This is a genomic window from Nocardia heshunensis (assembly GCF_054782115.1).
In genome coordinates this window covers 1,294,763-1,352,433 of record NZ_BAAGTC010000009.1, presented here as the reverse complement: position 1 = coordinate 1,352,433, position 57,671 = coordinate 1,294,763, and the positions used below count along the sequence as shown (strand labels likewise).

Annotated in this window: 30 protein-coding genes (2 of these 30 running past the window's edge); 15 read left to right on the top strand and 15 right to left on the bottom strand. The window is 68.3% G+C overall.

Annotation, left to right across the window (positions count from 1 at the left end; genetic code table 11):
* From ACYVN4_RS34465 to ACYVN4_RS34440, 6 genes are all read left to right on the top strand, one after another.
* Window positions 1–288, top strand: partial view of a glycosyltransferase gene (locus ACYVN4_RS34465; protein ID WP_460726383.1) — the end only. It extends 798 nt beyond the left edge of the window; 288 of the gene's 1,086 nt are visible here — the last part of the coding sequence; its start codon lies off the left edge, out of view; the stop codon is at window positions 286–288.
* A gap of 35 nt (window positions 289–323) precedes the next feature.
* Window positions 324–659: a hypothetical protein gene (locus tag ACYVN4_RS34460; protein WP_379355638.1), complete on the top strand. Its 336-nt coding sequence runs from the start codon at window positions 324–326 to the stop codon at window positions 657–659.
* A gap of 221 nt (window positions 660–880) precedes the next feature.
* Entirely contained in the window at window positions 881–1,252 is a 372-nt protein-coding gene (locus ACYVN4_RS34455) for a hypothetical protein (protein WP_460726380.1), read from the top strand.
* Window positions 1,253–1,346: 94 nt separating this feature from the next.
* Complete coding sequence (locus ACYVN4_RS34450; protein WP_460726378.1) at window positions 1,347–1,949, top strand: dihydrofolate reductase family protein; 603 nt, start codon at window positions 1,347–1,349, stop codon at window positions 1,947–1,949.
* A complete protein-coding gene (locus tag ACYVN4_RS34445) occupies window positions 1,946–2,287 on the top strand; it encodes a YciI family protein (RefSeq protein ID WP_460726376.1) in 342 nt (113 codons plus the stop codon). Before ACYVN4_RS34450 ends, ACYVN4_RS34445 begins: the two co-directional genes overlap by 4 nt.
* A gap of 1 nt (window position 2,288) precedes the next feature.
* Entirely contained in the window at window positions 2,289–3,524 is a 1,236-nt protein-coding gene (locus ACYVN4_RS34440; RefSeq protein ID WP_460726374.1) for an RNA polymerase sigma factor, read from the top strand.
* Here ACYVN4_RS34440 and ACYVN4_RS34435 read toward each other — a convergent pair.
* The gene (locus tag ACYVN4_RS34435) at window positions 3,452–3,700 is read right to left on the bottom strand and encodes a hypothetical protein (protein ID WP_460726372.1); all 249 of its coding nucleotides are present in this window, start codon (window positions 3,698–3,700) and stop codon (window positions 3,452–3,454) included. The genes ACYVN4_RS34440 and ACYVN4_RS34435 overlap by 73 nt on opposite strands.
* Before the next feature lie 213 nt (window positions 3,701–3,913).
* On the opposite strand from ACYVN4_RS34435, the gene ACYVN4_RS34430 reads away from it, so the two are divergent.
* Genes ACYVN4_RS34430 through ACYVN4_RS34420 form a run of 3 tightly spaced genes read left to right on the top strand, consistent with a single transcriptional unit; the run spans window position 3,914 to window position 5,156 of the window.
* Window positions 3,914–4,129, top strand: a complete 216-nt coding sequence (locus ACYVN4_RS34430) for a hypothetical protein (protein WP_460726370.1) — start codon at window positions 3,914–3,916, stop codon at window positions 4,127–4,129.
* A gap of 4 nt (window positions 4,130–4,133) precedes the next feature.
* The gene (locus ACYVN4_RS34425) at window positions 4,134–4,613 is read left to right on the top strand and encodes a MarR family winged helix-turn-helix transcriptional regulator (protein ID WP_460726368.1); all 480 of its coding nucleotides are present in this window, start codon (window positions 4,134–4,136) and stop codon (window positions 4,611–4,613) included.
* A gap of 39 nt (window positions 4,614–4,652) precedes the next feature.
* Window positions 4,653–5,156: an HD domain-containing protein gene (locus ACYVN4_RS34420; protein ID WP_460726366.1), complete on the top strand. Its 504-nt coding sequence runs from the start codon at window positions 4,653–4,655 to the stop codon at window positions 5,154–5,156.
* A gap of 20 nt (window positions 5,157–5,176) precedes the next feature.
* On the opposite strand, the gene ACYVN4_RS34415 is transcribed toward ACYVN4_RS34420, so the two are convergent.
* From ACYVN4_RS34415 to ACYVN4_RS34405, 3 genes are read right to left on the bottom strand one after another with little or no spacing between them, the layout of a single operon-like run.
* A complete protein-coding gene (locus tag ACYVN4_RS34415; RefSeq protein ID WP_460726364.1) occupies window positions 5,177–33,550 on the bottom strand; it encodes a non-ribosomal peptide synthase/polyketide synthase in 28,374 nt (9,457 codons plus the stop codon).
* Window positions 33,551–33,610: 60 nt separating this feature from the next.
* Window positions 33,611–34,951, bottom strand: coding sequence for a MupA/Atu3671 family FMN-dependent luciferase-like monooxygenase (locus tag ACYVN4_RS34410; RefSeq protein WP_460726362.1), 1,341 nt, complete (start codon window positions 34,949–34,951; stop codon window positions 33,611–33,613).
* The gene (locus tag ACYVN4_RS34405; RefSeq protein WP_460726360.1) at window positions 34,948–36,654 is read right to left on the bottom strand and encodes a fatty acyl-AMP ligase; all 1,707 of its coding nucleotides are present in this window, start codon (window positions 36,652–36,654) and stop codon (window positions 34,948–34,950) included. The genes ACYVN4_RS34410 and ACYVN4_RS34405 overlap by 4 nt, the downstream gene beginning before the upstream one ends.
* Before the next feature lie 408 nt (window positions 36,655–37,062).
* Between ACYVN4_RS34405 and ACYVN4_RS34400 the strand changes: the two genes are divergently transcribed.
* A complete protein-coding gene (locus tag ACYVN4_RS34400; protein ID WP_460726358.1) occupies window positions 37,063–37,344 on the top strand; it encodes a transposase in 282 nt (93 codons plus the stop codon).
* A gap of 111 nt (window positions 37,345–37,455) precedes the next feature.
* On the opposite strand, the gene ACYVN4_RS34395 is transcribed toward ACYVN4_RS34400, so the two are convergent.
* Both ACYVN4_RS34395 and ACYVN4_RS34390 read right to left on the bottom strand, forming a co-directional pair.
* Window positions 37,456–40,626, bottom strand: a complete 3,171-nt coding sequence (locus tag ACYVN4_RS34395) for an FAD-dependent oxidoreductase (RefSeq protein WP_460726356.1) — start codon at window positions 40,624–40,626, stop codon at window positions 37,456–37,458.
* 134 nt (window positions 40,627–40,760) lie between these two features.
* Entirely contained in the window at window positions 40,761–41,438 is a 678-nt protein-coding gene (locus ACYVN4_RS34390) for a hypothetical protein (protein ID WP_460726354.1), read from the bottom strand.
* A gap of 293 nt (window positions 41,439–41,731) precedes the next feature.
* Here ACYVN4_RS34390 and ACYVN4_RS34385 point away from each other — a divergent pair, with 293 nt between their 5' ends.
* The 3 genes from ACYVN4_RS34385 to ACYVN4_RS34375 are packed head-to-tail and all read left to right on the top strand — an operon-like array spanning window position 41,732 to window position 44,462.
* Window positions 41,732–43,369: a hypothetical protein gene (locus tag ACYVN4_RS34385; protein ID WP_460726352.1), complete on the top strand. Its 1,638-nt coding sequence runs from the start codon at window positions 41,732–41,734 to the stop codon at window positions 43,367–43,369.
* 46 nt (window positions 43,370–43,415) lie between these two features.
* Entirely contained in the window at window positions 43,416–43,868 is a 453-nt protein-coding gene (locus tag ACYVN4_RS34380; protein WP_460726350.1) for a hypothetical protein, read from the top strand.
* Window positions 43,869–44,462, top strand: a complete 594-nt coding sequence (locus tag ACYVN4_RS34375; protein ID WP_460726348.1) for a hypothetical protein — start codon at window positions 43,869–43,871, stop codon at window positions 44,460–44,462.
* Between the two features lie 18 nt (window positions 44,463–44,480).
* On the opposite strand, the gene ACYVN4_RS34370 is transcribed toward ACYVN4_RS34375, so the two are convergent.
* Both ACYVN4_RS34370 and ACYVN4_RS34365 read right to left on the bottom strand, forming a co-directional pair.
* Complete coding sequence (locus ACYVN4_RS34370; protein WP_460726346.1) at window positions 44,481–46,511, bottom strand: phosphocholine-specific phospholipase C; 2,031 nt, start codon at window positions 46,509–46,511, stop codon at window positions 44,481–44,483.
* A 384-nt stretch (window positions 46,512–46,895) separates the two neighbouring features.
* Window positions 46,896–47,828 carry a hypothetical protein gene (locus ACYVN4_RS34365; RefSeq protein WP_460726344.1) on the bottom strand — a complete coding sequence of 311 codons (933 nt, stop codon included), beginning with the start codon at window positions 47,826–47,828 and terminating at the stop codon, window positions 46,896–46,898.
* Window positions 47,829–49,072: 1,244 nt separating this feature from the next.
* On the opposite strand from ACYVN4_RS34365, the gene ACYVN4_RS34360 reads away from it, so the two are divergent.
* Both ACYVN4_RS34360 and ACYVN4_RS34355 read left to right on the top strand, forming a co-directional pair.
* Entirely contained in the window at window positions 49,073–49,438 is a 366-nt protein-coding gene (locus ACYVN4_RS34360) for a hypothetical protein (protein WP_460726342.1), read from the top strand.
* A gap of 24 nt (window positions 49,439–49,462) precedes the next feature.
* A complete protein-coding gene (locus tag ACYVN4_RS34355; RefSeq protein WP_460726341.1) occupies window positions 49,463–49,879 on the top strand; it encodes a hypothetical protein in 417 nt (138 codons plus the stop codon).
* Window positions 49,880–50,079: 200 nt separating this feature from the next.
* Here ACYVN4_RS34355 and ACYVN4_RS34350 read toward each other — a convergent pair whose 3' ends face one another.
* The 7 genes from ACYVN4_RS34350 to ACYVN4_RS34320 form a co-directional block, all read right to left on the bottom strand.
* Complete coding sequence (locus ACYVN4_RS34350; protein WP_460726339.1) at window positions 50,080–50,784, bottom strand: PP2C family serine/threonine-protein phosphatase; 705 nt, start codon at window positions 50,782–50,784, stop codon at window positions 50,080–50,082.
* 8 nt (window positions 50,785–50,792) lie between these two features.
* The gene (locus ACYVN4_RS34345) at window positions 50,793–51,644 is read right to left on the bottom strand and encodes a vWA domain-containing protein (RefSeq protein WP_460726337.1); all 852 of its coding nucleotides are present in this window, start codon (window positions 51,642–51,644) and stop codon (window positions 50,793–50,795) included.
* Between the two features lie 692 nt (window positions 51,645–52,336).
* Window positions 52,337–53,482 carry an acyl-CoA dehydrogenase family protein gene (locus ACYVN4_RS34340; RefSeq protein WP_460726335.1) on the bottom strand — a complete coding sequence of 382 codons (1,146 nt, stop codon included), beginning with the start codon at window positions 53,480–53,482 and terminating at the stop codon, window positions 52,337–52,339.
* A gap of 169 nt (window positions 53,483–53,651) precedes the next feature.
* Window positions 53,652–54,482, bottom strand: coding sequence for a lysophospholipid acyltransferase family protein (locus ACYVN4_RS34335; protein ID WP_460726333.1), 831 nt, complete (start codon window positions 54,480–54,482; stop codon window positions 53,652–53,654).
* A 119-nt stretch (window positions 54,483–54,601) separates the two neighbouring features.
* Window positions 54,602–56,272: a steroid-22-oyl-CoA synthetase gene (gene casI, locus ACYVN4_RS34330; RefSeq protein ID WP_460726331.1), complete on the bottom strand. Its 1,671-nt coding sequence runs from the start codon at window positions 56,270–56,272 to the stop codon at window positions 54,602–54,604.
* A 37-nt stretch (window positions 56,273–56,309) separates the two neighbouring features.
* On the bottom strand, window positions 56,310–56,861 hold the full coding sequence (locus ACYVN4_RS34325; protein WP_460726837.1) for a nuclear transport factor 2 family protein: 552 nt from the start codon (window positions 56,859–56,861) through the stop codon (window positions 56,310–56,312).
* A 117-nt stretch (window positions 56,862–56,978) separates the two neighbouring features.
* Window positions 56,979–57,671: the 3' portion of a helix-turn-helix domain-containing protein gene (locus ACYVN4_RS34320; RefSeq protein WP_460726329.1), read on the bottom strand. It continues 351 nt past the right edge of the window; only the last 693 of its 1,044 coding nucleotides appear in the window; its start codon lies off the right edge, out of view; the stop codon is at window positions 56,979–56,981.

Sequence of the window (57,671 nt, the reverse complement as noted above, 5' to 3'; positions counted from 1 at the left end):
ACCTGCGACGCCATGATCAATCACGGTGGCGCGGGCTCGGTGTACGCCGCGCTGCGCGCCGGGCTGCCGCAGATCCTCACCCCCGACACCGGCGACCGCGGCTGGAACGCCGCCCTCATCCAGGCCCGCGGCTGCGGCCTGTCCGCCCCGCCGCGCCGCATCACCGCCGCCCACATCACCCGGTTGATCACCGATCCGGGCCTGGCCGCCGCGGCAGGCGAGGTCGCCGCCGAGATGGCGGCCATGCCGACCCTCGACGACATTGCCGCCGAGCTCGAGGCCCGTTAGGCTCGCCGGGTTCATTCGATGTTGAAGGAGAGTTCGTGGGTAAAAAGAGCCGTCTCGCTTCGGGTTTCGGGGCGTTGACTGCCGGGGTGGTAGTGCTGGTGGGGGCGGCTACGGGGGTCGCCGGGGCGGAACGGGCGCTCACGGCGCAGGAGCAGGTGTTCGTGAGTTACCTGCAGGCGCACGGTGATCTGCTGCCGGACCTGGATCAGCAGCTGGCGGCCGTGGACCTGGGCAAGGCCGATTGCTCGGCGCTGGCCTCGGGGATGACCCGCGAGCAGCTGTCGGAGGGTCTGCCGGGCGGCGCGTCGGAGAAGGAGGAGGCCGTGCTGTTCCTGGACGCGGCCACCGCGCCGGGAAGCCTGTGCGGCTGAGCCGTTTGCGGTAGGGACCAGCCCTTGCGGCGGAGGTTTCGCGGGCGTTGCCGGATCCGGTAGCGCCCGCACTTTTTCGGCGACCCGGCCGCGCTATCCGCTTGGCGGCCTTGCCAATTGCATACCTTGCGGAATTCTTCAGCAAACCTCTACCCCGCGATGCGGGCGGGCGTAGCGTCACCGCGCGGGGGACCCGTCACGGCGCAGGAGAGGAAACTCCCATGGCGGAGTTGGAAATTGCTCTGAAGGACATGATGATGCTGGACGGCGCGATCGGCGCCAGCGTGGTCGACTACGGCAGCGGGATGCCGCTGGGGATGCTCGGCGGCAGCAAAACCCTGGATATGGAGATCGCCTCGGCCGGCCTGACCGAGGTGGTGCGAGCCAAGGTCCGCACCATCGAACAGCTCGGCCTCAATGAGGAGATCGAGGACATTCTGATCACGCTCAGCAGCCAGTACCACCTGGTGCGGCCGTTGCGCGGGCGGCGCTCGCGTGGGCTGTTCATGTACGTCGCACTGGATCGCGCGCGCGGGAATCTGGCGTTGGCGCGGCATCGGCTCAAGGACATCGAAGAGAACCTCGAGGTTTGAGAGAACTTTTTTCGCGGTGCTGTCGTGATGGCGGCTGCCCGTTCGTCTAGTGGATGACCCGGCAAACAGGCCGGGCGTGATCCAAGGAGCGAACATGGGCAGCATCGTCGCGGTCGTCAACCTCACCCTCGACGGCGTCATGCAGGCGCCGGGGCGGGCCGACGAGGACACCCGCCACGGCTTCACCGGTGGCGGGTGGTCACACCGCTACGCCGACCCGGTGCAGGGCCGGGTCATGGCCGAGCACATGGCCACGCACAGTGGCGGCGGTCTGCTGCTGGGCCGCCGCACCTACGAGGACTTCTACGGCTTCTGGCCGCAGCAGACCGACAACCCGTTCACCGAGGTGCTGGACAAGACGCAGAAGTTCGTCGCCTCCCGCAGTCTCACCGAACCGCTGCCGTGGCAGAACTCCACCCTGCTGCCCGGCGACGCGGTCACCGCGTTGCGCACGCTGCGTGCCGAGCAGCCCGAGCTGAATCTGGTGGCGCTGGGCAGCGGCGAGTTGCTGCGTTCCCTCATGCGCGCGGGCATGATCGACGAGTATCTGCTCTCGATCCACCCGCTCGCGCTCGGTTCCGGGACCCGCCTGTTCGACGGGGTCGAGCTGGGTGCGCTGCGGCTGATCGACGCCGTCACCACGACGACCGGTGTCCTGATGGCCACCTATCGTCCCGCCGCAGAGGAGTCGCTGTGACCCGGTACCTGCTGAGCATCTACCAGCCCGACGGCACCGCCCCGCCCCCGGATCTCGACACGATCATGGGCGAGCTGGCCCAGCTCAACGACGAGATGCGGGCGGCGGGGGCTTGGGTTTTCGCGGCCGGGTTGCACGCGCCCAGCACCGCGACCGTGCTGCAGGCCAAGGGGGCGGAGGTGCTCGTCACCGACGGCCCGTACGCCGAGAGCAAGGAGCACATCGGCGGATTCAGCGTCATCCAGGCCGATGATCTGGACGAGGCACTGGTGTGGGGCAAGCGAATGACGGCGATCATCGGTCTGCCGATCGAGGTCCGGCCGTTGCAGGACTCCTGAGATGCCTTCCGGCGCAGTCGATCCGGTCGAGGTCGATACCGCGGCGGTGGCGGCGGTGTTCGCCGAGCACTACGGTCGCGCCGTCGCCAGCCTGATCCGCGTCTTCGGTGATGTCGACATCGCCGAGGACGCGGTCCAGGATGCCTTCACCACGGCGCTGCGGCGCTGGCCGATCGATGGACTCCCGCCGAGCCCGCCCGGCTGGATCATCACCACGGCCCGCCATCGCGCGGTGGATCGGCTACGCCGGGAGGCGGCTCGCGCCGACAAGTACGCCCAGGCCGCGCTGCTGCACGAGCAGGCGGAACCGATCGAGGAGGGCGCGGTGCGAGACGACCGGCTGCGCTTGATATTCACCTGCTGCCATCCGGCGCTGGCCCGCACCGCCCAGGTGGCGCTGACCCTGCGTCTGCTGGGCGGTCTCTCGACGGCCGAGGCGGCCCGCGCCTTCCTGGTGTCGGAAACCACCATGGCGCAACGTCTCACCCGCGCCAAGGGCAAGATCCGCGACGCCCGTATCCCCTACCGCGTCCCCGCCGACGCCGACCTGCCCGACCGCCTCGATGCCGTCCTCGCCGTCCTCTATCTCATCTTCACCGAGGGCTACACCGCGACCGCCGGAGACCTCCTCACCCGCCCCGACCTCTGTGCCGAAGCCATCCGTCTCACCCGCGTCCTGGCCGAACTCATGCCCGACGAGCCAGAGGTGTGGGGCCTGCTGGCCCTCCTACTCCTCACCGAATCCCGCCGCGCCGCACGCACATCCGACACCGGCGCCCTGATCCCGCTACCGGAGCAGGACCGATCGCGCTGGGACCGTGCACTGATCGCCGAGGGCCACACCCTGGTCCGCAACTGCCTGCGCCGAAACACCCCCGGCCCCTACCAGATCCAAGCTGCCATCCAGGCCGTCCACACCGACGCCCCCACCGCCGCCGACACCGACTGGCCCCAAATCCTCGCCCTCTACGACCAGCTCGCGGCCCACTCCCCCGGCCCCATGGTGGCCCTCAACCGCGCCGTAGCCCTCGCCGAAGTCTCCGGCCCCACAACCGCTCTCGCCGAACTAGACACCCTCCCCCTCACCCACCACCACCTCTACCACGCCGTCCGAGCCGACCTCCTACGCCGCCTCGGCCGCACCCCCGAAGCCGCAGCGGCCTATCACCTCGCCATCACCCACGCCGAGAACACCGCCGAACGCGACTTCCTCATCACCCGAGCCGAATCCCTCTGACCGGCGATCACAGCAGCACCGGTGGCGAAAACCGGTACCGCGTAGGACATCATGTCGCTGACACCGACGGACGTGGCCATGGCGAGTGCGAAGGCCGCGAGCACGAGCGTCGCCGCGGCGGCCGTGTAGCGGATGGCGAGCCCGAGAACCAGCGCCAGCCCAAGCGTGAGTTCCACGACCGTGGCACCGGCCGCGGCGGGTACCGCAAGGGGTTCGGCCCAGTGCGGCAAGAGCTTTCGCGTGTAATCGGTGAAGGCGGCGTAATCCCCCAGGAAACCCCGCTGCTACCCGGCCCGCCCAGCAGCCCGAAGCGGTCCGCCACCGATCCGAGTAGTAACGCGCCCAGCAGGATTCGCACTGCGATCACCACGGGCCGATAGCACGCTCGCGTGAGCACCATTGCCGCGACGACCGCGACGACGATCGCCGTGAGCCAGGCGATCCTCCCGTGGGCGAACACCAGCCACCCGACCTCGATTCCCAACGTCGTTGCGGCAGCGGTGATTGCGATGGTGCGGGCGGTCATGATTCCCTCCGACCCAGATAGTAAGGTGCTTGACCAAAGCGTAGAGAGGACCGGTCAAATTGGTCAAGCACCTGACTAATCCATTGTCGGATCGTCCACCGCCCCTGGGCAATCTGCTCAGCGCGGCCGCCCGCACCCTGGCCGCCGAACTCGACGCCGGTATCGCCGCCGCCGGTTTCACCGACATCCGCGCCGCCCACGCCCCGGTTTTCCAGGTCATCGACCCCGAAGGCACCCGCTCGAGCGTGCTCGCCGAACGCGCCGGAATGACCAAGCAGGCCATGGGCGAACTGATCCGCCACCTCGACTCCCACGGCTACGTCGAATCCATCCCCGACCCCGCCGACGGCCGCGCCCGCCTGATCCGCCCAACCGCCAAGGGCTGGTCGGTCATCGACGCCGGTCTCGCGGTCGTCACCCGCTTCGACGCCCACCTCGACACCCTCATCGGCCCCGCCGAAGTCCACCGCCTACGCGCCACCCTCCTCGCGATCATCGGCGGCGCGGCCTCCAGCTACGCCACCGGCCTCGACCAGCCCACCACCGTCATGCGCACCGAATAGCCCTCGCGAAAACCACCGGCACGCCGTAGGTTCGGCCGTATGGATTTCGGGGGAATCGAGGCAACCGCTCGCAGCTATGCCGAAGCGGCACACGGGGATCAGAAATATGGCCAGCAACCGTATTCGGTGCACCTGGCGGCGGTGCGAGCGGTGCTGGCGGACTTCGGGTACGGCGAGGAACTGGGCGTATCCGCCTGGCTACACGATGTTCTCGAGGACACCGATGTCACCAAGCCTGACATGGAATCGACCTTCGGCACACCGATCACCGAATTGGTCTGGGCCGTCTCCGGAATGGGAGCAACCCGCGAGGCCCGCAACGAGGACATCTACCGCAAGATCAACGCCCACCCCCGAGCCGTGATCCTCAAGGTCGCCGACCGCATCGCCAACGTCGAAGCAAGCGTAGGCACCCGCTTCATGACCATGTACCGCACCGAATACCCCGAATTCCGCACACGCCTGGGCAACCTCCTACCGGACGAGGAAACCCTGCCGCGCATGTGGAAACGCCTCGATACCGCGATCGGTATCGAGGCGTAACTCCGGAGTCCGCGATGCGGTCAGCGGCCGAGACGGGAGTTCAGTAGTGGGGCTATTTGGGCTGCCCTGTCGGGGTTGAGCATTGCGGTGTGCCAGGTGTCGATGGAGATGCGGTCGATGGGGCCGGTGAGGTAGGGGCGCCAGGTTTGGGTGAGGGTTTCGCGGCCGGGTTCTCGGGAGGCGGTGAAGAGGAGGGCTTCTCCGGTGTAGCGGCCGGGGGTGTAGGGGAGGGGGCGGGAGAAGCTGTCGAGGACTCGGCGGATTTGTTGGGGGGTGAGGATTCCCGTTTCGCCGAGGCGGTTGGACAGCAACGTGTAGAACTCGTCGAGGTTGTCGATGTCGGGGATCTCGTCCAGGTGCAGCAGGTCCTGCCAGCCTCCGAGGATGCGTGAGACTGCGGCGGTCACGTCCTGCGTCGTGGGTTCGAAGCTCTCGCCCACACCGGTTTCGGGGGTGGCGTCGACGAGGGCCAGGAGGCCCACCTGGTGGCCGAGTTCCTGTAGGCGGACCGCCATGGCGTGGGCTATCTGGCCGCCCAGGGACCAGCCCATCAGGTTGTAGGTGGTGTCGGGGAAACGGTCGAGGAGTTCGCGGACGTAGCGATCCGCGTAGGCCGCAACCGATTCCAGGCGCGGTTCCTCGGTGACGATGTGCGGGTCCTGGAGGCCGTAGACGGGGCGGTCGTCGAGGTGGCCCGCCAGTGCCCCGTAGACCCAGGCGAGACCGCCGCCCGGATGCACGCAGAACAGTGGGTCTTTCGTGCCGGTGGAGCGCAGTGGGGTCAGGACGCCCAGGGAGATGTTCAGGTCGGCGTGGCCGTGCTCGAGAGCGCGGGCCAGTGCCGCCGGGGACGCGTCGGAGAACAGCTGCCCGATCTGGAGTTGCCGTCCGCTGCGGGCCCGGATCAACGAGACCACGCGCACCGCGATGAGCGAGTTTCCGCCCAGGGCGAAGAAGTCGTCGTCGGCTCCGACGGTGTCGGTCTCGAGGACTTCGGTGAAGACCTCGGCGATGAGCCGCTCGAGCGGTGTTGCCGGGGCCCGGAATTCCGGGGCGGCCGTGACCGGTTCGGGCAGTGCGCGCCGATCGATCTTGCCGGTGCCGGTCATGGGCATCTCGTCGAGCACCACGATGGTGTCGGGCACCAGATATCCGGGCAGGCGTGCGGCCAGGGAGCGGCGCACCCCCGCCGGATCGATGCCGGATCCGTTGGCGGGCACGACATATCCCACCAGGCGAGCGCTGTCCCCGATTCCCGGCACCACCACAGCCACGGCGTGCTCGATCTGCGGCAGGGCGGTCAGCGCGGCTTCGACCTCGCCGAGCTCGAGCCGCTGCCCTCGCACCTTCACCTGGAAGTCGGAGCGGCCCACGTACACCAGACTGCCGGTGCCCGAACCGTTTTCGCCCACCGACCAGCGCACCAGGTCGCCGGTGCGATACAGCCGCTGTCCCGGTGCGCCGAACGGATTCGCGATGAACCGCGCGGCGCTGAGCCCGGCGCGGCCTCGATATCCGCGGGCCAGACCGCGACCCGACAGGTACAGCTCGCCGACCACGCCCGCCGGAACCGGACGCAGGGACGAATCCAGCACCACCACACCGGTTCCCGGCAGTGGACCGCCGATCTCGATGGGCTGTCCGGGCCGCAGTTCCGCGCCGGTGGTCCAGATCGTCGCCTCGGCGGGACCGTAGAGGTTGTGCACACGGCGGCGGCCAGCGGCATCGGTGCCCGACCACTGTGCCGCCAGCTGGGGCGCACACCGGTCGCCGCCGACCAGCAGCATCCGGAACTCGTCGAGCCCGGCCGGATCCACGGTCAGGGCCACCGCCGGGGTCAGCATGGCGTGCGTGATGCGCTCGCCGCGAAGGAGTTCGGACAGGGGTTGCCCGCCGTACACGTCGGCTGGCGCGATCACCAGCGCGGCGCTGCCCGCCACGGCGAGCAGCAGTTCGAATATGGACGCGTCGAAGGTGCGCGCCGAGACCGCCAGCACCCGGGACTCGGCGTCGGGTGCGCACCGGTTCCGGTGGTCGGCGACGACGGCGGCCAGACCGGCGTGGGTGACCTCGACGCCCTTGGGCAGGCCGGTCGAGCCGGAGGTGTGCACCACGTACGCCACACTGTCCAACCGCGGCACTACATTCGGCGCGGTCAGAGCCGTCGTGGCAACCCCGCCCAGCCCCTCGGCCGCGTCGAAGTCGAGGTGGTCCAGAACAATCCAGGACACCTCGCTGGGCAGTGCGGCCCGATTGTGGGATGTCGTAATACCCAGGCGCACACCCGTATCGGCGCACGCGAACCGATTGCGCTCGGCCGGATGCGCCGGGTCCACCGACACCAGCGCCGCACCGCTGCGAGCGATCGCCCACACCGCCAGCACCCATTCCAGCGACCTTGGCAGGGCGATGGCGACCACCGTCTCCGGTCCAGCCCCCTGCCCGATCAGATACTGCGCCAACCGGTTCGATCGTGCGTCGAGCTCCCGGTAGGTGATCCGGCGTCCCGCGTCCACCACCGCGTCACCGTCGGGATTCGCGGCCGCCGCGGCGGCCAGCAGCTCGGGCAGGGTGACGGCCTCGGCGACGGTGGCCGTGGATTCGATACGTCCCCACTCGCGAATCACCCGGGTGCGCTCGGACTCCGACAGCAGGTCGATATCGCGCACCGGCACCGAGGGATCGGCGGCGACGGCGGCCAGCACCCGGTCGAGGCGCTGCGCCAGCGCGTGGATGGTGGTCTCGTCGAAGAGATCGGTGGCGTAGCTGATGCCGACCGGGATCGCACCCGTGTCATCGGGCGCGTCGGTGAGGGTCAGCGTGAGATCGAAACGCTCGACCCCGGTTTCGGCTCCTGACCCCGACACCGCGACGCCCGGCAGCTCGAAGCGGACCTCGTCGAGATTGTGGAAGCCGAGCATGACCTGGAACAGCGGATGCCGGGCCCGGCCGCGCGGCGGATCCACCGCCTCCACCACCTGTTCGAACGGAATCTCCGCGTGCGCGAAGGCATCCAGGTCCGCGCCGCGCACCTCGTCCAGCAAGGCGCCGAAGGACATCGATTCGTCGACCCGGGTGCGCAGCACGACCGTATTGACGAACATGCCGACCAGGTCGTCGAGGAGGGCCGAGCCGCGCCCGGCGACCGGTGTGCCGATGGCGATCTCGGCGCTGCCCGACAGTCGCGACAGCACAATGGCCAGTGCGGCATGGAACATCATGAACACCGTGACCCCGCGTTCACGCGCCACCCGCTGCAATCCCGACACCACGGCGGGCTCCACCGTGAAGGCGTGCCTCGCACCCCGGTGCGAGGCCACCGGCGGGCGCGGTCGGTCGGTGGGCAGCGCCAGCACATCCGGCAGGTCCCGCAGTCGGTCCAGCCAGTACCGGCGCTGTGCCGACAACAGGGATTCCGGATCCTGCGCCGACCCGAGCAGCTCCCGCTGCCACAGTGCGTAATCGGCGTACTGCACCGGCAGCGGCGACCACTCGGGTTGCCGCCCACCGCACCTGGCCGTGTAGGCCGTGGCGAGGTCGCGGGCCAGCGGAGTCATCGAGAATCCGTCGGCATTGATGTGGTGCACGACCAGCACCAGCACGAATTCCTGCGGCCCCACCGCCAGCAGGCGCACCCGCAGCGGAATCCGTTCGGCCACATCGAATCCCGACGACACCACGGCCGCGATCATCGAGGCCAGTTCCGCCTCGCCGACGATCGCCGGGACCGGATCGAGGTCCACCGCGTCCGGCAGTTCGGCGACCGGCACCACCACCTGGTGTGGCACGCCGTCGGTCTCCGGGTAGCGCGTCCGCAGCACTTCATGGCGCGCCAGCACGTCCATGATCGCCGCCGACAAGGCGACGGTGTCCACACTGCCCGACAGTCGCAGCACCAGGGGAATGCTGTAGGACATCGATTCCGGCGCGAACCGGTTCACGAACCACATGCGCTGCTGTGCGAACGACAGCGGCACGCGTTCGGGTCGCTCGCGGACCGTCAATTGCGGACTCCGGCTTGCCTCGGCCGCACCGTATTCCATCGCCGCGCCCGCACCGCGGGCGGCCAGCAAGCCCGCCAGGTCCCCGACGACCGACGTCTCGAAAACCTCTCGCAGGGTCACCGGCACCCCGACCGCGTCGCTCAGTCGCGCGGACAGTCGGGTGGCCGACAGCGAGTTTCCGCCGAGCGCGAAGAAGTCGTCGTCGACCCCCACCCGCTCGCGTCCCAGTACGTCGGCGAACACGCTCGCCACGGTCTGTTCGAGTGGTGTGGCGGGTGCACGGAACTCCCGCGCGGCGAAGACCGGTTCCGGCAGCGCCTTCCGGTCCACCTTGCCGCTGCTGTTGAGCGGCAGTGCGTCGAGTACGAGAATGGCGTCCGGCACCATGTATCGCGGCAGCCGCTGCTTCACCGCCCGTTCGACAGCGCCGGGTTCCAGTGCACGGCCCGCCACATAGCCCACCAATCGGCCACCGGCGGAGGCACTGTCACCGGCGAGATACACGACGGCCGCTTGATCGACACTGTCCACGTCGCACAGCGCGGCCTCGACCTCGCCGAGTTCGAGCCGCTGGCCGCGGATCTTCACCTGGAAGTCGGACCGACCCATGTACATCAACTGTGCTGTCGGCGAGCCCGATTCGCGTTCCCGCTCGTCTATCGTCCAGCGCACCAGGTCACCGGTGCGGTACAGCCTGGTTCCGGGCGCGCCGTACGGGTTGGCAATGAATCGGGCGGCGGTGAGTCCATTGCGGCCCCGATATCCCCGTGCCACACCGGATCCCGAGACATACAGCTCACCCACCACACCGGCGGGCACCGGACGCAACCAGGCATCCAGCACCAGCGCAGACATACCGCCGATCACCGAACCCATGGTGACCGGATCACCCGCCAGCAGTTCCGCGGTGCCCGTTACCCAGATCGTCGCCTCGGCCGGACCGTAGAGGTTGTGCACCCGGCGACGGCCACGCACATCGGTGGCAGCCCAGCGAGAGATGAGCGCGGGCGGGCAGGCTTCGCCCGCCACGCTCAGCACCTCGAGATCGTCGAGACCGGTGGGATCGGTCGCAGCGGCCACCGTCGGGGTCAACACGGCATGGGTGACCCGCTGAACTCGCATGAGCTCCGAGAGCTGCTGCCCGCCATAGACTTCCGGCGGCGACAGTACGAGGGTCGAGGCACCCGAGATGGCCAGCAGCAGTTCGAAGATCGCGGCGTCGAAGGTGCGCGCCGCCACGCTCAGCACCCGGGAGTCAGCTCCGGCACCGAAGCGCCCGCGCTGCGCGTCGCACAAGCCTGCCAATCCGGTATGCGTGACCTCGACACCCTTCGGACGTCCCGTCGAACCGGACGTGTAGACGACGTAGGCGGTGCCGTCCCGCCGCACTGCGCCGTTGCGCTCGCTGTCGCGCACCGCAGCGGGCGAGCGGCCCGCGATCGCGGCCGCGAGTTCCGGGTTGTCGAGCGCCAGCCAGGACACCTCCTCGCGCGGCAACTCTCCGGCCTGCCCCGCGATCGTGATGCCCATTCGGACAGCGGAATCGGCGCAGACGAAGCGATTGCGTTCCGAAGGATGCGCCGGATCCACGGACAGGAACGCCGCACCGGTCTTGGCGACCGCCCACACCGCCAGCACCCAGTCCAGGGACCGGGACAGCCCGATGGCGATCACCGATTCCGGGGTGGCCCCGCGATCGAGGAGGACGCGTGCCAAGCGATTCGACTGCTCGTCGAGTTCCCGATAGGACAGTCGCCGATCACCGTCCACGACGGCATCCCCGTCCGGACGCGCGGACACCGCGGCCGCAAGCAGCCCAGGCAGGACCGCGCCGATGGCATCCGACGCAGCGGCAGCCATGAGTGCGGTCGGTTCGTTGCGTCCCCAATCCTCCAGGAGCGCGGTGCGTTCGGGATCCGAGAGCACGGAGACCTCGCGGACCCGCAGGCCGGGATCCCGCCGCAGCCCCCGGAGCACGACCGGCAGCCGCTCGGCCACCGCCTCGATCGTGGCCACCTCGAGCAGGTCCGGCCGGTACTGCAACCGGATCCGCAAGGTGTCCTGGTGAATCACGGTGCACGACAGCGGGTAATGCGTCGCGTCCGCGCCGCTCACCCCGGTCAGTTCCAGACTGCCCGCGCCGGTGACCCGCCGGATGTCGCGGACGTCGACCGGATACGACTCGAGCACCATCGCCGTGTCGAACAGGGCGTCATTGCCGGTGAGTTCGTGGATTTCGGTCAGCCCGAGGTGATGATGGTCGAGCAGGGCGGCCTGCTCGGTATGCAGCCGCGCCCACAACCCGGACACGGTCTCGGCGGGATCCAGCCGGACCCGGACCGGGATGGTGTTGATGAACAGCCCGATGGTGCGGTCGGCCCCGGCCAGTTCGGTGGGCCGCCCGGACACGGTGGTGCCGAACACGACATCGGACTGACCGGTCAACTGCGACAACAGCATTGCCCACGCCGACTGCAGCACGGTATTGAGCGTCACCCCGGCGGCGGCCGCGACCGCCAGCAGTTCCCGGGTATCCGCGGCGTCGATCACCAGCGACCGCTCCGCCACCGTCGCGGCGGCCGTGGCGGCGGGCTGGGCGAGCAGGGTGGGTTGCGCGCCGTCGAGTGCGGCCGACCAGGCGGCCCGCGCGGCCACCCCGTCACGAGTGGCCAACCACGCCAGGAAGTCCCGGTAGGAGCCGACCGCGACACCCGCGTCCGTGCCGGTGGCGTAGCGGGTGAACAGGTCGGTGACCAGCAGCGGCCAGGACCAGCCGTCGAGGATGACGTGGTGGTCGGTGAGGACCACCGCCCACCGGTCACCGCTCAGACGCGCGAGGGTGCAGCGCAGCAGCGGAGCGGCGGCGAGATCGAAGCGGCGGGCCTGCTCGGCCGCCGCCACCCGTGCCAGCTCCGCCTCGGCATCCGGCTGGTCTCGCAGATCGACCACCTGCCAAGGTATTTCGACCCGATCGCAGACGACCGCCACGCTGACACCGCTGCCGGTGGTGGTGAACGCGGTCCGCAGACCGTCGTTGCGCGCGACCACGGCGGTCAGTGCGGCCTGGAGGCGCTCCGGGTCCAGGTCGCCGGACAGTCGCAGGACCACCTGCGCGGCATACACATCCGGGCTCGCGCTGCTCGCGGCGAGCTGCGCGTGGAACTGCAGTCCGGCCTGCAGAGAGGTCACCGGCCAGACATCGGTCAGCGCCGGGTAGGCGCGTTCGAGGGCGGTGACGTCGGATTGCGCCAAGGCCACCAGCTCGAAGTCCGACGGCGAATGCCCGCCCGCGCCTTCGGTGTCGGCGTGCGCGGCGACGGCGGTCACCACCTGCGTCCACACTTCAGCCAGCTCTCGGATATCGGCCGCGGCGAGCAGGGTGCGCGGGTAGCGGAAGGTGGCGCGCAGCCGGTCGTCGACGACGATCGCGCTCATGTCGACCGCCACGGTCACCGGTACGGCCGAATCGGCGGCTACCGCCAATTCGCCCAGCCCGCCGTCGATTCCACCGGCCTCGGTGCCGACGCGCCCGAGGTAGTTGAATCCGATCCGGCCCGGCATCCGATCCGGCAGCGCCGCAGCGGTTTCGGCATTGAGGTAGCGCAGCATCCCGTAGCCGATGCCCTTGTCCGGGATCGACCGCAGCGTTTCCTTGACCGCGAACACGGCATCCGCGACCGCTTGTTCGCCGCGGGCCACCGCGTCGAGATCGATGCCGGTCAGGTCGAAGCGTACGGGGAACATGGTGGTGAACCAGCCCACGGTGCGCGAGAGGTCCGCGCCGGGCAGCACCTGTTCCTCCCGGCCGTGACCTTCCAGCCGCACCAGCACGGACGGGTCGTCGAGACCCCGGCGGGCGCGCCAGAGTCGCACCGCCACGGCCAATCCCGCCAGCAGCCCGTCGTTGACGCTCCCGTGGAATACGGCCGGAACCCGGGTGAGCAGGGCCTGGGTCACCGATTCCGGCAACCGGACATCCACCTGGTCGAGCGTGGCGGCGGTGTCGATCGCCGGGTCGAGTTCCCGTCCGCCCCACAGCGGGTCCGTGCCCGCGATCATCGACCGCCACAGATCCAGCTCGGCGACCCGCGCCGGTTCCGCTGCGGCGGTGACCAATCCGTGCGCCCACGTACGCATCGAGGTGCCGACCGGTTCCAGCACCGGACTGCCGCTGCGTTGCCGCTGTTCGAGCGCCGTCAGCAGGTCCGGTACCAGCACCCGCCACGACACCCCGTCGATCACCAGGTGATGCGCCACGATCAGCAGCCAGCCCGGTGTGCCGTCCGCGGGTTCGAGCAGGGTGCACCGAATCATGGTGCCGCCGTGTGGGTCCAGCCGGTCGAGTGCCGAATTCAGTTCCGCCGCCGCAATATCGGCGATCGGCCAGCGGCCGGTGGCGGTGTCGATCACCCGCCGGGTGAGAACATCCGCACCGCGCACGCCACCGGGCGGGGCAATCTCGAGGGCCCATGCCCCGGTTCCGGTGCGGCGCAGGCGGGACCGCAGCATGTCGTGCCGATCCAGTACCGCGCTCACGGCGGCGGCGAGTTCGGCGGCCGCGACGGCCCGCGGCAGCCGCAGCGCCACGTGCTGGTCGAAGCGGTCGAATCCGGTGCCCCACTCCACCATCCAGCGCGCCACCGGCAGCAACGGCAGTTCCCCGACGCCACCGCCGGGCAGCTCCGGCAGTCCGGCGGGCAGGTCCATGCCGTTTCGGGCGCGCAGGGCCAGCCGGGCGGGGGTGCGCTGCTCGAACACGTCCCGGGGACCGAACACGACGCCGCGGGCGCGGGCCTTGGTCACCGCCTGGATGGAGACGATCGAATCACCGCCGAGGGCGAAGAAGTCGTCATCGGCGCCCACCCGATCCAGTCCCAACACCTCGGCGAAGACTTCGGCTACCACTTCCTCGACCGGGGTTGCGGGAGCGCGGAATTCGAGGGTCGTGGACATCGGCTCGGGAAGGGCGCGGCGATCGAGCTTTCCCGTTGCGGTCAGGGGCATTTCGTCGAGCACCAGCACCGTGTCCGGCACCATGTAGGCGGGCAGTCGCTCGCCCACCAACCGCCGGAGCTGTTCGGCATCCACCGCGCCATCCGCGGTCACGTATCCGATCAGTCGCCCACCGTTTCCGGACTGCGGCGTGCGCACCGTCGCGACGGCCTGTGCGACGCCCGGCAGGGCGGCGAGGGCGGCCTCGATCTCGCCGAGTTCCAGCCGCTGTCCGCGCAGTTTGACCTGGAGGTCGGCGCGGCCGACGAACGCCAGCGTGCCTGTCCCGCAACCGGATTCGTCCACACCCTCGCACACCAGGTCACCGGTGCGGTACAGCCGTTCCCCGGTGGCACCGAAGGGATCGGCGATGAACCGCGACGCGGTCAGCCCGGCCCGGCCACGATAACCGCGCGCCACCGCCGAACCGGCGACGTACAGTTCGCCCACCACGCCCGCGGGTACCGGCCGCAGCCACGGGTCCAGGACCGCCACCCGCGTGCCCGCGATCGGACCGCCGATCTCGATCGGCCGCTCCGGCGACAGTCGCGCGCCGGTCACCCAGATCGTCGCCTCGGCCGGACCGTACAGGTTGTGTACGGTCCGCCGACCCGCAGCGTCGGTGCCCGCCCAGCGCGACACCAGTTGCGGCCCGCAGCGATCGCCGCCGGTCAGCACGACGCGCAGGGTGTCGAGCCCGGCACTCTCGAGGGACAGGGCGACGGCCGGGGTCAGGAAGGCGTGGGTGACGTCTTCCTCGTGCAACAGTTCCCAGAGCGGTAGCCCGCCATACACATCCGGCGGCGCGATCACCAATGCGCCGCCGCCGGAGACGGCCAGCAGCAGCTCCAGAATCGCCGCGTCGAAGGTGCGGGCGGCGACCGCCGGCACCCGCGATCGGGGGTCTACCCCGCAGCGGTGGACATGGTCGACCAGCAGCGCCGCCAAACCGGTGTGCGAAACCTCCACGCCCTTCGGCTGTCCTGTCGAGCCCGACGTGTACACGACATACGCCACCGTGGCCGCATGCAACGCAGCGCGGCGGTCCGTGTCGGTCACCGGTGCCGCGCCGATCTGCGACAGGTCCAGCTCACCGATGTCGATGGTCTCGACGCCGGGCAGCTCGAACCCGGGACGGCCCCGCATCAGCAAGCAACGGACCCCGGAGTCGGCGCACACGTAGCGATTGCGCTCCTCGGGATGGCCGGGATCGATCGAGACAAAGGCCGCACCGGTCTTGGCGACCGCCCATACCGCCGACACCCAGTCCGCGGAGCGTGGCAGCCCGATCGCCACCACCGATTCGGGTCCGACCCCGTACCCGATCAGCAAGCGCGCCAACCGATTCGACTGCGCATCCAGGTCCCGGTAGCTGATCCGCAGGGACCCGTCGACGACGGCATCCGAATCCGGATCGACGGCGACGGCTGCGGCCAGCAGCTCGGGCAGCAGCATCGGGCGGGAAGTCACGGGTTCCGCACTACCCAGCAGCGCGATGGTCTGCTGCCCCCGGCCGATATCCCGCACGGGCAGCGCCGGATCAGCGGCGATCGTGCACAGCAGGTTCCGCAGTTGCTCGCCGAGCCGCGCGATCGTGGCGGCGTCGAACAGCTCGGCCCGGTACTGCAGCCGGATGCCCAGCGTCTCGCGCAGCATGGCGGTGCACGACAGCGGGTAGTGCGTGGCATCGGCGGCGTCCACCCCGGTGAGGGCGAGCTGCCCGTCGCCGACGGTGTGCTCGATATCGCGCAGGTCGACGGGATAGGACTCGAGCACCATCAGGGTGTCGAAGAGCGTGTCGATGCCGGTGTACGCGTGGATGTCCCGCAGGCCGAGGTGGTGGTGATCGAGCAGCGCCGCCTGCTCGTGGTGCAGGCGGGTCCACAGCCCGGACACCGGTTCGGCGGGATGCAGCCGGACCCGCGTCGGGATCGTATTGATGAACAGGCCGATGGTGCGTTCGGCGGCGGGGAGTTCACCGGGCCGCCCGGAGACCGTCGCGCCGAACACCACATCGGTGTGACCGGTGAGCTGCGCCAGCAGCATCGCCCACGCGGATTGCAGGACGGTGTTGACGGTGACCCCGGCCGTGGCGGCCGCCGAAGTCAGTGCTCGGGTATCGGCGGCGTCCAGAGTGAGGGACAGCTCCGCCACCGGGCCACCGGGTGCGTTGTCGCCGGCGATCAGTGTCGGTTCGACACCGTCGAGAGATGCGGCCCATGCGGTCAGGGCGACGTCGCGGTCGCGGGTTGCCAACCACGCCAGGTAGTCCCGGTAGGACCCGGCCGCCTGTCCCGGCAGACCGGCGTAGCCGGTGAACAGGTCGGCGACCAGCAGCGGGTACGACCAGCCGTCCAGGATGACGTGATGGTTGGTCAGGATCAACGCCCAACGCTCGGCCGCGAGCCGGACGACGGTGCAGCGCAGCAGGGGCGCCGCGGCAAGGTCGAAAGGCCGCGCCTTCTCCGTGGCGGCGAGCTCGTCGAGTCCGCGCTCGGGATCGTCGTGGCCGGTCAGATCGATGACCTGCCAGGGCAATTCGAGGCCCTCGGCAACCACCGCCACACCGACGCCGCTGCCGGTGGTGGTGAACGCGGTCCGCAATCCGTCGTGCCGCTCGATCAGAGTGGTCGCGGCGCTCCGCAGCCTGGACAGGTCCAGTTCGCCGGACAACCGCAGAATCAGTTGGGCGACATACGCGTCCGCCTCGGCCTCGGCGTCGGCCAACTGGGCGTGGAACAGCAGTCCGGCCTGGAGCGGCGTCACCGGCCACACATCGGTCAGCGCCGGATAGGTGCGGTCGAGTGCGGCGACATCGGATCGAGTCAGCGACACCAGCTCGAAGTCCGAGGGGGAATGCCCACCCGCACCGGCGGTTTCGGTGTGCCGGGCGATGGCGGTCAGTGCCTCGCGCCACAGGTCGGCGAGCTCTTGGACCTCGGCCGCCGCAAGCAGGCTGCGCGGGAAGCGGAATCCGGCCCGCAACCGGTCCTCGATCACGATCGCACTGATGTCGACCGCCACCGTCACCGGCATGTCCGGGTCGGGTGCGGCGGTCAGTTCACCCAGGCCGCCGTGCGGCCCGTCGACGCCGACGTCGGTGCTCGTCACCCGGCCCAGATAGTTGAACCCGATCCGGCCGGGCATCCGATCCGGCAGCGCCGCAGCGGTTTCGGCGTTCAGATACCGCAGCAGGCCGTAACCGATGCCCTTGTCCGGGATCGACCGCAGCGTCTCCTTCACCGCGAACATCGCCGCTGCCACCGCGTCCCCACCGGCCAGCGCGTCGGCGGGATCGATGCCGGTGAGATCGAACCGCACCGGGAACATCGAGGTGAACCAGCCGACCGTCCGCGACAGATCGGCACCTGGAACAACCTGCTCCTCGCGGCCGTGCCCTTCCAGCCGCACCAGCACCGACGACTCCTCGATGCCGCGGCGCGCCCGCCAGATCCGCAACGCCACGGCCAATCCCGCGAGCAATCCGTCGTTCACACTGCCGTGGAACGCGGTCGGCACCCGGGTCAGCAGCGCCCGTGTCACCGGCTCCGGCAGACTCAGCTCGATCTGCTCCATGGCGGCGGCGGTGTCGATCGCGGGATCCAGCTCCCGCCCGCCGAGCACCGGATCCGCACCGGCGACCATCGACTGCCACAAATCCAGCTCGCGCAGGCGGATCGGGTCGGCCGCGGCTTCGGCCAGACCGTGCGCCCAACGCCGCATCGAGGTCCCGACCGGTTCCAGCACCGGTGCCTCACCCGCGGCCACCCGGGCGAACGCGGATATCAGATCCGGCACCAGCACTCGCCACGACACCCCGTCCACCACCAGGTGGTGGGCGACGACCAGTAGCCACCCCGGTGTCTCGTCCGCGGGGTCGAGCCACACGAACTGCGCCATCGCCCCGCCGTGCGGGTCCAGCCATTCCAGTGCCGAATCCAGTTCCGCAGCAGCGATATCGGCCACCGCCCGTCGTCCGGCCTCGGTGTCGACCGCGATGCCCGGTTCGAGCACGCGCCGGTGCAGGGTCCACGCCTGCTCGGCACCACCCGCCGGTGCGACCCGCATTCCCCATTCACCGGTCTCGGTGCGCCGCAATCGAGCCCGCAGCATGTCGTGGCGATCCAGCAGCGCGGCGACGACCGCGACCATCCCCTCCTCGTTCACACCCTCGGGTACCCGCAGCACCACGTGCTGGTCGAAGCGGTCGAATCCCTTGCCCCACGCCACCATCCACTGCGCCACCGGCAGCAGCGGCAGCTCGCCGACACCGCCGCCCGGCAGTTCCGCCAATCCGGTTCCGGCGGTGACGGTCTGCGCGCAGGCCGCCAGCCGTGCCGGGGTGCGCTGCTCGAACACATCGCGCGGGCCGAACGCCACACCCCGGCCGCGCGCCTTGGACACCACCTGGATCGAGACGATCGAATCGCCGCCGAGCGCGAAGAAGTCATCGTCCACGCCGACCCGTTCCAGCCCGAGGACCTCGGCGAACACCGCCGCCACCACCTCCTCGACCGCGCCGGTGGGCGCGCGGAATTCCGTTGCCGCGAAGACGGGTTCGGGCAGCGCGCGGCGATCCACCTTCCCGGTGGCCGTCAGCGGCAGCTCCGCGAGCACCAGCACCGCCTCCGGCACCATGTAGCCCGGCAGGCGTTCGCCGACCGCCGACCTGATCGCCGCCGGATCGAGGGCCCGCCCGTTGCGGGCGACGACATAGCCGACCAGCCGTGACCGCTCGGCTTCGGTGTGCACGACCACGACGGCCTGGGCGACGCCGTCCAGCTCGCACAGCGCGGCCTCGACCTCGCCGAGTTCCAGCCGCTGGCCGCGCACCTTCACCTGGAAGTCGGCGCGGCCGACGAACACCAAAGTTCCGTTTCCGGAATCGGTTTCGTGGACCCAGCGCACCAGGTCCCCGGTCCGGTACAGCCGCTCCCCCGGACCGCCGAACGGATGTGCGAGGAATCGGGCCGCCGTCAGGCCCGGACGGCCCCGATAGCCCCGCGCCAGTCCGGCTCCGGACAGATACAGCTCGCCGACCGCGCCCACCGGCACCGGCCGCAACCCCGAATCCAGCACCAGGACACCGATGCCCGGGATGCCCGCGCCCAGCTCGACCCGATCCCCGGCCCGCAGTTCGCGGCTGATCGCCGTGATGATCGTGGTCTCGGCCGGGCCGTAGGTATTGAAGAACCGGCGTGCGCCTGCCGCGTCGGTGCGCGACCAGCGTTCCACCAGCCGCGCCGAATAGCCCTCGCCGCCGACGGTCAGCACGCGCAGATCGTCGAGGCCCTCGGGATCCAGCGAGGCCACCACCGACGGGGTCAGGAAGGCATGGGTGATGCGGCGCTCGCGCAACAGCGCAGCCAGCGCAGGCCCGGCGTAGGCGTCGCGCGGGGCCAGGATGAGCGCCGCCCCGGTCGGGACGGCGAGCAGCAGTTCCAGCAGGGCGGCGTCGAAAGTGCGTGCGGCCACGGCCAATACCCGGGAGTCGGCGGTGATCTCGTAGTCGCGCCGTTGCGCGGCGGCCACCGCGGCCAACCCGGCATGGGTGACCTCGACGCCCTTGGGTTGTCCGGTCGACCCGGAGGTGTAGATGACGTAGGCGGTATTGCCCGGTCGCGGCGCACGCCGATCCTGCTCGGTGAGCCCGGTCGGCGGGCACTGCCGGATGCGCGTCGCGACGGCCGGGTCGTCGACCACGAGCCAGGCCACGTCATCGGCCGGCAGTCCGGAGGCATGCGCGCCGACGGTAATACCCAGGCGCACACCGGAATCCGTGCACATGAACCGATTGCGGTCGAGCGGATGCGCGGGATCCAGGGACAGGAACCCGGCCCCGGTCTTGGTGACCGCCCAGACCACCACGAACCAGTGCAGCGAGCGAGGCACCGCGACAGCGATCACCGATTCCGGGCCGACGCCCTGGCAGATCAGCAAGCGCGCCAGCCGATTCGAGTGCTCGTCGAGCTGCCGGTAGGAGAGCATGCGGTTGCCGTCGACGAGGGCCTTACGGTCGGGGTGTGCGGCCACCGCGGCGGCGAGCAGCATCTGCAGCGTCACCTCCGACGCGACGGTCGCGAAACCCTCGAGAGCGGGAGTGCCTGCGTGGCCCCATGTTTCGAGTCGTCCCGCCTCGGCGGGCGAGAGGACGTCGATGTCGCGCACCGCACGCCCGGGATCGGCGACGACGGCGCGCAACACCCGGTCCAGACGCTCGAGGAACGCGAACGCGGTGGCGGGATCGAAAAGGTCGGTGGCGTAACTCAGATCGACGGGCATCGCGCCGCGCCCATCGGGGGTGTCCGCCAGCGTCAGGGTCAGATCGAAGCGTTCGATACCGGTGTCGGCGCTCGACGGGGTGACCGCGAGGCCCGGAAGTCGCACGGCGGCCGGGTCGAGATTGTGGAAGGCCAGCATCACCTGGAACAGCGGGTGCTGGGCCTGACTGCGCGGCGGCTGCACCGCCTCGACCACCTGCTCGAACGGAATCTCGGCCTGCGCGAACGCATCCAGATCCACGCCGCGCACCCGATCCAGCAGGGCACTGAACGATTCGGCCGTGTCCACCCGGGTGCGCAGCACGACCGTATTGACGAACATGCCCACCAGGTCGTCCAACAGCGCCGAGCCGCGCCCGGAAACGGGTGTGCCGACGGCGATATCGGTGCTGCCCGACAGCCTCGACACGACCACGGTCACGGCCGCGTGGAACATCATGAACAGGGTGACACCGGCGGAGGCGGCCAGCTCGCGCAGACCGGCGACGACGTCGGGTTCGATGGTGAAGTGCTGGGTCGCGCCCCGGTGCGAGGCGACCGCCGGGCGCGGCCGATCCGACGGCAACTCCAGCACCTCGGGCAGGTCGCGCAATTGCCCGGTCCAGTAGCGAATCTGCTGCGCGAGCATCGAATCGGGATCCTCGGCCGAGCCGAGCAGCTCCCGCTGCCACAGCGCATAGTCCGCATACTGCAGTGGCAGCGGCTTCCAATCCGGTTGCCGGGCCGCGCCCCTGGCGGCGTAGGCGGTCGCCAGGTCACGCGCCAGCGGTGCCATCGAGAAGCCGTCGGCATTGATGTGATGGATGGCCAGGACGAGCACGAACTGTTCCGACCCCGGTGTCAGCAGCCTGGCGCGCAGCGGAATATGTTCGGCCACATCGAATCCCGCCGAGACGACGTCGGCGACCGCGCTCGCGAGTTCCGCCTCGGTCACCGACCGAGGGGTGAGGTCGATATCGACGGCCTCCGCGAGTTCGGCGACCGGTGCCACCGCTTGGTAGGGCACGCCGTCCACGTCGGGGTAGCGGGTCCGCAGCGCCTCGTGCCGGGCCAGCACATCCGTGATCGCCGCCGCGAGGGCCGCGACATCCAGTGCGCCCGACAGCCGCAACACCAGGGGAATGTTGTAGGACGCCGATTCGGGGGCGAAGCGGTTGACGAACCACATGCGCTGCTGTGCGAACGACAGCGGCACCCGCTGCGGGCGCGTCCACGGCCGCAGGCGGGGCGCCCGCGCCGGATCGGCTTCGGCCACCCGCCGCGACACCAGCCCGGCCAGTTCCGAGGCCACCGGATGCCCGAAGACGTGCCGCACGCCCACCGGCACCCGGGCGCTGTCGGTCAGCCGCGCCGATACCTGGGTCGCCGACAGCGAATTCCCGCCCAGCGCGAAGAAGTCGTCCTCGGCGCCGACCCGGGCCACCCCGAGCACGTCGGCATACACGGCCGTCACGAGTTCCTCGGCCGGTGTCGCGGGCGCCCGGTAGCGCGCGTGCGCCGAAATCGGTTCGGGCAGCGCGGCCTTGTCCAGCTTGCCGTTGACCGTCACCGGGAGGGCGTCCACGGCCATGACCACTTCCGGGACCATGAAACCGGGCAGTCGCCGTCCCAGCGTGCGCCGGACCCGGGCCGCGTCCAGCACCATTCGGGACTCGGTGACGACGTAGGCGACCAGGCGGTCACCCTGCGCCGAACCGTGCAGCAGGACCACGGCGTGCGTGACCCCGTCCTGCTCGCACAGGGCGGATTCGATCTCGCCGAGTTCGAGTCGCTGGCCGCGCAGCTTCACCTGCAGGTCGGCCCGGCCCACGAACTCCAGAACACCACTGCCCGAATCGGATTCGTCCCGCGTCCAGCGCACCAGGTCGCCGGTGCGATAGAGCCGCTGTCCCGGCGCGCCGAACGGATCGGCCACGAACCGGCTCGCCGTGAGCCCCGACCGACCTCGATATCCCCGTGCCACACCGGCACCCGACACGTACAGCTCACCCACGACACCCACCGGCACCGGTCGCAGCCAGCCATCCAGCACCAGCGCGGAGATGCCGCCGATGGCCGAGCCCATGGTGACCGGATCACCCGGGAGCAGGGCCGCGGTGCCCGTCACCCAGATGGTCGCCTCGGCCGGACCGTACAGGTTGTGCACGTGACGGCGCGCACCGAGATCGGTGGCGGCCCAGCGGGACAGGAGGGCGGGCGGGCACGCCTCGCCCGCGACGGTCAGCACCTCGAGATCGTCGAGACCGGTGGGATCGGTCGCGGCCGCCACCGTCGGGGTCAGCACGGCATGGGTCACCCGCTGAACCCGCATGAAGTCCGAGAGCTGTTGCCCGCCGTAGACCTCCGGCGGTGACATCACGAGGGTCGCGGCACCCGAGATCGCCAGCAGCAGTTCGAAGATCGCGGCGTCGAAGGTGCGCGCCGCCACGCTGAGCACGCGTGCGTCCGCGGTAATGCCGAAACGTTCACGCTGCGCGGCGCAGACGCCCGCCAGCCCGGCGTGCGTGACCTCGACACCCTTCGGGCGTCCCGTCGAGCCGGAGGTGTAGACGACGTAGGCCGTGCCGTCCGGTACCGGGGTACCCAGGCGTTCGGCCGCGGTGAGCGGGGTGCGCGGCAGGCGCGTCACCGCCGTCGCGACGTCGGGGGCGTCGAGGATCAGCCACGACAGGTCCGCGCCCGGCAGCGCCGCCGCGTGCCGGGCGGTCGTCATGCCCACGCGCACAGCGGAATCGGTGCACAGGTAGGTGTTGCGGTCGAGCGGATGCCCGGGATCCAGGGACAGGAATCCGGCCCCGGTCTTGGCGATCGCCCAGACCGCCGTCACCCATTCCAGCGAGCGCGGCACACCCACGGCCACCACGGATTCGGGGCCGACCTCGCGCCGGATCAGGAACCGCGCCAACTGATTCGAGCGCTCGTCGAGTTCGCGATACGAGACGGACCGCTCACCGTCGACCACCGCGCACCCGTCCGGTTCGGCGGCCACCGCGGCTGCCAGCAGTTCCGGCAGCGTCACCACATCGGTGGGCGCGGTGCGTTCATCGCCCCGGCCGAGGCGCAGCAGTCGCTGACGCTCCGGCTCCGGCAGCGCCTCGACAGCGCGGACCGGCACGGCCGGGTCGCGGGTGACCGCCCGCAACACCCGGTGCAACCGCCGGGCCAGCGCGGCCACGGTTGCGGCGTCGAAGGCATCCGGCCGGTACTGCAATCGCACGCGCAGCCCGTCGTGCACGGTGACACTGCACGTCAGCGGGTAGTGCGTGGCATCGCTGGCGGCGATCCCGGTGATCTCCAGGTCGCCGCGGCCGGTGAGCTGCCGAATGCGTTGGGCATCCAGCGGATACGACTCCAGCACCATCACGGTGTCGAAGAGGCGGTCCGTGCCGGTGCACGCGTGGATCTCGGTAAGCGCGAGGTGATGGTGGTCCAGCAGCGCCGCCTGCTCGCGCTGGATGCGCTCCCACAGGCGTGTGACGGTCTCGGCGGGATCCAGCCGCACCCGGGTCGGCACGGTATTGATGAACAGTCCGAGGGTGCGGTCGGCGTCGGGCAGCTCGCCCGGACGGCCGGACACCGTGCCGCCGAACACCACGTCGGTGCGACCGCTCAACTGCGCCACCATGATCGCCCACACCGATTGCAGGACGGTGTGCAGGGTGACACCGGCGGCAGCCGCCACCGCGGTCAGCTCGCGGGCCGCGGATTCGTCGAGAGTGAGCCATTCCTCGGCCACTTCGCCCCCGGCGGGGCGGGCGTCGGGTCCGGCGATCACGGTGGGTTCGGCGCCGTCGAGGGCCGCCGCCCAGGCCGCCACGGCCGCGTCCCGGTCGCGAGTCGCCGACCAGGACAGGAAGTCCCGGTACCGGTCGGCCGCGGTGCCCGCGCCGGTGGCGTAGCGGGTGAACAGGTCGGTGATCAGCAACGGGTAGGACCAGCCGTCGAGAATCAGGTGGTGATTGGTGAGGATCAGCGCCCACTGATCGCCACCCAGCTCGGCGACCGTGAACCGCAGCAGCGGGGCGAGCGCCGGATCGAATCGGCGGGCCTCGGCGGCCGCGGCCAGTTCGGCCAACCCGGCCTGCGGGTCGGCATGCCCGGTGAGATCGACGACCTGCCAGGGCAGTTCGACGTCCTCGCAGACCACCGCGATGCGAGCGCCGCCCCGGGTGGTGGTGAACGCGGTGCGCAGGCTCTGGTTCGCGTCCAGTTGCGCCTGTGCGGCGGCCCGCAGGCGTGCCACGTCCAGGCGGCCGTTCAGGCGCAGCATCAGCTGTGCCACATAGGCATCCACATCGGTGGCGAGATCGGCATGGAACAGTAGTCCGGTCTGCAGACCGGTCAGCGGCCATGCGTCGCTCAGCGAAGGGTAGGCCCGATCGAGGGTGGCGACCTCGGCGCGAGTGAGCGCCACCAGCTCGAAGTCGGACGGGGAATGCACAGCCGCACCGGCGGTTTCGGCGTGTTCGACGATCCCGGCGAGCGCCTCGGTCCACAGAGTGGCGAGTTCCTCGACATCGGCGGCGTCGAGCAGGGTGCGGGGGAATCGGAAGCTGGCCCGCAAACGGTCCTGCACCACAATGGCATTCACGTCGATCGCCAGGGTGACCGGCAGATCGGGATCGGGGGCGATGTCCACCTCGCCGTCGCCGATGCCGCCGGTACCCGCTTCGGCGCTCGTCACCCGGCCCAGGTAGTTGAACCCGATCCGGCCGGGCATCCGATCCGGCAGTGCCGCAGCGGTTTCGGCATTCAAGTAGCGCAGCAACCCGTAGCCCACGCCCTTGTCCGGGATCGACCGCAAGGTCTCCTTCACCGCGAACACCGCGTCCGCCACCGCATTCCCACCGGCGGTGACATCCACGAGATCGATATCGGTCAGGTCGAACCGCACCGGGAACATCGAGGTGAACCAGCCGACCGTCCGCGACAGGTCCGCGCCGGGAACGATCCGCTGCTCGCGACCGTGTCCCTCCAGCCGCAGCAAGACCGAGGATTCCTCGATGCCCTTGCGCGCCCTCCACATTCGCACCGCGACCGCGAACCCGGCCAGCAGCCCGTCCTCGATGCCGCCATGGAAGGCCGCCGGGACCGTGGACAGCAGTCCGCGGGTGACCTGCTCCGGCAGTTCGACCGACACCTCGTCGAGGGTGGCGGCGGTGTCGAGCGCCGGATCCAGCTCACGCCCACCCGGCAGCGGATCCGGCCCGGTCGCCATCGCCTGCCACAGACCCAACTCCTGCAGGCGAATCGGATCACTCGCGGCATCCACCACACCGTGCGCCCAGCGACGCATCGAAGTACCCACCGGCACCAACTCCGGCGTATCGCCCACGGCGACCTGTGCGAACGCCGACATCAGATCCGGCACCAGCACCCGCCACGACACCCCGTCGACGGCCAGGTGATGCACGATCACCAGCAGGCGGCCCGGTCCCGCAACGGCGAGTTGCCATACGCATCGCATCATCACACCGCTGTACGGATTCAACTGTGCAACAGCGGTATCCGCCACCTCGGCCAGATCTTCGCCGGGTGCGCACCGCAGGACCACGGCACCCGCGTCGACCGCGCCCGGCGGATCGACGACCAGCGCCCACTCCCCGGATTCGTTGCGCCGCAATCGCGAGCGCAACATGTCGTGCCGCTCCAGCAGCGCGCCTATCGCGGCGACCATGCCCGCCTCGGTCACATCTTCGGGCACCCGCACCACGATGTGCTGTTCGAAGCGCTGGAAGCCCTTGCCCCACTGCAGCATCCATTGCGCCACCGGCGGCAGCGGCAGCCCTCCCACGCCACCGCCCGGCAGCTCCGCGAGTTCCGCCGCGCCCGTCGCCCCCACCAGTGCCCGGCTCGCCAGGCGGGCCGGGGTGCGCTGCTCGAACACGTCGCGGGGAGCGAACGCCACGCCCCGCGCCCGCGCCTTGGCGACCACCTGGATCGAGACGATGGAATCGCCTCCCAGCGTGAAGAAGTCGTCATCGGCACCGACCTGCGCGAGCCCCAGGACCTCGGCGAACACCTCGGCCACCAGCTGCTCGACCGGCGTCGAGGGTGCCCGGAACTCGCGGACGGCGAAGACCGGTGCGGGCAGGGCACGGCGGTCGATCTTCCCGGTCGCGGTCAACGGCATCTCGTCGAGCACCAGTACGAGGTCCGGCACCATGTACGCGGGCAACCGGTGCGCCACGAACAGCCGGATCTGCTCCGGATCGAGCGCCAGGCCGGGGGCCGCCGCCACGTATCCCACCAGACGCGCGGTGCCGGTGGCGGTGTCGATGGCCGCCACGGCCTGTTCGACGCCCGCCACGGCCGCCAGCGCGGATTCGATCTCCCCGAGTTCGAGTCGCTGTCCGCGCACCTTGACCTGGAAGTCGCTGCGGCCCACGAACTCCAGCAGCCCGGTCTCGGGCTCGGATCCGGCCGTCCACCGCACCAGGTCGCCGGTGCGATACAGCCGCTGTCCCGGCGCACCGAACGGATCGGCCACGAATCGCTCGGCGGTCAGCCCGGGCCGACCCCGATACCCGCGCGCCACACCGGCACCCGACACATACAGCTCACCCACGACACCCATCGGCACCGGACGCATCCAGGCGTCCAGCACCACCGCGTGCGTGCCCGGAATCGGGGTGCCGATGCCGATCACGTGCTCTGGCAACAGTTCCGAGCCGGTGACCCAGATGGTCGCCTCGGCCGGGCCGTACAGGTTGTGCATCCGGCGAGTGCCCGCCGTATCGGTACCCGACCACCGTGCCACCAGTTGCTCCGAGCAGCGGTCACCGCCGGTCAGCAGCACCTGTAGCTCATCGAGCCCGGCCGGGTCCAGCGACATCGCCACCGCCGGGGTCACGAACGCATGACTGACTCGCTTGTCGCACACCAGTTCCCGCAGCGGCTCGCCGCCGTACACCTCCGGCGGCGCGACCACCAGCGCCGCACTCCCGGCGACCGCCAGCAGCAATTCCAGGATCGCCGCATCGAAGGTGCGCGCCGCGACCGCGAGTACCCGCGACCCGGCGTCGACCCCGCAGCGCCGGACGTGGTCGGCCACCGCGGCCGCGAGCCCGGCATGAGTGACCTCGACGCCCTTGGGGATGCCGGTCGAACCGGAGGTGTAGACGACATAGGCGGTGTTATCGACTCGCACAGCCGGATACGGGTCGGCATTCGCGCCGAGGGCGGACCGGTCGAACTCCTCGAGGTCGATGACCTGCGGCCCGAACTCCACGAGACCGCCGCGCGTGATCACCGCGCGGGCCCCGGAGTCGGTGCATACGAACCGATTCCGCTCCACCGGATGCGCCGGATCCAGCGACAGGAAGGCCGCGCCGGTCTTGGCGACCGCCCACACCGCGGACACCCAATCCAACGACCGGGGCAGTGCCAGAGCAACCACCGCTTCGGGGCCGATTCCCTGCCCGATCAGGTTGCGCGCCAGCCTGTTCGACTGCTCGTCGAGCTCGCGATACGACACCCGCGCGTCCCCGTCCACGACCGCGTCGCCCTCGGGGTTGCCCGCCACCGCGGCGGCCAGCAGTGCGGGCAACGTCACCGGTTCCGACGGATCCGGAGTGCCGTAGCCGCCCCACGCACCGACCAGCAATGCCCGCTCGGGTGTGGTCAGGACCTCGATCTCGCGCACCCGGACCTTGGGCTCGGCGGTCACGGCCCGCAGCACCCGCACCAGGCGGGCGGAAAGCGCCGCAACCGTCGACGGCTCGAAAAGGTCGGTGGCATAACCGAGTTCGACCGGGATCACACCGTCGCGGTCAGGAGTGTCGGTCAGGGTGAAGGTCAGGTCGAAGCGCTCGATGCCGGTGTCCGCGCCCGCGGCGCTCACCACCACGTCGGGCAGTTCCAGCCGGGCCTGATCGAGATTGTGGAAGGCCAGCATCACCTGGAACAGCGGGTGGTGGGCCTGGCTGCGCGGTGGGTCCAGGGCCTCCACGACCTGTTCGAACGGCACCTCCGCGTGCGCGAAGGCATCCAGGTCCACCGCGCGGATGTCGGCGAGCAGATCGGTGAACGAGGCGGACTCGTCGACCCGGGCGCGCAGCACCACGGTATTGACGAACATGCCGATGAGCCCGTCCAATTCGGCCGCGCCGCGCCCGGCCACCGGGGAACCCACCGCGATATCGCCGCCACCGGACAGCCGCGCCAGCACCACCGCCAGCGCCGCGTGGAAGACCATGAACATCGTCGCGCCGCGAGACTGCGCCAGCTTCTGCATGCCCGCCACTACACCGGGTTCGAGAGCGAAGCCGTGCGTCGCGCCCCGATGCGAGGCCACCGGCGGGCGTGGCCGATCGGTCGGCAGCGCCATCACCTCGGGCAGCTCGCTCAACTGCGCCGACCAGTACCGAAGCTGTTGTGCGAGGGGAGATTCCGGATTGTCGCCGGTTCCCGACCACTCCCGCTGCCACAGCGCGTAGTCGGCGTACTGCACCGGCAGCGGCTGCCAGTCCGGCTGCCGCCCGTCGTGGCGGGCGGTGTATGCCGTTGCCAGGTCACGCGCCAGCGGGGCCATCGAGAACCCGTCGGCATTGATGTGATGGACCACCAGCACCAGCACGAACTCGGTATCGCCGGTGGACAACAGCCGGGCACGCAGCGGAACCCGCTCGGCCACCTCGAATCCCGTCGAGACGACCTCGGATATGGCGGCCGCCAGCCCGGATTCGCGCACCGCGAGCGGCGTCAGATCCAGCTGCGCCGCATCCAGCTCCGCGACGGGCACCACGACCTGATACGGCACCCCGTCGGCGTCCGGATAGCGGGTGCGCAGCACCTCGTGCCGCGCGAGCACGTCCCACACGGCCGCACCCAGGGCCGCCACATCCAGTGCGCCGGACAGGCGGATCACCATGGGAATGTTGTAGGCGAGCGACTCCGGATCGAAACGGTTCACGAACCACATCCGCTGCTGCGCGAACGACAGCGGTACCCGCTCCGGACGCGGACGCGCACCCAGTTGCGGACCGTCGGCCACCGCCGGGGCCTGCGCCACCCGGGCCGCCAGCAGACCGGCGAGGGACCCCACCGCCGAGGCCTCGAACACGTCCCGGACCGCGACGGGGACACCCACACCGTCGGACAATCGCGCCGAAAGCCGCGTCGCCGAGAGCGAATTGCCGCCCAACACGAAGAAGTCGTCGTCCACACCGACCCGGTCCAGGCCGAGCACCTCGGCGAACACGGTGGCCACGATTTCCTCCACCGGGGTGGCGGGGGCCCGATACGTCGCGCGCGCCACCACCGGCGCGGGCAGTGCGGCCTTGTCCACCTTTCCGTTCACGGTCAACGGCAGGGCATCGAGCACCATCACGACATCGGGCACCATGTAGCCGGGCAGCAGCCCGGTCAGTTGTTCCCGCACCAGTGCGCCCAATGCCGCAGGGGCGCTCCAGGTCTCGTGCGGGCGCAGCAGTTCCGCGCGGCGGTCGTCGACGGCTCCGAGATCGGTCGCCAGGGAGGCCCGGTCCGCCGCGAGCGTGGCGCGCAGGGCGTAGACGATGTGCAGATCGGTGCCGATCACGTTCGGGGAGACCCGGGCCTCGACCTCGAATCCCCGCTGCGCCAGCAGCTTCTCGATGCGGGCCAGCCGGTCCTCGACATCGTGGACCTCGATCACCATGCGATCCACCAGCGGCCAGTGCCGCTCCTCGATGCCGTGCAGCGCATCGAGTTCGCTGCCCTCGACATCGAGCTTGAGCAGATCGATGTGCTCGATCGCGTACTCGTCCATGATGTGCGAGAGCGTGCGGATGGGGACCTCGACCTGCACGCAGTCCAGGCGGTCGGCGATCAGCTGATCGACCAGGCTGTCACCGAGTTCCTGTGTCTCCGCGCGGTATTCGTTGTGAATGAACGATTCCAGAATGTCGTGCTGCACCCGGCTGTCGGCGCCGCGGCCCGACAGCACCGACATCTCCGGGTAGTAGGTGAAGGTGTCGGTGGTGGCCTCCGCGCCGATGGCGTACGGGACCAGGGTGGCGTCCAGGTCGTGCAGGGCGGCATTGGCCTGGTACATGCGCCGTAGCTCGGGCATCGGTTCGACGGCGAAGATCTTGACGCCGGGCGACTTCCGCTTGGCGAAGACGGAGAACATGCCGACGTGCGCGCCGATATCGACGATGCAGCCGCGCTCGGGAATCGTGACGCCGCCGTGGCAGTATTCCTCGGTCTCGAAGATCTCGTCGTAGAGGAACTCGATATTGGAGCGGTTGCGGCCCACCATCGGCATGCCGTTGGGCAGCTCGTGCAATTCCTCGGGGGCGATGACGCCTTCGCTGCGCAGCCGCAGGCAGGCCGCCGCTGCGGTGGCGAAGCGGGGATCGGGGACCAGGTAGGCGACCAACTGGGTGTCACCGGGCGCCTCGGACCCGGCGCTGTGCGTGGCGACCACGGCCTGTGCGACGCAATCCTGTGCCGCGAGCAGGGATTCGATCTCGCCGAGTTCGATCCGGTAGCCGCGAATCTTCACCTGTTCGTCGGCGCGGCCGAGGTATTCCAGCACCCCGGGCTCGGTCCAGCGCACCACGTCACCGCTGCGGTAGAGGCGACCACCGGCGGCATCGAACGGGTCGGCGACGAAGCGCAGCGCGGTCAGCCCCGGGCGCGCGAGATACCCGCGAGCGACCTGTGCGCCCGCGACATAGAGTTCACCGGCGACACCGACCGGGACCGGGCGCAGCCACGAATCCAGCACGTAGGTCCGCAGATTCGCCAGCGGCACACCGATCGGGCTCGAGCCCGGCTCGGCGCGCCAATGCCGCTGCGCCAGTGGCTGTTCGGTGACGTGCACGGTGGTCTCGGTGATGCCGTACATGTTGACCAGCAGCGGCGCGTCCGGGCGATCGAGTACCGGCCAGCGCTGTAACCGGGTGGGGTCCAACGCTTCTCCGCCGAAGATCACCAGGCGCAGCGCCGAGCGGTCGTCCACCGCGCCGCGCCGCGATTCGATCAAGGCGTAGAACGCCGACGGAGTCTGATTGAGCACGGTCACGCCCTGCTCGACGATCAGCTCCCACAGCTCGAGCGGCGAATACGCCACCTCGCGCGGCACCACCACGACGCGGCCACCGTGCAGCAGCGCACCCCAGATCTCCCACACCGAGAAGTCGAAAGCCTGGGAGTGGCACCAGGTCCAGACATCCTCGGAGCCGAATCGGCACCACGGTTGGGTGCCGCGGAACAGGGAGACGGCGTTCGCGTGGGTTACCGCCACGCCCTTGGGCTTTCCGGTGGTGCCGGAGGTGTAGATGACGTAAGCGACATTGCCGGGGCGGGCGGCATCGGTCACCGTCGGTGCGACGGGACCGTCGGCATCCCCCGCATCGATGTGCAGTCGCGGGCTCTCGGCGGTGGCGACCAGATCCGCGGTGCTGTCGTCGAACAGGACCAGCGCGGGGGCGGCGTCGCTCAGGATGTAGGCGATGCGTTCCGGCGGGGAGGTCGGATCCAGCGGCACGTACGCGGCACCGGTCTCCAGGATGGCCAGCAGGGCGGTGATCAGCGCGCCGCCCTTGGGAAGCGCCACGGCCACCAGGGTTTCCGGCCCCGCCCCGCGCTCGGCCAGGAGGGCGGACAGCCGCCGGGCGCGTTGCTCCAGCTGCTCGTAGGTGAGGTGCTGCGCGCCGTCCACGATGGCGACGGCGGTCGGTGTCGCGGCCGCCTGCTCACGGAAGATCTTCACGAGGGTGGTGGTGGAATCGACCGATGGCACGGAATCGACGGGTGCGGTGTCGATCCACTCCCGCAGCACTCGGTCACGTTCCCCCCGCCCGAGCAACTCGAGGTCGCGAACCCGGGTGGCGGGCTCGCCGACCGCCCGCAGGAACACCGGCAGGAAGCGCAGGAACCGATCATGGTGCCGCGCAACCTCTTCGGGCGTGTACAGCACATGGTTGGCCACGAAATCCAGTCGGGTGGCGGTGGAGTCGGGTGTCTCGCCAGCACCCGCGTAGACGCTCACCGACAGATCCGACACCAGCCCCGGCGTCAGCACCCGCAGCCGCCCGGTGATCGGCCCCAGCACGACCTTGGTGTCGAACATCATCAGATCCACGTACGGCCCGAACACCTGGGTCTGCGGGGTGAGCCGCCCGATATCGCGGAACATGTCCTCCTGCCGGTACCGCTGGCGGCGCATCACCTCGATCAGCTGCCGCTGGGTCGCCTCGATCAGCTCGCCGACGGTCCCGCGCGGACCCGTCGTGATCCGGAAGGGCACGGTATTGGCCAGCATTCCGCCCGAGCGCAGGGCCGCGGTGGTGACGCGCGCGGACACCGGCAGGCTGAGCACGATGTCATCGCTGTCGGTCATGCGGCCCAGAAACAGCCCGAAGGCGGCCAGGATCGGCACGGCCGGATTGACCGAGGTCGCCTTGACCACGGCGGCCAGCAGTCCAGCGGTCTCGGCGGTGAGCACCCCGCTCACCGAGATCGGGTGCGCATCCGCCTGCGCGCCGCGCCCGGCCAGGCTGACCGGCGCGGGCAGTCCGGCCAGCTGCCGCTGCCAGAATTCGCGGTCGGTAGTGAAACGCTCCGAGGCCCGGTACTTTTCGTCGGCGGCCACCAGATCGGCGAGGCCCTGCACGCGCGCGGCCGCGGGCTCCTTGCCCTGCACCGCCGCGGTGTAGAGCTCGCCGACCCGTGACAGCAGGGTCATGGCGGCCAGCCCGTCCATCGCGATGTGGTGCGCGCGCAGGTACCACAGCCAGTGCCGCTCCCCCACCCGCAGCACCGCGGTCGCGATCAGCCGATCCCGGTGCAGGTCCACCGGCGCGCTGTACTCCGCGCGCATCCAATCATCCGCCGCCGCAAGCGGATCCGGCTCCGCACGCAGATCCAGCAGCCGGGTCGGCTCGTCGAGCGGCCGGTCGGTCGCCTGCATCGGACCGCCGTCGGTCTCGACCACCCGCAGCCGCGCGGCCCCGAACTCACCGGCCACCTGCCACAGCGATGCCATCAACAGTTCCACGTCGAGGTCGCCGTGCAGGTCGATACACAGGGCGTTGGTGATCGGGGTCGGCCCCGTCAGCTGTTGCGCGTACCAGATGCCCTGCTGCGCAGCCGACAACGGGAAAAGGACAGAACTGTGCCCGGTCAAATACGGCTCCTGCGTCTCGAAACGGGTGAACGATTCCCTACACGGACAGCGCCGCTTTTCTCAGACGGACAACGCCGTGGACTTCAGTCGTGCGAGTGCTTCGAGACCGGACAGCACCTCGGCATCGGGGATGCCGAAATCGATGAGGCAGGCGATCTCGTCGACGCCGATCTCGTGCAGCCGGGCGACCATCGCGGCCGTGGATTCCGGCGTGCCGAACAGGCCGTTGTTGCGGTAGTAGCGTTCGAAGGCGAAGTCCAGCACCTTGGCCCGGGTCTTGGCGTCGAGGCTGTCGAGCGCCTCCGAGCCGCGCCGCCACAGGTCCACGGAGTCCTCGAGATAGCGCTTGAACGGTCCCTCGACGGTGGCGCGCACCCGCGCCTCGTCGGGGCCTACGAAGGTGTGCAGCATGACGGTGACGGTGCCCGCGTCGGGATCGTGGCCGTGGCTCGCCCGCGCGGCGCGGTAGGCGGCCAGCTTCGCCGCCAGCTCGTCGACCTCTTGGAACAGCAACGCGGTCAGCACATTCGCGCCCAGCGCCCCGGCCATCTCGAAGCGTTCGATGCCTCCGCTACAGGTCAGCCAGGTCGGCAGCGACGGCTGCACGGCGGCCGGGAAGATCCGGACCTCGCGCTGCTGCCCGGTCCCGGTGGGCCGGGTGACCGATTCGCCACGCCAGAGCCGCTGCACGGTTTCCATTCCGGCGCGGGTGATCTCGACGCGCTCGGCGTAGTTGTCGGGGGCGAGCAGGAAATCGTCGGCGTTCCACCCGGTGGCGAAGGCCACGTCGACCCGGCCGCCCGAAAGGTTGTCCACGACCGACCAGTCCTCGGCGACCCGGATCGGATTGTGCAGCGGCAGCACCACACTGCCCGCGCGGATGCGCACCCGCTCGGTCGCGGTCGCCAGCGCCGCCCCCAGCACCGCCGGGTTCGGATACAGGCCGCCGAAGCTGTGGAAGTGCCGCTCCGGCACCCAGATCGCCCGGAAGCCGTGGGTGTCGGCGAAGCGCGCGCTGTCAAGCAGCAGGCGGTAGCGGCCGTCGGCGTGCTGTTGCGCGTCACTGGCGAAAAACAGCAGGCTGAAGTCCATTTCGCGACGTGGCTGCCGCTGCTCGGGCCGAGATCCGATGTGCGGCTCCCCCGGCACCTGCCCGTTGCCGCGGCCGTCGACCATCGCCGCGACGTCGGCCAGGCTCAGGCCGTCGAAGATGTCCTCGGCGGTGATCTCGGTGTCGTAGCGGTCCTCGAGAATCGTCATCAGCTCGGCGGCCTTGACCGAATCCAGGCCCAGCGAGGTGAGCGGCGAGTGCGGATCCACCTGGTCGCGTTCGAGCCGATCGGCGGCCCAGCGCACAAAGAACTCCAGCACGGTAGCGCTGTCGGACGGTGTAGTGGTCATCGCACGCTCCCCTGGAATTCCGTGGCCGTGGAGAAGGTTTCGCTCAACCGCTGCCGCTGGATCTTGCCGCTGGTGGTCTTGGGCACCTCGCCCTTACCGACGAACACCACCCGGTGCACGCTCACGGCGTACTCGCGGCTGACCACGTCGCGAATCGAATCCTCCAGTGCCGCGATCTGATCGGCGGGCAGGCCGTCGGCGAGCTCGCCGACCACCAGCACCCGGTCCTGGTTGTCGACCTGGGCGGCGAACACCGCGCAGCCGCCCGGCCGAATGTGCGGATGACCGGACAGGATGGTGCGCTCGACATCCTGCGGGAAGATATTGCGGCCGTGCACGATCATGAGTTCCTTGCTGCGCCCGGAGATGTAGAGCTCGCCGTCGCAGACGAATCCGAGATCGCCGGTGCGCAGGTAGCGGGTGTCGTCCTCGCCCGCGATGGTGGCCGCGAAGACCTCGGAGGTCTGCTCGGGCTTGTCCCAGTACCCGGCGGTGATGCTCGCGCCGCGCAACCAGATCTCACCGATCCGGTCGGCCGCGCAGCGTGCACCGGTCTCCCGGTCGACCACGGCGATCTGCGGGCCCACCGGGCCGACGCTGATCAATTCCCGGCCATCGGGTTTCGCGATCGCGTGACCGCCCTCCAGGTCCGCCGCCGAGAAGCCGCGCGAACGCGCACCCGCGCCACGATCCCCGCCGTTGACGTACAGGGTGGACTCGGCCAGCCCGTACATGGGCGCGAAACTGCTCGCCCGGAAACCGCTGACCGCAAAGGCATCCACGAAGGCCCGCAGGGTATTCGGATCCACCGGTTCCGCACCGACGAAGGCGATGTCCCAGCCGGTCAGATCCAGCTCGGCGGCCGCATCCGGGGTGACCCGCTTCGCGCACAGCCCGTAGGCCAGATTGGGGCCACCCGCGACCACCCGCTCGCCCGCGGCGATCTCCCGCAGCCAGCTCAGCGGATCCCGCAGGAAGGTCATGGGCGACATGAGCGTGGCCGGGAACCCGGCGAACATCGGCAGCAACGCGCCCTGGATCAACCCCATATCGTGATAGGGCGGCAGCCAGGAGACGATCGAATGATCCGGCGTGAGTTGATATTTCGAGCGCAGCAGCCCGAGATTGGCCATCAGGTTCGCATGCCGGACCATGACACCCTTGGGCGTCCCGGTGGAACCGGAGGTGTACTGCAGGAAGGCGATATCGTCCGGACCCGGCACATCGGCGGGCTCGTAGCCCAGGCCACGGCCCGCCTGCTCGCTGTCGATGACCCGGATGCCGCCGAGCCGCTCACTGTCGACGGGCACCACCGACAGCGGTGCGATCGCCGCCGCCGCGCCACTGTCGCGCAGGATCGCCGCCAGCGTCGCGAGCTGCTGCGCCGACATCGGAAGGTGAACCGGCACTGCGATTCTGCGCGTCGTCAGGCAGGCGAAGAAGCCGCACACGAAGTCGGGTCCGGGCGGGCACAGCAGAGCCACCCGGTCCCCGGGCGCGGTCTCGGCGCTGATCCGCTCGGCCAGCCCGGCGATCCGCTCCCAGAGGTCGCGGTGGTCGAGGACCTCCCGATCCTCGCGGCGGTTGGCGAAAACATAGGCCGATCGATGCGGGGTATCGAGCACTCGCGCGGACAGAATGTCCACCAGGGTGCCGGCTTCGGTCGCCCGACTGCCGTGCGAGTTCCTTCTCGATCTCTGCATACGCCTGGCTCCTCCTGGATCCTCGACCGTCACACCACATCCGGCAATCAAAAGAGTGAAACGGCTACTAGCAGAAAAGAGCAGCTGACAGAACAGTCCAGGCCCCATCTTCGCTGTCGGAAGGGGACACGGCAACGATAGGGCCAACCGTCGCGTGTCGGAGACCGGGACCGTTGTGCCCGGAGGGATTTAATTCATCGAGTGCCCCAGATAAAGGACCGACCGGTCGTTGAATTTCTTAAATGGAATTCCACTACTTTTAAATCCTTGACCGATCCAGCTGCGAAAATCTATCGTCTAGGTAACACTTGAAGGTAGAAGTAATCACCTTTTCATTACAAATACATCTCGGGGCTTCCCCGATGCGCTCTCCCGATGGATAACCGACACCGCCTAAGGAGACTCTCCATGCCCAAGCGCTATTCAGCAGAAATCCGCCGCAAAGTACTCGAGTTGATCTCCACCGGGCGCACCGTCTCGCGCGTCGCCTCGGATCTGGGCATCGCCGAGCAGACGATCTACAACTGGCGCCGCCAGGAGTTGATCGCGACGGGACAGGCTCCCCTGACCCGCGGCGGGCTACTGGAACTCGCTGCCGCGCAACGGCGCATCGAGGACCTCGAACGAGAAGTCATCCAGCTCCGGCAATGTCGTGAGGAACTCGAGCACGCCGTCGCGGCACTACCCTAGTCCCGGAGCCACCGGTACCGGCTCCGGGACTTGCCGCGCCCGCCGTCACGGCGGGCGCTTTCGGCTTTCCGGGCATGTTTTCGGCCTCGCTCGCACTCCCGCACCGCGGCCTCAGTCCGCCAGCACCGACCAGTCACCGGCATACAGCGCATTGCGCGCGCTCACCGAAATCGGTGCGCGCGTGCGGATCGCGTGCTGGGCGGCGGCGATATCGCCCGGATGATGGCCCAGGACGGTCGCTCCCACCACCGTCCCGCGCTCCAACACCAGCCTGCGGTACGAGCCCGGCCGATCCACCACGATCACCTCGCCACCCGGCTGCGGCTGCACGACACCCAGCGCGAACAGCTCCAGCCCGACATCCTTCAGGATCGCCGCCGGCGATATCTCGGCCAGCGAACGGTTCCCGCCCAGCGCGTTGACCGCCGCGACCTGCCCCTGCTCGGCCGCGATCGGCCACAGCCCCACCACCTGCCCGCGATGCTCGGCGACATCGCCCGCGGCGTACACATCCGGCACACCCGTGCACATCCGATCGTCGACCAGGATGCCCCGCCCGACCGGAATGCCCGCGGCGCAGGCCAGATCGGTGTTGGGCCGAATCCCGGTGGCGGTCAGGAACAGATCGCACGGTAGCCGCCCCGCACCGGCCAGCTCGACACCGTGCACCGCCGGATCACCGGTGACCCGCACGCACTCGGCGCGGCACAGCACCCGGATGCCCAGGCCCGACAGATGATTCAGCAGCAGATCCGCGCACCGCTCGTCGATGTGGCGCGAGAGCAGATGGTCGCCGCGCTCGAGCACGGTGACCGCCAGCCCGAGTCGATGCAGCGCGGCGGCGATCTCCACGCCGAGCAGACCCGCACCCGCGATGACGGCGTCGGTGCAGCCGAACTGCTGCACATAGGAGCGGATGCGCATGGCGTCGTCGGCCTCGTGCAGCGCGAAACAACCGGGGCGCCACAGCCCGTCGATGGGCGGCGTCGAACTGCGCGCGCCCGTCGCGAGGATCAGCCGGTCGTAAGGCAGGGCCTGCCCGGTGGCCAGCCGCACCTGCCTGCCTCGCACATCCACGTCCGTCACCAGGGTGTTCAGCCAGGCCGTCACCCGATTGCGCTCGTACCAGCCCTCCGGCAACAGGGCCAAGCCCCGCATGGCGGAACGGCCGTACACCAGCCGCGAGATTCCCATCCGGTTGTAGGGGCCGTGCGCTTCCTGGCCGACGAGGTGGATCTCGCAGTCGGGATGGCCGCGACGGATGAAGTCGGCGGCCGTCACGCCCGCGATCCCGCTGCCGATCACCACCACGCTGACGATCGACCGGTCGAAAGCCGCCGGGGCGCTGGGCAGTACGCGGCCCGGCTGCGGTGTCAGCGACGCCCGCACGGTGCCGTGGTCGAGGCGCGCGCAGCACGCCATTCTGGTGTTGTCGGCGAAACCGAGGCGGCGCAGGGTGTTCAGCTCATCGGGGCCCGGCACCGACAGCGCGTCGGCCCCCGCGAGCACCGCCACCGGGTCGGCTCCGCAGACGCCCATGCGGCAGCCGGATTCGATGCGCCTGCCCGCACGCTCGGCGATCTCGAGCAGGCTGGCCCCCACCTCGATCTCGCCCTCGACCGGCGTCGCATCGAAAACCACCGACCGCGTGGGCGTTTCCACCGTCCGGACGCCGCGCGGGCGCGGCAGCGGCAACAGCACGGGCTCGGAGCGGAGCCCCGTGTGCACCGCGTACTGCAGTTCGACGACGCGGGTTCGCGCGACCCAGCAGAGGGTGACCAGCAGCATCGTGCCGCGAATCTGCCAGCGCAGCCAGGACAGATCGACACCGAACAGCATCGACGCCGAGTGCGCCAGCGACGCACCGGTGAACCAGTAGAAGACATTCAGCGCGATCGCGGCGGCGCCCACGCTGAGCATGGCCGGGCTGAGCCGGGTCAGGGTGTCGACGGTGAAGTAGGCGGCAACGGCGACCGTCATGAACAGTGCCAGCAGCAGAATCCGTTGCACCGCAGCGAGTCCGTCGTGGCGGGACAGCACGAAGAAGCCGAGGACGAAGCCCGGCAGCGCGGCCGCGAACAGACGGCGCGGGCCGTTCCACAGTGCGGCCGGGTCGGCCAGGTCGGCCTGGTACGCGCTGCGCGGTCGCAGGTCGAAACAGTTCTTGGCGCAACCCACGCAGGGTTGGCAGTGGGTGTTGCGCACGGTAACAAACGGCGTCTGCCCGTAGGCGCGTTGCAGGGCGAACAGGGGGCAGATGGTGCTGCACCAACCGCTCTTGCCCTGATACAGCAGCCCACCGGTGAAGGCGGCCGCCAGCACCGCCGCCAGCACGATCCCGGCGGCGAGCCCGCTACGGTCCAGGCCCGCCAGGCGCGCGCCCGCGATCGCGAAGAAGGACGTCACCGACACCAGGTAGCCGCGCGAGCGCAACCAGGCCGGCGGCGGCTTGCCGAGGCCGAAACCACGCACGCGCGCAAGCTGATTCACCGCCGCCAGCGGGCAGGCATTGCGCCACGCTCCCGGGGCGAGCAGGAACAGCGCGGGCAGCACCGGGACCACGATGCCGAAGAAGACGAAGAGCCCGACCGCGGGCGCGAGGAACATGGCGACGATGTCGGCGAGATAGATGGTGACACTTGCTATTCGGACGTAGCGCCAGAGCCGGTCGGGGATGCGGGCGGGAAGGTCGGTGACGGTCGGGAACGGCGGTCGCCGCCCGGTCGGGTCGATGCCCAGCAGCCGATTCGCCATGGTGATCCACGCACCGGGTGGGCGAGTGGAGACCTGATGTTCGGGTCGGTGCGCGGAGACCCGCTGTGTCCGACCCGGTTTCGTGGTTGTCGTAGCGTCGGTCGGCCCATCCGGATCCGCCGACGGCGCGTACAGCACCGCGATCAGCGTGCCGCCGATCTCGATCACGTCACCGGCGGCGAGCGTCACCCGCCCCGTCAGCCGCGCGCCATTGACGCAGGTACCGTTGCGGCTGCCCAGATCGACCAGGGACAGCCCCGTCGGGCTGGGCACCAGGCGCAGATGTTCGCGCGAGACACCGGGATCGGTGACCCGGATGCCATGGTGGGACCGGCCGATCGTGGTCGGTCCGCCGAGGCGTTGCCGCCGCGGCGGCCGCCCGGGCTCCCGGATCTCGAGCAGCGGCGGCCCGCCCGCAACCCCGAGCCGGCGGCTGACCCGCCGTAATTCCTTGTGCCCGGCGGATACTCGCGGTGAAGGCAAGGTCTCCATGCCGTCGCCGTCGTAGGAATCGGGGTGCTCGATCACGGGTTCTCGTTTCGGAATCGAATCGGCGGATATCGAATACACGGATCTGACGTGACAGCGAAATGCGTTCGAGGGCGACAGTTTTCGGCGCGATGTGGAGGCCGCCCCCGACGCTCGTGGCGAGTCTGTGTCGATCACCTCCCCGGGAACGGCTGGGTGATGGTCGAGAAGTACTGCACTGCGGCGAGCACGGCCACCGGCGCGGTCACCAGCAATTGCCCCGCGAGCGTGCCCAGCGCGCCGAAGCCCGCGATGCCGCCCAGGCAGCCCAGCAGCGCGGCGGGCAGGATCGGCCCGAACAGCCCGATGATCGTCGCGCCCGCCACGGTCGCGCCCGCGATGCCGCCGAGCAGGCAGCCCACCGCCGCGCCACCCATTCCGCCGGCCAGGGTGCCGCCGCTGGCGCCGATCATGATGGTGTCCTTCATGCGATTGAAGGCGGCCTGCTCCCGATCGAACGGCGTCTTGAACTGGGTGCTGTCCTCGAAGGGCAACGCCACCGGACGATAGACGGCGTGGTCGATGTCCAACTGCGGCGTGAGGGTCGCGGTGTGATCGGCGATATCGGCCGCGATGGGGAATTCGAAATCGTCGACCCGGAATTTCAGGTCGACGCCCGCGACGGTGGCCCCATTCGGCGCCTTGATTGTGAACACCCCATCTTCGACGCCCATCGATCCGACGTCGGTCGAAATTATCGCGCCCTCCGGAGCGTTTCTGGCGGTGAAATGGACGGCCTGATCGACAATCGGACCGGCATGGGCGCCACCGCCGCAGACGCCGAGCGCAACGATGGTCAATGCCGTGGTCACAAGGGTTTTCCAGATATGCACAGTGGTTTCCTCATCCCCAGATCTCGGCGGAGTGTGGTGCGGTGGTGACCATGATCGTGCGAGGCCGGGGAGATGTAAACACTGCGTCCAGTAACGGAATCTCCAATAACTCCATAGTGGAATTCCATTATGATCCGGCCCTTGCCGGGCGCAGTCGGGCGTACCTATCGTATGGGCCACGCACATGCGTATCCGAAAATCTCGGGCACTCCCGAATCACGGTCCGTGATAGTACCGAGATTGCCGATTCTCGATGTCCCGAGGAGAATCTCGTGCTTGGAAGGAAATCCGCGGCTGCTCTCTCGGCCGCTACCCTGCTGGTCGGCGCGGTATTGATCGTCGACGGCGGCCGTGAGGCGGGGGCGGCCGCGCCGGATCAGAACTGCACACTGGTGGTGCCCGCCGACCCGCTGTCCGCCGAGGGCCTCGCCACGCCCTATCAACTGGTCGCTACCGATCCGGCGGCCGGAGCCTGCAACGAGGCGAACCCGAATCAGTCGGCCTTCGTGGAGGCGGCGATCCTGGCCGAGGACGGCACGCTCACCACCTATGACCCGCTGGTCGTCGACCAAGGCACGCAACCGGCCGTCACGCCGGTGCCCGCGCAGGTGAATCGCGCTGCGACCGTGGGTATCTGGTTCGGCTTCAACGGCGCCAACCTGACGTTGCAGGCGGCCGACGGCGGCGACGGTCTCGCGCGCGGCCACTGTGTCAACGGCCTGCGGCACGGATCGATCTTCGGGCAGTTCGCGTATTGCAATGCGCGCGAGTTCTTTCGGGCCGCCAATCGCCGGATCGCCGACCATCGGCTCGTCGTCCCCGGCACCGGCACGGCCAAGGACGGCTTGCCCTGCCCGACCGTGCGCGACTTCGTCGTGGTGGATCAGGATCAGAGCGACAATGTGGTCACCCACTATCTGGCCACGGCGAACGGGCAGACGGCCCAGCTCGACGCCGCCAACACCGCGCAGCTCACCACTGCGACCGACCTGGCCAACGGCAGCGACAATCTCCTGCTGAGCCGATTCATCGATCCCGCCCTCGGCTGTACGCCGTGGATGGTGCCCAATCAGTCCGCCGATCGGCAACCGACTCCGGCCCTGGCGACGGACGAACTGTCGGCCGCCGCCAACCAACAGGCCCCGATCGCGCTCGTCCCGCTGACCGACCCGATGACCCTCAGCAATGGAGCTACCAACGTCCTCAAGACCGATCTCTATCGGCAGGGCGTGAACCAGGGATTGGTCCGGGGCCGCGATCGCGACGAGGACGGCGACGGCGCGGACGCCGTCGAAACCGCCGACGCCGCAACCGTTCCCGGCACCGGCGGCAATGGCCGGATCACCGCGGACGGGCGCACCCACACCGGGGACGACGGTGACGGCGCGACCTACTGCACCAACCTGTTCACCACCGCGAACGGCGTCCAGCGCGTGTTCACCGATCAGCAGATCTTCGCCGCCGCACCCTCGGTGGATCCTGCCGCCGCAACGAACCTGTTCACCTTCCTGGCTATGCGCGCCCAGCAGTCCTTCGCAAACCTCAACTGCCAGGCGCTGATCGGCAAACCCAACCCCGTCGCCCTCACCACCGACGCCAATGGCGTGGTCACCGCGGCGACCTTCACCCCGGACGGCGCGGCGACCACCACGCCGACCACGTCCGAGACGACCTCGCAGGACCCGGCGCCGAGCACCGAAATAACAACGCCCACACCGTCTTCGACCATCCCACTGTCGACGACCGTGCTACCGACCACGACGACACCGTCACCGACAACAGCATCACCGTCACCGACCACCGAGGTGCCGACCGCTACGACGGAGCCGCCGACCCGGACCCGTTCCCGGCAGCCCGGACGTCACGGACGCGGTGCGGACCCGACGACCAGCTTCGGACGGCACTGGTAGTGCGGCCTTTCCGTCGTTCTACCGGCACGGCGGCACGGAGGTGGTCGTGGAAGGCTTCGGCGTCGTGGATGGCGGCTTCGGCGTCGTGGTCGGCGGCTTGGCCGACGTGGTGACGGGCGGGTGCACCGGTGTCGGGGTCACCGCCGGATGCGGCGGGGTGGCCACGGGCGCGGCCGGGCGCGGCGCGGGCGCGGGCGGATGCGGGGTGGTGGTCACCGGCGCGTTGATCGGCTTGGCCGGTGACGCAACGGGTTTCGTGGTCGGCGTCGGTGACGGCGGCACGCAACGGGTCGTCGTGACCGGCGGAGTGGTAGCCACCGGAGTCGTGGTCACGACCGGGGTCGTAGTGACGACCGGAGTTGTGGTCACCGGCGTTGTCGTCACGACCGGGGTAGTCGTGACCGGCACCGATGTCACGGGCACGGTGGGCGTGACGCTCGGCCCGGAAATCACGATGACCGGGGTCGTCGTGGATGGATCCGTGGTGGTGGTCGGGTAGATGGTGGTCACCGGATCCGTGGTGGTCACCAGCGGCGAACTCACATCGGTCGGAATGAGCGGCGGCAGCGACAGATTCGCGCCGCCGCTCACTGTCACCGAAAGGCTGGCCCCCGTCGAAGGATCCGTCGTCGTCACCGGCGTATCGGTGGTCGAAGTCGGGGTGTCCGATGTGGCGACGGGGGTGTCCGTCGTCGTATCGGTCAACGGCGTGCTGGTGTCGACCATCGTGATCGGCCCGGTCCCCGGATCCGACGAGGCCGCCGGATCCGTCGAATCACCGGGAACGGGCACATCACTGGGCGTCCCGGAACTGTCGGAGGTGTCCTCCGCCGTCGTCGAATCCAGTTGCGTACTCAACTTTTCGGTGGTCGAGGACGACTTGCGATCCCCCACCCGATCCTCGCCCCGCGGTTCCGCCGCGGCCACCGCCGCGACCGTCAACGTCAGCAGCGCGGTGAGCGTGACCGCCCGCGGCAGGTGCCGGATGAGCCGGCTGCGGGGTTTGACGATGAAAGGGGCTGCGGCCGAATCGTCCCGGCCGAGTTCTTTGCTGTCGGATGGTTCCACGAGAGTGCCTTCTGTTCCGCTGTGAGTCGCCCTGGATCCCGCCTCAGCCGCTGACGCTGGCCGTGCCGATCTCGAGGTGCCCGGTGAATCGCTGCGACCAGCTCGAATCCGAGCTGACCGTGACGGTGAAGTCGTACCAACCGTTGTTGTAGGCAATGGCATTGAAGTAGTCGCTGACCGACTTGCCCGCCGCCACCGTGTACGTCCACGGGCCGTCGGTGCGGTACTGATTGGCCTTGATGGTGAAGGTGACCGAGGCGGTGCCGGAGTTGGTCATGGCGAACCAGATCGCCAGCTTGCCGGTATTGGGGGCGTTGGAATACGAGGTGGCGACCGAGACCGTCTTGCCCGGCTTGGTCACATTGCCCTGGAAGCGGCGCAGGAATCGGTTCGGGCCGGTGACCGTCAGGTCGTAGGCGCCATTGCCGTACCCGGTGCCGACCTCGTAGAAATCGCTGGCATTGCCGCCCGCCCCGACCGTGTACTGCCACGGCCCGCCACCGCGAAAAGCGTTGGCGTACGCGGCGAAATGCACCGCGCGGGTCGCCGGAGTGCCGGTATTGGCGAAGTTGATCCAGGCGCGGGCCTCACCATTGGTTCCGAAGGTGTAGTGGTCGAGCCAGGCGTTGGGCTGATACGGCAGCGCGCGGGCCGGGCGGGTGCCGGATTCCTGCGCGGGCAACGCATTCGAGGTCGGTGCCGGGTTGGTCTGGGCCGAGCAGGTGGCCGTCGTGATCAGCGCGGAGGTGTCCGGCAGCGTCGGCAGTCCGGTGACCGGGGACGCGAAGTTGAACATGCCCGTCAGGTCCCCACACACCGAGCGCCGCCACGCGCTGATATTCGGGCAGGTGGCCTTCTTGCCCAGGGCCGCGGTCCAGGTCTCGAGGAAGCGCAGCACCGAAGTGTGGTCGAACACTTCGGAACTCACCCAGCCGCCGCGCGTCCACGGCGATACGACGATCAGCGGCACCCGGAACCCGAGGCCGATGGGCACGCCATTGATGAATTCGTCCGCGGTGCCCCCGGGCGCGACCGGTGGCGGCACATGGTCGAACAGTCCGTCGTTCTCGTCGTAATTGACGATCAGCACCGTCGAGTTGAAAACGTTCGGGTCGGCGTTGAGCGCGTTGATCACGTTGTGCACGAAGTGCGCACCGTTGTTCGGCGGGGCGTCGGGATGCTCGGAGGACCACTGGTCGGGCACCACCCACGACACCTGCGGCAGCTTGCCGCCGACCACATCGGCCTTGATCGCGGCCACGATGTCGTCCGGGGTCTTGCCGGTGGTGGCGGGCACCGAGCCCATGCCGTTGACCGCCAGCGGACTGCCGGGCGCGGCATTGGCGAACTGCTTGAAATACGCGAGTGCGTTGTCGCCGTAGTTGTCCGCCGCGTTCTGGTACAGCTTCCAGCTGACCCCCACGTTCTGCAGCGCCTCGGCATAGGTCTGCCAGCTCAGCCCGGATTCGTCGCCGCCGTCGTTGGCGGGCCCACCCGCGGTCCCGGCCGGATCGATCCACCCGCTCCAGTGATAGGTCCGGTTCGGGCCGGTAGCACTGAGCACCGAGCAGTGATACGCATCGGCGATGGTCCAGTTGTCGGCCAGCGCGTAATGGACCGGAATATCCTTGCGCCCCAGGTATCCCATGGTCCGCACGCTGCCCTTGGCCGCCACCCACGCATCCAGATGCCCGTTGTTCCACGCCGCATGCTGATCCGCCCACGCGTGCGGCAGATCCCCATCACACTGCGCCGCGGTCTCCGACCCCGCCCCGCTCAACGCCCAAGGGTATTGCCGCCCACCACCGTTGGGCTGGTTGAACACACTGTTCCCCCCGCCCAGCAGAATCGTCGCCTTGTCCCCGAACCCCCGAACCCCTTTGAGCGTCCCGAAATAATGATCAAACGACCGGTTCTCCTGCATCAGGATCACCACATGCTTGACATCCGCGATGGTCCCGCTGGCCGCCCCCGCAGCCCCGGCCCCGAAACCCCCACCAGCAACAACCCCGGCCGCCGCAGCAGCCGACACACCGAGAAAACCCCGGCGATTCAAAGGTGACAAGACGCCCACTCCCGCTCTGAACAAAGATCGCCAAAACGGTTGCACCGCCCCGTAACCGACTCCCACCCCCACCCTGGCCGCGAGGTTAACCTTGTACTGCTACATATGAATGGCCCATGAACCCGACGATTCCTTCAGCCTGGAAACGTCGAAACCGCCCACTACATGGGCGGTTTCGGGTCCGGTGAAGGAGCGGTCAGGCCAGTTTGAGGCTGCGGCCGATGATTTCAATCAGAACTTTCGAGGCTTACGCCGCCGGTTGACTCCTACGTGTAGTACCCGTGAGCCGCTGGCCAGATTCACTCGCAGATATGACAAACGGGGCACTCCCAGCGCGGATTGACTGAACTATTCACAGTCAGAGTTACTGGCTTCAAGACCAATCGATGCAGCCTAGGAGAACCATTGACTCGCAGGGCAGTCGCAACGACCAGTTTCATTGGCGTGCCTCTTCTTGCGCGCCAGCATATCATCGAGTCGGACGCGACTCTCCAAAACGAAGTAAAGGTCCTGACCATCCATGGTGATGAAGGGGGTTCGATTGTCGTATGCCCTGATGGCGTCCGAGCTGAGGCCGTTGATGCTGACGAACAGGCCCAAAGCGAGCTTGCCCCGCCGACCGATCTTCGCAGCAAACGCATCAGCCTGTTCACGGCTGACCTTCTCCTTTATCCACTTCGCTTCCAGGAGATAGACATCGGAGTCAAAGGAGAATGCACCGTCGATTTGGTCGGAGCGATCGACATACGCCATTTTGGGCTCCAGGTCGAACAATTCGAAGAGGTCGTAGAGGAATGGCTCAAACTTGCGGCCTCGCTCGTGCACATTGTTCATATAGTGCATATTGTTGAACCGGATCTTGAGCGCTGCGAGATCCTCGGCGAACTTTCGCTTCAGTCCGGCCTGCTGCTCGTGCGCCCGGCGCTCTGCAGCCAGGCGCTGACGCTCCTCTTGCCACGGCGCCAACACCTCGGCGTATCTACGAACCTCAGCAACGGCCGCTGTCGCCTTTTCAACCAACAGTTCAGAGTCGTTGTGGTTTTCGAGGTCGGGGAACCCGTCCATGCTGGCGATCTCAAGCAGCACACGCACTGTCGTATCGCGATATCTGCTCTCATCCTTCAGTAACCGCTCTACGATCTGGTCCACTACCTCACGCTTCGTCTGACCGAAGTCCAACGCGGCTAGTAGTTCCGGCGCTTCTCGGAACACGCCGGATAGTTGGCGACGAAAGGTGCGCTTGTACCACACAACGACCGGCAGGGCGTTGCGAAGAGCTTCGTATGCAGCAGTCGGGATTCGCTCTTGCTGAGTGTGCAGTACCACGCGGATTGCCCCCGTTCAGGTTCGACGGTCGAGTTGCCAACCTTCGATTATTCCCCGTAGGCGAACTCGATGCGAACCCCTCCTACAATAAGGCCGTACGGTCTCCTGGCAGGCTAAAAGAGCTCGTAACTGTCTCGCTCGATGCGTAGCCCATGCCCGGTCGTTGGGTCCCGACATGTGATCCCATTAGTGCTGCTACTACAGGTGAACGAGCCGGCTTGTCGCGTCTGTCCATAGTCGAGAACCGGAAGCGTCACATCGATCAGACTGTCAGAGACACACATGAAAACCGCCGACCCGCGATTGGCAGCGAACCCGATCGCGTGCCCATAGCGGGAGTCAGCGCAGTCACCGGGTGGTGGCGGCTGGTAGGTGAATCTGTCTGCGTCACAGCGGACCCCGGCGGCAGCCCCGTCTGGAATGATCCGGCACGCGAGATTGCGACTCGGCGACTGGAACATTATGGGCGTGGCACTGACTGTCTCACGCTTAGGGAGGTGAGATACAAAACGCGCACACTGAACTACTATGCCCGCCAGTACCCAGAGGATGATGAACCCCACGATAACGCGAACCCATGGCTTCCTCCGGCGTGGCTGCAGTCGTGACTGGCGCCCACCCCGGGGGCCATGCTCATGTGGCTGCGGTGGCGTCCAGCGCGGATAGGTTGGTGGGCCGTAGGCGGTAGGCGGATTGGTCGCTGTTCCGGCCACAGGGAAGTAACTTGGCCTGGATGAAGATGCCGACTGGAAGTCGGACGACGAGCTGGGTGAGGCGCTGGCACCTACGCCGCTGCTATATGCGCCGGACTGATGTCGGGGCGATGAATACGACGATCGACTGGATGTCGATGGCGGGATCGTTCCGTACGGCGGGGAATTCGTCTGCCCTCTGTAGGGCGAGCTCGACGAGCCAGCGGAATGTCCTGTGATTCCAGAGCGGGGCGGGGCGGGATTGTCGTGCGACTTTGTGGGCTGCACTCGCTGCAGCCGCATCTGCCCCACACGGTCGAGCTGGAACTGTGGTGTCGGTAGTGAGCTCCTGGCGCTCCGATAGACCCGCACAAATCCAGTCATCGTCACCGACTGGCCCTTGAGGTCACTCAGATTGAATCCGTACTGCTCTCGCAGCGCCTGAGCGGTCGCACCGAATGCGACGATCGTAAAGTCCCCCCGCCGATAGTCGCCGAAATTGATAAGCGCGACCTTCTTCTCCCAAATGTATTTGGTGTCAACGACGGTCCCGTGGACAGTGACTTGCTGTCCCTCGCGCTGACGCAGCGCAGCAGTATCGCTCGCACCCAGGAAGGTGTGGGCTGCAGCCGTTTTCGTGCGATTTGGTTGCGGTTCGACCCGAACGCCGCTGAGCGCGCGGCCAACGTTGCTGAAATCGGAAAGGCATGCGGCCTTCAGTCGTTTGGTCTTATCAGCCACCGCAGGCATCGCCTCGAGTCGTTCGAAGACCTCGGAACTCTCGGGATCTGCGAAGTCGCCGGCCTCGAAGAGGAGCTTGTCCCCTGGGTCGCCGAAGTCATCCCACAGATCAGGGCTTTGCGCGATGGCATCGAGCGACAAGTCGATAACAAAGGCGGCGAACAGGTCGTTAGCTGAACCGTACGAGTCTCCACGACCCGGGTGCTGGTAGTTGATGTGTCCCCGATCCAGTGCTCCGAGCGCCCGAAGTTCGGGGAGATACAGACCGTCGTAGTCGATCAACCGGACCGAATTGCCTTGCCCGATCATGATGTTGCCGTGCTGGAGGTCACCATGAGCCACGCCAAGAGTGAAAAGGGTGCTCACAACCTCGGTGAGCTGATGTCGAACAGCGTCCAGGGCGCGAGCGTCACCGGCGTTATCATCGATCCAGAGCCCAAGCGGCCACCCATCGATCCACGGCATCCGGACGGTGGGATAGGCCTCCCCGAGCACAACGACGCCATCCCCTTGATAGCTCACATCGACCAGGAAATCGTGATGCCGGTGTTGGCGTACAAACGCACTGATTGCCTTATAGCGCAGGGCCATCTGCTGGGCTCCCTGGTCACCGGCTGATCGGTGGAAGCACCGAACTGCGTACTGTGTGCCGCGGCAATCCACATGGAAAGTGACAGCGAATCCACCTGTCGCAGAATGGGGATCACCCAAGGCATCGCGGTCGAGGATACCGCCCAACAGCACCGGGTCATTCGCGAAGGCCCGGTCCGGCTTGTCCAATGCGTCGTTGTAGTCGCCAAGGCTAGGGAGTGGCGTCTTCACGTCGACACCACGCAGACGGTCGTGTCATCGTCCCGAAGTCGGCCGTTCTCGCGCTCGTGCTCGACCCAACGGACAAATGCCGTTTCGAACTCGGGCTCGCGTGTCAGGTTCAACAAGCCCTCAAGGGAGTCGACATGTTCGAGCACCCAGCATGCGAGAGCATCGCTTGCCAGGACGAAAACGTCACCGGCGTCATATGACACGGTCAGGCGCCAGATATCCTCGACGTCCGGCTCACGATCGGTGTGAATCGCCCTCGTCCGTGAGGTGAACTTCCGCCAGTCGACAACGGGGCCGACCTGAAGAATCCGGCCCGCCCTGATGTGGAAGAAACATGCATCCCCGACAGCACTGACTGCCACCCGCCGTGAGTCCGGTAGCATTTCCATTGCCACGAAGGTTGCAGCGCTCCCTCGTTCAAGAGCGTCCATAACGAACCACGCCGGGCCCGGTATCTCAGCGTCACGTGTCCACTGATCCCTCAGTACCGCAAGCACTTCCAGATCCAGTGGGTCAACTCGCTGTTGGACCCAAGCCAAAACGAGCAACTCAGCCCATCGGCCGGAGCAGACTGACGAACTCACACCGTCAGCCAGCGCGAAACGATCGACGGCCGCAGCCACTCGATCCTCGTTATCGCCCGGATCTAGCTCACTGCTGACCACCGTTGCCTTGCAGGCAGTCACCCTAAGCGCAGACATCGATGCGCCTACGGCAGTTCCTTCGGTCTGCGGGGCGTCACCGCAACCGTCCCGATGTTCAGAAACTGGAACAGCGCCTTCGTCCCCGAGTTATACAACAGGCCACGTGCTCCCGGCTCAACCTCATAGCCGAATTCGGCAGCGGTAGCGAGGAGTCCCTCGGGTACTTCGCTAGACATGTCGAACAGCAACTTGGCGTAGTCATCGGGCAGCCCGACTGGGCTGCTCGGAAAGGCAAACGCTATATCCGACGTCACCGATAGGTGGACGTTGAACAGCAAGGTCGGTCCGTCATCTGTTCCGGTCCGCCGCAGCCGGTCGGCAGCATCGCTGGGATCACCGTCGGTGCTCACGCCATCGGTCACGTTGATGACGATCGGAGGAAAGCTGGAGCGATGCGCCGCGCACCATGACGCAACGATCGGTTCCGCGTCGGTGAACATCTGTTTCATCGGCGTCATCCCATTACCTGACGGCTCGATCCAGACGGGGAGTCGCCGAGGCTCCTCGATCACCTCTCCTGTGGACAGGATCTCCCGCTTCACCCTCTGTTCCACCCGTTTCGGATGAAACAAATACTGACTCACGGTCGCCAGCGGAGCGACGACACTCGTGCCCTCGAGCACCGGGCCGAGAGAAGCGCCATAGCCGAATACCCCGACCTGGAAATAGTCGTAAATCTGGTTCCCGGCAACCTTGCACTTATGCCCGGCGTTGTAGAGCGTTTCATTCACCGCGTCGGCCAAAACCTGGGCTTTCGACTGCCCGTTTGTATCCCACCGCTCGTTCATCGAGGCCGACTGATCTACCAACAGCATCAGCAACGCTGGCTTGCGCCGATTGATTCGCTGCGCGTACACGTCATCACCATCCCTCGTCGCATATCAGCCTCACGACCTTGCTCACTGGCAAGCGAGCCCACCTCACATGTGGCACCCCCGAAGACCGCGACACACCCTTCCGAGACAGATCAAACATAGCAACACCGTACGGCTGGCGATGGTTGAAATATGTTGAACGACACAGACTTACGCATCAGCGCACGAACGATCGACCCAGTACAGCCTGCACATGGCAATCCCAAGGCCCACCAGTGCCGCATGACCGACCAATCGTGCCAACCGCGGCACAGCGCCAACGTTGACCGAAGGCGCCTCTCGTACACGAGATCGGAACGGCGTTGCGCGACTACCACCGGCTACTCCATGTCCGCGAAAACCTCGTTGGCACAGTGCGACAAACTCGGTGACGTGTCTCTTGATGGCCCAGTAAGCCATGCCGAGGATCCAGATCCAATGCCTCGCCTATGACCAGCAGACCGCATGTGGAATCGCCAAAGGCCGAGCGGTCGATGCCATTGTCGACGGCGATAGCGCTTGGCCTCATCGTCAACTGAACGATCGATGATGTCGACCCGTGCTTCTCCGACACAGACCTTCACCAGTTGGCACTCTGCAGACCACCACAGAACAGGCAAAGGGCAAGGTGCCCAATCGAAATGCGACCGATACGCGGGCGGGGAATTCCGCGATACTTCCCCGCCCGACGACGGTCAGGCCAGTTTGAGGCTGCGGCCGATGATTTCCTTCATGATTTCGGTGGTGCCGCCGTAGATGGTTTGGACGCGGGCGTCCATGTAGGCCTTGGCGATCGGGTATTCGCGCATGTAGCCGTAGCCGCCGTGGAGTTGCAGGCACTTGGTGATGAGGTCGAGCTGTTCCTCGGTGGACCACCACTTGGCCATGGCGGCCTCTTCGACCGTCAGCTTCTCGGCGTTCAGCAGCTCGATGCAGCGGTCGGTGAAGACGCGGACGGCCGTGGTCTTGGTGGCCAGCTCGGCCAGCACGAAACGGGTGTTCTGCTGCGCGCCAATGGGTTTGCCGAAGGCCTTGCGGTCGCGGACGTACTGGCAGGTGAGGTCCAGGCAGGATTCCATAGCGGCGGCGGCCATCACGGCGATGGACAGGCGCTCCTGCGGGAGGTTCTGCATCAGGTGGATGAAGCCCTGGCCCTCGGTGCCCAGTAGGTTCTTGGCGGGGACGCGGACATCGGTGAAGGACAGCTCGGCGGTGTCCTGGGCCTTGAGGCCGATCTTGTCGAGATTGCGGCCGCGCTCGAAACCGGGCATGCCGCGCTCGACCACCAGCAGCGAGAAGCCCATGGGACCCTTGGACGCATCGGTCTGGGCGACCACGATCACGATGTCGGCATTGATGCCGTTGGTGATGAAGGTCTTGGAGCCGTTGAGGACCCACTCGTCGCCGTCGCGGACCGCGCGGGTCTTGATGCCCTGCAGGTCCGAGCCGGTGCCGGGCTCGGTCATGGCGATGGCGGTGATGATCTCGCCGGAACAGAAACCGGGCAGCCAGCGCTGCTTCTGCTCCTCGTTGGCCAGGTCCAGCAGGTAGGGCGCGATCACGTCATTGTGCAGACCGAAACCCAGGCCGGAGTAGAAGCCCTTGGTGACCTCCTCGGTCACGATGGCGTTGTAGCGGAAGTCCTTGACGCCCCCGCCGCCGTACTGCTCCGGCACGGCCATGCCGAGGAAACCCTGCTTGCCGGCTTCGAGCCAGACCGAGCGATCGACGATGCCGTCGTGCTCCCACTGCTCGTGATGGGCAGCCACATGCTGATCGAGAAACTTACGGAACGACTCCCGGAACAGCTCGTGTTCGGGTTCGAAAAGGGTGCGTTCCACGCCAACCTCCTACGGTGACCACTGCGGCATCATCGCCTCTGCCATTACCGTACTCGAAAGTCGAACGGAGGTTAACTTCACAGGGCGGAAAAGTGGTCCGAACTGCGACAGTCGCCATTGACGTCGCGGGACGGAGGGGCTGAACCTCGGTAAACCTACCGGGCGGAGCTCAGAGGCCGAAGCGACCCAGGGTGCGACCCAGCAGGCTGCGGCCGCGATCCTTGTCGCGCTCGGCGAGCAGGAAGTCGAGCTCCTCTTCGAGGGCCTTCTTCACCACGACCTGCAGATCGCTCGCGGCGGCCTCGAGATCCTCGGCGTCACGCCAGGGACTGGTGTCGATCGGGGTACCGAGCGCGTAATAGAAGCGCTCCGGCTTGGGCACCAGGGTCGGGCCGAGGCCGCGGATCAGCGGCGGGGTCAGGTTCGAGCGCAGGCCCAGACCCTCGACCGCCTTGCGCAGCGGCAGCATGACCGGGTGATCGCCGTCGAAGACGATGTCGTAGATATCGTCGCCGCCGATCATGGCCATGGGCACGATGGGCGCGCCCGCCTGGATCGCCATCTTGGCGAAACCGGTGCGGCCCTCCCACAACAGCTTGTACTTCTGCCCCTTGGCGCGCATGGCCTCCCGACCGCCGCCGGGGAACACCGCGACCGCCTCGTCGTTCTCCAGCAGGGTCGTGCAGTTGCGGCGGTTGCCGCGCACAATTCCCCAGCGGTGGAACACATCTCGCAGTCCGGGCACATCGATCAGCACATTCTCGGCCAGTCCCCGCACCAGCCGGTCGTGCCGCACCAGGATCTCGTGCGCGAGCAGCGGGGCGTCGGTGCCGCCCGCCAGCGAGTGGTTGCCGACCAGCAGCACCGGGCCCTCGAGCGGGAAGTTCTCCATGCCGTAGAAGCGCGGGCTGAACCACGCCCGGGACGGGGCGATGAGCAGATCGATGATGCGGCGATCGGTATCGGTGAGATGGACGTGCAGCGGCGCGCCGTCGCTCAACCCCCTCGGAGCTTCTCCCTCGGACAAATGATCATCATTACGAGACACAACAAACCCTCCCTGCAGAGCCTTCGATAGCAGCATGCTAACGAAAGCTTGCGCAGGTCACCGACCGAGGGTTAGAACAGGTTTAAGCGTCCGAAAGTGCCGAACTCCGCCCTCAGTTCGGATTTGCCCGACTCGGTGAGGTCGTCGTACTCGGGTTTTCCGCGGCCGATCCAGCGATAGATCGGCTCGGCGGTGTGCCAACGCTGTTCCTGCAGTTCGCGTTTGAGCACCTTGTTGGAGCCGGTGACCGGCAGGTTCCCCGAGACGCGCAGCAGCCGGGGCGCACCCTTGCTGCCGAGATCGTCTTGGGCACTGAGGAATTCGGCGAACTCGACGATGTCGAAGGCGGCCGGGTCGGCCACCTCGATCGCCGCCATCACCTGATCGCCGGAGCGCGGATCGGGGACGCCGTAGACGGCCGCGGCGATCACCGCGGGATGGCGGCGAATCACCTGTTCGATCAATAGCGTCGAGGTGTTCTCACCGTCCACCCGTAACCAGTCGCCTTTGCGTCCGGCGAAATAGATAAAGCCCGCCTGGTCGATATAACCCAGGTCGCCTGTCCAATACCAGCCATTCCGCAAACGTTCAGCATCCGCGATGTCGTTTTTGTAATAGCCCTCGAAGACGAGCGCACCCGCGCGGTCGACCATCTCGCCGACGGCCTCGTCCGCGTTCAGCACCCGGCCGTACTCGTCGAGCACCGCTCGCGCGCACTCGGCGAGCGTGTCCGGGTTCACGACGGCCACGCCGGGATGCGCCGGGCGGCCGAGTGCCGACGGCGGGGCCTGTGGATCGAGGGCGGCCAAGGCGGGGCCCTCGCTGGAGCCGTAGCCCTCGAACAGGGGTGCGCCGAAGCGGCGGCGGAATTCGGCTTGGTCGGCCACCGACGCCTCGGTGCCGAAACCGCGCACAAGGGTGTTGTCGGCATCGTCAGGTTGTTCGGGGGTGGCGAGCAAGTAGCCCAGGGCCTTGCCGACGTAGGTGAAGAAGGTCGCGCCGAAATACCTTACGTCCGAAAGGAATCCGGAGGCAGAGAACTTCGGTGTCAGGCAGACCGTCGCGCCGTTGGCCAGCGCGGGAGCCCACAGCGCCATGATGGCGTTGCCGTGGAACAGCGGCATACAGCAGTAGTCGACATCCTCGCGTACGTGCCCGAACTTGGCGGAGGCCGCGTACGCGATAACAGCTAGGCGGCGCTGAGAACACTTGACCGCCTTGGAGGTTCCGGTCGTTCCGGAGGTGAACAGCAACAGCAGCAAGGCTTCCGGTCCCGCATCCGCCACCGGGTCGCCGTGGTACTGGCTCAATCGATCCGCGTAGCCCGGATCGTCTACGAGGAGAAACCGTTCCGGCTCGAGCCCCAGATCCAACCCGCGCAGCCGGGCCATCCCAGCCGCGTCGGTGACGATCAACTGGCAGTCGACATACCGGATATCGGCCTCCAGTCGAGCGTTGCCGCGCGTCGGATTGATGCCGACCACGGTCGCACCCGCGAGCGCGGCCGCGCCCAGCCAGAAGACGAAATCGGGGACATTGTCCAGCAGCACCCCGATATGGAAGGGACCCTCGCGCCGCGACTCCCGCGCCAGTTCGGCTCGGGCCGCCGACTCCCGCACCACCGCGTCCCAGGTCCAGTCCTGCTCCCGGGTCCGCAGGCCGAGCCGCTCGTCGCCGAGCCGCTCGAGCAGCATGCTCGCGATATCCGCCCGCTGCACGGGCGGTGCCGATAGGTCCGTCATGTCCGAATCGCCTTCCATATGCCGAGTCTCGCCGCTCTCACACGGCCGGGTGCACGAGTTCGACGTATTCGCTGGGCAGTTCGTCGAAGGCGAGCTTGCGGACCTCGACCGGGCCCGAATGGTAGGAGTCCTCACCGACGATCAGACCGTCCGCGTCCACCGGCCACAGCAGCAGCTGACGGAAGGTGATGAGATAGTCGGCGGCCGGATCATCCACGGGGATACCGATCTGCGCGGCGTACGCGCCCGGATAGATCTGCTTGAGGTAGCCCTCGGTCACCACGCAGTCGTCATCCACCAGCAGCCGATCCAGCGCGAACTCCAGAATGTTGGACTTGCTGGCCACGAACGCCGAGTAATAGGCGTGCACCCCCGCCCACCCCTTCGGGCCGACATCCTGACCCGCGTTCCAGAAGTGATAGTCCGGCTCCGCCACCAGCGTGCGCATCAACCTATCCAGATCAGGCGTGGCCTCCGCCTTCATATGCTCGATGACAATGCTCAGCACCTGCCGATGCCGCGCATTGGTGGTGACGGCCAGCCGCTGCTCGAGCGGCTCCCAGGTCTTGGCCGGATCGACGATCGCCATGGCGTGAATCTCCTTCTCCCGCACTGATTCGTGCCCACCGATAGTCACCGAGGCGGGCATCCGGAAGCAGCCGCCGTGCGTCGCGGTTGCCTCGGCCACGACCCGACACCCGTCGGATCACCTCTCCCCCGGTGCCCGCGCCGCAGCCAGTTCGGCCGAAGACAGGGCGATCCGCCGGACGGTCAGTACCAGCGTCGCCATGAACCGGTCCAGCGCCTCCCCCATATCCCAGCCCATGACGGCCTCGACCTGTGCGATCCGAGCCGCCACCGTGCTGTGGTGCAGATGCAGTTCGTGAGCGGTCCCCCGCAGCGTCCCGAACATGCAGAACGCCTCCAACGTATCCACCGCCAACGCCCCCGCCTCGGTCCGCGCGAACTCATTGATCCGCACCACATCCGCATTCCCCAGCAACCGCTGCACCGGCATATCCGCCAACAGCTCCAACGACCCCAACCGCTCGAACGCCACCACCCGCCGCCCATGCCACGTAGACGACGCAAACCGCAACGCCCGCCGAGCCTGCTCCCACGAACTCCCCGCCGCCACCGCCGCCCCCCGCTCCCCCATCCCGATCCACGGCCCACCGGTCCCGGCCCGCGAGGCCGGAAACGACCGCACCACAGCAAGATTCAACACATCCGACAGCCCCCGGTCCCCCACCGGCCGTTGCGCCGGGCAGCGTGACCCCGAGAGCGCCGGGTCCTGGACCAGCACGGCGACAGTCGCGCCGATCGTTGCCTGCCGTAGCACCGGGACGTGTTCGGCGATGATCCGCACGGCCTCGGCGGCCCCCGGTCCCGCCACCGC

Coding starts and splice junctions, on each gene's coding strand:
- casI (WP_460726331.1), bottom strand. CDS start 56,272: ATGACGGACCTATCGGCACCGCCCGTGCAGCGGGCGGATATCGCGAGC.
- ACYVN4_RS34450 (WP_460726378.1), top strand. CDS start 1,347: ATGGGCAGCATCGTCGCGGTCGTCAACCTCACCCTCGACGGCGTCATG.
- ACYVN4_RS34400 (WP_460726358.1), top strand. CDS start 37,063: ATGCCCAAGCGCTATTCAGCAGAAATCCGCCGCAAAGTACTCGAGTTG.
- ACYVN4_RS34420 (WP_460726366.1), top strand. CDS start 4,653: ATGGATTTCGGGGGAATCGAGGCAACCGCTCGCAGCTATGCCGAAGCG.
- ACYVN4_RS34455 (WP_460726380.1), top strand. CDS start 881: ATGGCGGAGTTGGAAATTGCTCTGAAGGACATGATGATGCTGGACGGC.
- ACYVN4_RS34325 (WP_460726837.1), bottom strand. CDS start 56,861: ATGGCGATCGTCGATCCGGCCAAGACCTGGGAGCCGCTCGAGCAGCGG.
- ACYVN4_RS34410 (WP_460726362.1), bottom strand. CDS start 34,951: ATGACCACTACACCGTCCGACAGCGCTACCGTGCTGGAGTTCTTTGTG.
- ACYVN4_RS34350 (WP_460726339.1), bottom strand. CDS start 50,784: ATGTCTGCGCTTAGGGTGACTGCCTGCAAGGCAACGGTGGTCAGCAGT.
- ACYVN4_RS34440 (WP_460726374.1), top strand. CDS start 2,289: ATGCCTTCCGGCGCAGTCGATCCGGTCGAGGTCGATACCGCGGCGGTG.
- ACYVN4_RS34375 (WP_460726348.1), top strand. CDS start 43,869: ATGGTGGTCACCGGATCCGTGGTGGTCACCAGCGGCGAACTCACATCG.
- ACYVN4_RS34405 (WP_460726360.1), bottom strand. CDS start 36,654: ATGCAGAGATCGAGAAGGAACTCGCACGGCAGTCGGGCGACCGAAGCC.